General features: G+C 40.3%; 41 protein-coding genes and 1 pseudogene. 11 read left to right on the forward strand and 31 right to left on the reverse strand.

Translation table 11 applies throughout. The annotated features are described in order from the left end of the window. Positions 1-540 precede the first annotated feature (540 nt). Positions 541-963 (forward strand): GtrA family protein, encoded by a 423-nt coding sequence (locus tag E7303_RS11425; protein WP_022773304.1) that lies wholly within the window; start codon positions 541-543, stop codon positions 961-963. Positions 964-1,179: 216 nt separating this feature from the next. Then, complete coding sequence (locus E7303_RS11430) at positions 1,180-2,220, forward strand: tyrosine-type recombinase/integrase (RefSeq protein ID WP_292145426.1); 1,041 nt, start codon at positions 1,180-1,182, stop codon at positions 2,218-2,220. Here E7303_RS11430 and E7303_RS11435 read toward each other — a convergent pair. The 11 genes from E7303_RS11435 to E7303_RS11485 form a co-directional block, all read right to left on the reverse strand. Then, complete coding sequence (locus tag E7303_RS11435) at positions 2,217-3,557, reverse strand: histidine-type phosphatase (RefSeq protein WP_292145427.1); 1,341 nt, start codon at positions 3,555-3,557, stop codon at positions 2,217-2,219. The genes E7303_RS11430 and E7303_RS11435 overlap by 4 nt on opposite strands. A 23-nt stretch (positions 3,558-3,580) precedes the next feature. Next, positions 3,581-3,973: a flavodoxin family protein gene (locus tag E7303_RS11440; RefSeq protein WP_292145429.1), complete on the reverse strand. Its 393-nt coding sequence runs from the start codon at positions 3,971-3,973 to the stop codon at positions 3,581-3,583. A 78-nt stretch (positions 3,974-4,051) separates the two neighbouring features. Beyond that, a complete protein-coding gene (locus tag E7303_RS11445) occupies positions 4,052-4,693 on the reverse strand; it encodes a M15 family metallopeptidase (protein WP_292145431.1) in 642 nt (213 codons plus the stop codon). A gap of 1 nt (position 4,694) precedes the next feature. Then, on the reverse strand, positions 4,695-5,906 hold the full coding sequence (locus E7303_RS11450; protein ID WP_292145433.1) for a DUF819 family protein: 1,212 nt from the start codon (positions 5,904-5,906) through the stop codon (positions 4,695-4,697). Positions 5,907-6,008: 102 nt separating this feature from the next. After that, complete coding sequence (locus E7303_RS11455; protein WP_292145434.1) at positions 6,009-7,097, reverse strand: MFS transporter; 1,089 nt, start codon at positions 7,095-7,097, stop codon at positions 6,009-6,011. Positions 7,098-7,337: 240 nt separating this feature from the next. Further along, on the reverse strand, positions 7,338-8,285 hold the full coding sequence (locus E7303_RS11460) for an L-lactate dehydrogenase (RefSeq protein ID WP_292145435.1): 948 nt from the start codon (positions 8,283-8,285) through the stop codon (positions 7,338-7,340). A gap of 85 nt (positions 8,286-8,370) precedes the next feature. Then, positions 8,371-9,114, reverse strand: coding sequence for an ATP-binding protein (locus E7303_RS11465; protein WP_292145437.1), 744 nt, complete (start codon positions 9,112-9,114; stop codon positions 8,371-8,373). 251 nt (positions 9,115-9,365) lie between these two features. Further along, a complete protein-coding gene (locus E7303_RS11470) occupies positions 9,366-9,593 on the reverse strand; it encodes a hypothetical protein (protein WP_292145438.1) in 228 nt (75 codons plus the stop codon). A 54-nt stretch (positions 9,594-9,647) separates the two neighbouring features. Then, entirely contained in the window at positions 9,648-9,851 is a 204-nt protein-coding gene (locus tag E7303_RS11475; RefSeq protein WP_292145439.1) for a hypothetical protein, read from the reverse strand. Positions 9,852-9,969: 118 nt separating this feature from the next. After that, on the reverse strand, positions 9,970-11,547 hold the full coding sequence (locus E7303_RS11480) for a GH25 family lysozyme (RefSeq protein ID WP_292145441.1): 1,578 nt from the start codon (positions 11,545-11,547) through the stop codon (positions 9,970-9,972). Positions 11,548-11,732: 185 nt separating this feature from the next. Further along, complete coding sequence (locus tag E7303_RS11485; protein ID WP_292145442.1) at positions 11,733-13,676, reverse strand: NAD(P)/FAD-dependent oxidoreductase; 1,944 nt, start codon at positions 13,674-13,676, stop codon at positions 11,733-11,735. Positions 13,677-13,874: 198 nt separating this feature from the next. Here E7303_RS11485 and E7303_RS11490 point away from each other — a divergent pair, with 198 nt between their 5' ends. Beyond that, positions 13,875-14,741 carry an HD domain-containing protein gene (locus E7303_RS11490; protein WP_292145443.1) on the forward strand — a complete coding sequence of 289 codons (867 nt, stop codon included), beginning with the start codon at positions 13,875-13,877 and terminating at the stop codon, positions 14,739-14,741. 13 nt (positions 14,742-14,754) lie between these two features. Here the strand turns inward: E7303_RS11490 and E7303_RS11495 are convergent, their stop codons facing one another. Continuing rightward, positions 14,755-15,180 carry a MerR family transcriptional regulator gene (locus E7303_RS11495; RefSeq protein WP_292145444.1) on the reverse strand — a complete coding sequence of 142 codons (426 nt, stop codon included), beginning with the start codon at positions 15,178-15,180 and terminating at the stop codon, positions 14,755-14,757. A 160-nt stretch (positions 15,181-15,340) separates the two neighbouring features. On the opposite strand from E7303_RS11495, the gene E7303_RS11500 reads away from it, so the two are divergent. Next, positions 15,341-17,293 (forward strand): oxidoreductase, encoded by a 1,953-nt coding sequence (locus E7303_RS11500; protein WP_292145446.1) that lies wholly within the window; start codon positions 15,341-15,343, stop codon positions 17,291-17,293. A gap of 74 nt (positions 17,294-17,367) precedes the next feature. On the opposite strand, the gene E7303_RS11505 is transcribed toward E7303_RS11500, so the two are convergent. Continuing rightward, entirely contained in the window at positions 17,368-19,164 is a 1,797-nt protein-coding gene (locus E7303_RS11505; RefSeq protein ID WP_292145447.1) for a GGDEF domain-containing protein, read from the reverse strand. A gap of 233 nt (positions 19,165-19,397) precedes the next feature. Here E7303_RS11505 and E7303_RS11510 point away from each other — a divergent pair, with 233 nt between their 5' ends. Then, positions 19,398-20,858, forward strand: coding sequence for a sensor domain-containing diguanylate cyclase (locus tag E7303_RS11510; RefSeq protein WP_292145448.1), 1,461 nt, complete (start codon positions 19,398-19,400; stop codon positions 20,856-20,858). An 82-nt stretch (positions 20,859-20,940) separates the two neighbouring features. On the opposite strand, the gene E7303_RS11515 is transcribed toward E7303_RS11510, so the two are convergent. After that, positions 20,941-24,627, reverse strand: coding sequence for a metallophosphoesterase (locus tag E7303_RS11515; RefSeq protein ID WP_292145449.1), 3,687 nt, complete (start codon positions 24,625-24,627; stop codon positions 20,941-20,943). A gap of 131 nt (positions 24,628-24,758) precedes the next feature. Next, entirely contained in the window at positions 24,759-26,561 is a 1,803-nt protein-coding gene (locus E7303_RS11520) for an ABC-F family ATP-binding cassette domain-containing protein (protein ID WP_292145451.1), read from the reverse strand. A 154-nt stretch (positions 26,562-26,715) separates the two neighbouring features. Between E7303_RS11520 and E7303_RS11525 the strand changes: the two genes are divergently transcribed. Then, a complete protein-coding gene (locus tag E7303_RS11525) occupies positions 26,716-27,906 on the forward strand; it encodes a cation:proton antiporter (protein ID WP_292145452.1) in 1,191 nt (396 codons plus the stop codon). A 122-nt stretch (positions 27,907-28,028) separates the two neighbouring features. After that, positions 28,029-28,706, forward strand: a complete 678-nt coding sequence (locus tag E7303_RS11530) for a hypothetical protein (protein ID WP_292145453.1) — start codon at positions 28,029-28,031, stop codon at positions 28,704-28,706. Between the two features lie 436 nt (positions 28,707-29,142). On the opposite strand, the pseudogene E7303_RS11535 reads toward E7303_RS11530, so the two are convergent. Further along, positions 29,143-29,859: pseudogene (locus tag E7303_RS11535) on the reverse strand (amino acid ABC transporter ATP-binding protein); the annotation flags it as partial. After that, positions 29,846-31,387 (reverse strand): ABC transporter substrate-binding protein/permease, encoded by a 1,542-nt coding sequence (locus E7303_RS11540; protein ID WP_292145456.1) that lies wholly within the window; start codon positions 31,385-31,387, stop codon positions 29,846-29,848. The gene E7303_RS11540 and the pseudogene E7303_RS11535, both read right to left, overlap by 14 nt. 209 nt (positions 31,388-31,596) lie before the next feature. On the opposite strand from E7303_RS11540, the gene E7303_RS11545 reads away from it, so the two are divergent. Beyond that, positions 31,597-33,096, forward strand: coding sequence for a sodium/proline symporter (locus E7303_RS11545; RefSeq protein WP_292145457.1), 1,500 nt, complete (start codon positions 31,597-31,599; stop codon positions 33,094-33,096). A gap of 114 nt (positions 33,097-33,210) precedes the next feature. Here E7303_RS11545 and E7303_RS11550 read toward each other — a convergent pair whose 3' ends face one another. After that, on the reverse strand, positions 33,211-34,491 hold the full coding sequence (locus E7303_RS11550) for an O-acetylhomoserine aminocarboxypropyltransferase/cysteine synthase family protein (protein ID WP_292145458.1): 1,281 nt from the start codon (positions 34,489-34,491) through the stop codon (positions 33,211-33,213). A gap of 245 nt (positions 34,492-34,736) precedes the next feature. Here E7303_RS11550 and E7303_RS11555 point away from each other — a divergent pair, with 245 nt between their 5' ends. After that, a complete protein-coding gene (locus E7303_RS11555) occupies positions 34,737-34,904 on the forward strand; it encodes a hypothetical protein (protein WP_022773343.1) in 168 nt (55 codons plus the stop codon). Positions 34,905-34,942: 38 nt separating this feature from the next. Here the strand turns inward: E7303_RS11555 and E7303_RS11560 are convergent, their stop codons facing one another. From E7303_RS11560 to E7303_RS11615, 12 genes are all read right to left on the reverse strand, one after another. Then, positions 34,943-35,590: a 4'-phosphopantetheinyl transferase family protein gene (locus E7303_RS11560; protein WP_292145459.1), complete on the reverse strand. Its 648-nt coding sequence runs from the start codon at positions 35,588-35,590 to the stop codon at positions 34,943-34,945. Further along, positions 35,587-37,548 (reverse strand): fructose-1,6-bisphosphatase, encoded by a 1,962-nt coding sequence (locus E7303_RS11565; protein WP_292145460.1) that lies wholly within the window; start codon positions 37,546-37,548, stop codon positions 35,587-35,589. The genes E7303_RS11560 and E7303_RS11565 overlap by 4 nt, the downstream gene beginning before the upstream one ends. A 68-nt stretch (positions 37,549-37,616) precedes the next feature. Then, positions 37,617-37,913 (reverse strand): STAS domain-containing protein, encoded by a 297-nt coding sequence (locus E7303_RS11570; protein WP_103868802.1) that lies wholly within the window; start codon positions 37,911-37,913, stop codon positions 37,617-37,619. Positions 37,914-37,934: 21 nt separating this feature from the next. After that, positions 37,935-39,137 carry a hypothetical protein gene (locus tag E7303_RS11575; RefSeq protein ID WP_292145463.1) on the reverse strand — a complete coding sequence of 401 codons (1,203 nt, stop codon included), beginning with the start codon at positions 39,135-39,137 and terminating at the stop codon, positions 37,935-37,937. A gap of 82 nt (positions 39,138-39,219) precedes the next feature. Next, positions 39,220-39,705 (reverse strand): RNA polymerase sigma factor, encoded by a 486-nt coding sequence (locus tag E7303_RS11580; RefSeq protein WP_022773350.1) that lies wholly within the window; start codon positions 39,703-39,705, stop codon positions 39,220-39,222. A 19-nt stretch (positions 39,706-39,724) separates the two neighbouring features. Then, positions 39,725-39,916, reverse strand: coding sequence for a hypothetical protein (locus tag E7303_RS11585; RefSeq protein ID WP_292145465.1), 192 nt, complete (start codon positions 39,914-39,916; stop codon positions 39,725-39,727). Between the two features lie 71 nt (positions 39,917-39,987). Then, positions 39,988-40,335, reverse strand: coding sequence for a hypothetical protein (locus tag E7303_RS11590; protein ID WP_292145466.1), 348 nt, complete (start codon positions 40,333-40,335; stop codon positions 39,988-39,990). A 13-nt stretch (positions 40,336-40,348) separates the two neighbouring features. Next, positions 40,349-40,825: an HAD family hydrolase gene (locus E7303_RS11595; RefSeq protein WP_292145467.1), complete on the reverse strand. Its 477-nt coding sequence runs from the start codon at positions 40,823-40,825 to the stop codon at positions 40,349-40,351. Positions 40,826-40,869: 44 nt separating this feature from the next. Continuing rightward, positions 40,870-43,023: an ATP-binding cassette domain-containing protein gene (locus E7303_RS11600; protein WP_292145468.1), complete on the reverse strand. Its 2,154-nt coding sequence runs from the start codon at positions 43,021-43,023 to the stop codon at positions 40,870-40,872. 12 nt (positions 43,024-43,035) lie between these two features. Then, positions 43,036-45,210 (reverse strand): NHLP family bacteriocin export ABC transporter peptidase/permease/ATPase subunit, encoded by a 2,175-nt coding sequence (locus E7303_RS11605; protein WP_292145469.1) that lies wholly within the window; start codon positions 45,208-45,210, stop codon positions 43,036-43,038. 19 nt (positions 45,211-45,229) lie between these two features. After that, positions 45,230-45,646 (reverse strand): hypothetical protein, encoded by a 417-nt coding sequence (locus E7303_RS11610; protein ID WP_292145470.1) that lies wholly within the window; start codon positions 45,644-45,646, stop codon positions 45,230-45,232. A gap of 245 nt (positions 45,647-45,891) precedes the next feature. Beyond that, positions 45,892-46,497 carry a YgjV family protein gene (locus E7303_RS11615; RefSeq protein WP_292145472.1) on the reverse strand — a complete coding sequence of 202 codons (606 nt, stop codon included), beginning with the start codon at positions 46,495-46,497 and terminating at the stop codon, positions 45,892-45,894. 134 nt (positions 46,498-46,631) lie between these two features. Here E7303_RS11615 and E7303_RS11620 point away from each other — a divergent pair, with 134 nt between their 5' ends. Together E7303_RS11620 and E7303_RS11625 are read left to right on the forward strand one after the other, a co-directional pair. Beyond that, positions 46,632-48,167: a Na+/H+ antiporter NhaC family protein gene (locus tag E7303_RS11620; RefSeq protein WP_292145474.1), complete on the forward strand. Its 1,536-nt coding sequence runs from the start codon at positions 46,632-46,634 to the stop codon at positions 48,165-48,167. 84 nt (positions 48,168-48,251) lie between these two features. Continuing rightward, the gene (locus E7303_RS11625; RefSeq protein ID WP_022773363.1) at positions 48,252-48,890 is read left to right on the forward strand and encodes a phosphoribosyltransferase family protein; all 639 of its coding nucleotides are present in this window, start codon (positions 48,252-48,254) and stop codon (positions 48,888-48,890) included. Positions 48,891-48,950: 60 nt separating this feature from the next. Here E7303_RS11625 and E7303_RS11630 read toward each other — a convergent pair whose 3' ends face one another. After that, positions 48,951-49,187: a hypothetical protein gene (locus E7303_RS11630; RefSeq protein WP_292145475.1), complete on the reverse strand. Its 237-nt coding sequence runs from the start codon at positions 49,185-49,187 to the stop codon at positions 48,951-48,953. Between the last annotated feature and the right edge of the window lie 99 nt (positions 49,188-49,286).

Below are 49,286 nucleotides of genomic sequence, written 5' to 3' on the forward strand. Positions count from 1 at the left end.
TGAAGGTGCTCTTGAGAAAAAAATCAGATAATTTTTGCCACAAATTTTTTTCGCTCGTATAAATAATCAGAAATCAAAAATAACTGATGCATTTGAGGTGGCGAAGGCTTCACCAAAGAATAGCTAAAAGTTATGAGCGGAATTATAAAAGTTACAGCAAAGATGCTTACAGTTCATCAACGCCAGGGTCTTTTAACCAACGATTTCTTATGAGGGATAGAGCAGTTTACGTAGCGTAAGCTTTACGAAAGACGAGCTCACAAGACTGAGATATTCCAGTAATGATGGCTTTTGCTTCATCTAAACCTAGGAGAATCTCATAAAAATCAAAATAAGGGTGTCACAGTAGATGATGGAAGATTTCACCAGATACTGTGGCACCCTTCTCAAATCAAAGATTTTTGCTTTCAGAGTGGAATTGTATGCTTTTCTTATAGCAAAAACGCAATACAGGGCTTTTTATTGACTGGAGAAAGATAAAATGGTATTAATAAAGCGAATTTTACGATCGTCTACGTAATCATTGGAGAAGAATAGGTCATGAGTGAGGAAAAGAAAAAAGAAATTGTGAGGATAACTAAGTTTGTTTTCTTTTCAATTTCTGCAGGAATAATTGAAATTGTGAGTTTTTCACTGCTTACAGAGCTGTCGACGCTTCCATATTGGCCATGTTATCTGACAGCACTGGTTTTATCAGTTCTTTGGAACTTTACGCTGAATCGGAAGTTTACCTTTCAAAGTGCCAGCAATGTCCCAATAGCGATGTTAAAAGTGGCACTGTACTATGCATTTTTTACTCCTATAACTACGATAGGTGGAAATTATCTGGTAGAATACCTGCACTGGAACGATTATCTTGTTACAGGACTTAATATGATTCTTAATCTGAGCACTGAATATATCTATGATAGATTTGTCGTATTCAAAGACAGTATTGACACCGGATCATCAAGAGCCGCATGAACGCATTCTTTAACTAAAAGCTTTTAGTAGCCTTATGACTTTCGACGCAGTAGATCAAAAACGGTCTGCTGCTTTTTTTACGGGAAACACATTGCAGAAGATAACTTTACATGGTAATATATTTGTAACACGTCGTTAAATTCTAGTTTTATGTCATGCAGATAGCTATTAATAAAAACTGGCTGTTTTGGCTTAATTTACGCATTGGAGAACAATATGGGTAAAGACTCCGCATACTACAAACAATTAACAAAGACAAAATCAGAATACATCAAAGAAATCAAAGATCAGTTACCGGTTCATACACATTCGTTCATTGATAACTGTGTTTTGAGCTATCAGATCGGAACAGCTCTTGGATATGCCAGAGATCTGCTTGATTTCTACGAATATCTCCATGTATGCAATCCAATAATTGCAAAAATTAAACTGAATGCAATTCCTCATGAAATAATTGAAAAATTAAACAGCCGCGATATTGATGCTTACCAAACGCACCTGATCACTTCAAGACAGCTGAATGAGCGATCAACAGCTAGGAAAATGGCCGCTATTCGAAATTATTTTGCTTATGAAACAAGGCAGGGATTCCTTGATGAAGATATTACTTTGAAAGCTGCCAAAAATAAGAGAATAACAAAGAAAACAATTACCAGGCTCGATCAACATGACGTAAAATCCCTGGTGAATGCTGTGGAAAATTCCCAAGTGGCTACCGAGCATGCCAAAATCTACGCTGAAGCCACCGCTAAACGCGATCTGGCTATTATTACGCTTCTTTTGCATACAGGAATGCGTGTGTCAGAATGCGCCGGACTTGATATTGACGACGTGGACTTTAAAGATAACACTTTGAAAATTGTGAGAAAAGGCGGAAACGAGTCCAAACTCATGATCAATGAGCCTATTCGCAATACTTTGCGTGATTACATAATAAATGAGCGCCCCACTCTCGTTGAAACTGACAGTGAAAGCGCCCTTTTTATCTCGCTAAAGCATAACCGTATGTCTGTCCGCAGCATACAAAGGATGGTCGAAAAGTACGGGAAGAGCTCAGGTCTTAATACTACTCTCTCACCTCACAAGCTCCGCAGAACCTTTGGCACCGCGCTTTATAACAAAACAGGTGATATTTATATGGTTGCAGATGTTCTTGGTCATTCAGACATTAACACAACTGCAGCTCATTATGCTGCTATCGATGAAGAACACAAAAGGCAGGCTGCTGATGTAGATTTATATGGAGAGAATTCTTAAGCCGCATCTTTTGCCTCGTATTCTTCTATCAGGCTGTCATAGGCTCCAATCGCCTTGCCAAAACGATCCATTACATCCTCTGCCTTGTACAATCCATTTGGATCGGCGTTTAATCCCTTAAGCTTCAGATTGTAGATTCCAGGGGGATTCTCGTCATTTAAAAGAGACATCTCCTGAAGCTGCCCGGTTTTTTGATAAACTATATCAAGGCTTATAAATTCCTGACCAGCCTTGTCTTTCCACTTACTGACTACAAGTTTCCCTCCAATTGGTGTCTTTTCCAGTGTTTCTGGAAGGTTGTAGTCCTGGATTTCAAGAGCTGAGAGCACGCTTGCCAGGTTTGAGTCATGTCCGCACAAAAATGTGAACTGCCTGCCATCTGTAGTCAGCTCCTTTTCAATTTCTTCAAGAAGTGGATGAGCCACATTAACTGAAACAGATGGAGCTGAAAAGAGAACATCACAATAAACATCCTTAACCTCAGAGATTGCCTCCCATTCTGCTTCGGTAATATTATGACCAAAGGCTGCCTTAACAGGATCTGACTCTTCAAAGTACTGAAGCACAAGCGCATCAGATATCTGACATGCAGTCTTGAGTGAACCTTTCACCGAAGGCTCTTTTCCCTCTTCAAAAGAGAACTCTGAGTCTCCCACGTCAAACCCTGTAAAAACGCCATTCTTGTAATCATCTGATTTCTGGACATCAATCACTTCTGAAATCAGATCATAGTTATCACCAAGATTAGCTATAGCTGTGCCATAGATCTTATTTATCTCTTCCTCGATATCCGCAGAGTAGTCGTCAGACATATAGGTGAATACCGGATTAAATACAGGGTCCATGGTGTCATATTCTGCATTGTACTCAACCTCTGCATTAGCAACAGGAAGAAGTCCCGCGGAAAAGAACTGTGCTGTAGCTATAGTTCTTTGCTTTGAATTGGCGTATATGCGAACTGCCCCGTCTTTTGGATGATAGTTTAATTCAAAGAGGCCTTCTGACTCGAGCCATTTTCTAAAATACTGTCCCATCTCAGTCTCAAGAATTCCTCCCCTTACAGAGAGCTGACTGGCTGGGGCCGACCACTCAAACCACTTGTTTGGAGTTATTGTATCCAGTGCAGACCCTTCTCCGGAAAGCGGCGCACAAATATTGTGTCTGCTAAGAACCACCACTTGTTCTAGAGAATAGCCATCCCTTGAAAGAGTTGTTAATACATTCTCCGCTGTTTCTTCACTGCCGCTGTTTCCACATCCGCTTATGCCTGCGCATAATAAAACAAACGCAGACACCAAGATTATCGAAAGCATTCCGATTCTTCTTTTTTTATTCATAAACATCCTTTTATGAAAATTCATCAGATATATTTCTGAGTAAATCTAACAACTTCATCTCTGCAGCCGTCAACGGCCTTGCTCTTGAAATACAGGGTGTCACTCTCAACCTGGATTCCCTTATCCGTCAACTCATTTTTAATGAGATCAAGAGCATGCTTTGAGAGCCATGATGTTGAAAATACAACTGCTTTTCCAACCTTATCGCTTGAAAGAGTTTTTAAAAACTGCTTGAGATTATCATCAATACCGTAAGCATAAAGTGCTCCACCTATGAAAAGAACATCTGCTTTTTCTGAGAGTCCTGCTCCTTCAGCATCTACTGAAACTGCATCTACTCCCGCTGCTTCTGCAATATACTCTGCTACCTTCTGTGTTTTTCCTGATCTGGAATAATATCTAACTGCTACGCTCATGACTACCTCCTATTCGCAATTCAATTGTATACAATTTATAATACACCATAACTCCAATAATTTCAAGTTTTGATTCTCCTATTCTACCGGAAAGGCGAAATATGTATCTGGATAGGGCTCATCCGCTAAAGTAAAGTGCCACCACTCTTTTTCGTAGGGACTAAAACCTGCGTATGTCATTACATCACGCAATAGGCATCGATTGGCACGCTGTTTGTCTGTAAGGTCGGCGTTCTCAAAATGGCTGATATTACCAAAATAGTCAAAGGGTCCCCCCATATCCACATCACATCCACGAGCCATATCAAATAGAGTCAGATCAACCGTGCTCCCTCTGCTGTGGCCGGAGTGCTCTGCGATAAAGCCAAGGTCGAAGAGCTTGTCCTTTGAAACTTCCGGATAAAAGACCTTTTTCATCCGCTGATCTTCTATGTTTTTTGCCCATCTTACGAAATGATCCACTGCCATCTGTGGTCTATATGCATCATAAATCTTAAGGCGATATCCTTGTTTGACAAATTCGTCGCTTGCACGCTTAAGGGCCGCAGCAGCTTCTTTTGTCAAAAGAGCTATTGGCTTAAGGTATCCGTCTATTCTGTCTCCTATAAAATTGAAGGTTGAATAGTACCGTAGTTCCAATATCACATCTGGAACTACATCTGCAATTTCCACAAATCCCGACGAATCCATAGTGCCTATACAATTCTTTTGTTTTTTCATATTATGCTCCCAGAATTGAACCAATGATTATACCAAGCCATGTACCTATCACATAGCCGAAAGTTCCAACAAGCATACAAGGACCAACAAGCCTTGTCCAGCCAAGAGAAATTGCCATTCCCGCTGCAGTGGTAGGTCCACCGATATTAGCGTTTGAAGCCAGGATGATGTCCTCCAGATCTATCCGCAAAAGCTTGCCAAAAACAAAGCAGAAAAGCATGTTAAATACTACCAAAATGAAGCAGAAAACAAAAAGAAGCGGTGCATTCTGAATGATCATGATAATAGAAGCAGGTACACCTATAACAAAGTAGAACAAATAGATAAGCCAGGTCCCAACCTCCTTGGCACCGTGCATCTCTTTTGCCTTATCCTCGAAGAGTGAAGCAAACACCATTGAAACGTTCGTTATCCAAACATACTGACTTCCGAAAAAAGTATTCAGCATCTTTAATAGCCCATTGTTATCCGGAATAACTCCGGCAAAAAAAGCTGCAATAAGCTTTGATACAGTGACAACTACTGCAGTGTATGCCATAGCAGCCGCTATGTCTTTTAATGAGATATCGTGACGCTCCCAGTAGCTTGCAGCAAGGGTTTCACCTGCCTTATCAACTCCTGCATTTTCCACTCTATCGATGTGAGGATGGGTGTAATGCTTTTTAAAAAAAGAGCTGGAAGCAATGCCAAGAAGAATCATCAGGTAAACCGCCATATTCAGGTTATCTGCCACGGTAGTCGCCGAAATAAGACCTCCACTGACGTGAAAAGCATCAGCGATGGCAGTAAAATTCACGCCTCCACCAATATAGGACCCAGTCATCATTGCCGCAACTCCAGGAAGTCCTTCCACCAGATCTGACAAAAGCGCTGTTCCAACAAGAGCACCGACAAATGTCCCTGCCGCACCAATAAGGAATACCAACAAAAGCTTCCCCGTCTCTCGCCATATTTTCATGACATTGGCATCTAAAAGAAGCAATGGAATCGCTAAAGGTACTGCATACCCCCATACAATATCGTCAAAAACAGGAGCACTGGTTGGTATTACCCTAAAATTCGTTAATAGTACAGCTATCACCAAAGTTATTATGGCACCTGTAAGTTTGGCAGCCCATTTGTACGTTTGCTCAAGGTAAATTGCTAGAAAACTGGACAAAAAAAGTATTGATAAAAGTGCCCAATTATTATCTGGAGCTATTAAAGTGTTCATGACGACATTCCCCCTTTTTTTACTATTAATCACATTATACCTTATATAAGGTATTTAAAAAAAATGTGACTTCCCTGTACCAGATCAAGCTCAGCCTGGAACTTATGCAAACATCAGCCCAAATATTGGGGATAATATGATCATAATTATCGAAAATGCAAAAGAATTGACTGACATAAGAGTTGCTCTTTGTTCTGAAGGTATCATGCTGTTCAGAAAAACATCGGTCCTGACCTGAAGGAAATTATCTGAAAACGCACCGATAAAGCCTCCCAATATCATCAGGTAATAGTTCCCCGTAAACACTGATGCGAAAGACAATGATACTCCTACCGCGCACAAAACGCCGATCCTGCGGTAGTTCTTTTGATTAAAATACTCCGTTGCCTTGGCTCCTGCAGCTGCGCCTATTCCCATAGCAAAAAGAGCTGGTCCAAGCCACAGTTTATTTAGTCCAACAGCCGGAAGTTTAGCCTGCAAAAAGAACAATACAAGTACATCAACCGCACCAACCAAGCCATTAAACAGAATAATAAGCCTGGCCTTCCTGCTCTCCTTTATAAAAGACGTGCTGCTCTGGATCGTTTCTTTAAATCGCTCCAAAACAGAAGTGACATCGTGAAGCTTAGTGTGCACTTCTGTAAGTGTAAAGGCAATCATCACGGTAATAGCCCCGATTACTGCGTCAACAGCATTAGCTTTCCTGTAGCCAAGCACTAGCGCCACTCCCGCCAGCAATGTTCCTACTGAGCTGAATATCTGATAGATCATAAGATCATTTGAAGCAAACCTGTCATATTCTTTTTCAAGCTCTGCCTCTTTGAGCGTATCATAGGCAAGTGCTTCTCTCGTTCCTGATGCCAGGTTATAGCTAAGAGCACTTGCCGAAATAGCTATAGCAACTGTAAAGAAATTACGGGAAATGATCATCAGTAGAGATGATATTATCACCATAACTCTGCTGGCAATCATCGTCTTGCGGCGCCCAAACACATCTGCGATAACTCCTGATGGGATCTCAAAAGTCATGCTTGTAATATGAAATATACTCTCTAATAGCCCAATCTCTACTGTATTAAAGCCCCTTGCAGCCAATAGAGCCACCCACGCTGCTCCTCCTATGGCAAATCCTGAAACAGCATCTATACTAAGTATCTTTTTAATCTGATTTCTAGCAATTTTCTTTTCCATAATAAAAAAATCTCCTTAATCTTTAGTGTTTAAAAAGAATAAGGAGATAATGTCTCTTTAATATAACTTCAACGATATAATCGCAGCTGTTTACCTAAAAAAGAGCGCACTATCCCCGTAAACAGCTAAAACATCACCTTTCATCATATGAATGTTTATTGTTTTCCAGGTCATTCATGTGCCCCTTTCTTCATCGATTCTTATTTTAATTTAACATACTATTGTCCTGTGTTTCAAGGATTAAATTGATTCCTCAATTACAGCTTTCAACGTCTCCGCAGACTTAAGAAGTGCCTCTTTTTCCTGTTCGTTTAGTCTGATAGGCACAGAACCTTCAACGCCTCTTCTTCCAACTATGGCAGGCATGCTGAGGGCGACACCATCAATGCCGTTTTCACCATGCTGTATGCTGGAGATAGGAAGTATAGATTTCTCATCTCGGATGATTGCTTCGCAGATACGTCGTACGCTCATGGCGATTCCATAGTATGTTGCACCCTTCTTCTCTATGATCTCATAAGCACTGTTCTTTACGTTTTCTGCAATCTCTTTCATAGACTTCTCATGTTCAAAATGTCCTCTCATCTCGCAGAAGTCATGGATTGGAATTCCAGAAACGTTTGCACTGCTCCATGCTGCAATCTCACTGTCTCCATGCTCGCCAATTATAAAAGCATGTACTGAACGGCTGTCTACACTCAGGTGTTCGCCGAGAAGATATTTAAACCTGGCTGTGTCAAGAACAGTTCCTGAGCCAAACACTCTGTTTTCAGGAAAACCACTGAGTTTCGCTGCAGCATAGGTAAGTATATCTACAGGATTAGCCACAATCAGAAGTATTCCCTCTTTATTATACTTTGCAATCTCAGGAATTATAGATTTGAAGATACCTACGTTCTTTTTCACAAGATCCAGCCTTGTTTCACCGGGTTTTTGTCCCGCTCCTGCTGTAACAACCATAACTGCCGCATCTTCAGCGTCCTTGTAATCGCCGGAATATATCTGCATAGGTTTCGCAAAAGGAAGTCCGTGACTGATATCAAGAGCTTCGCCTTCTGCTTTTTCTTTGTTCACATCAATCAGCACCATTTCGGAAAAAAGCCCGCTCTCCATAAGAGCGAAAGCTGATGCTGAGCCGACAAATCCACAACCTACTACTGCTACTTTTCTTTCATTAAGTGCTGCCATAATGTGCCTCCTTTTATTTTTCTCTTTATTTCAGTATAAACGTTCTATTTTCAAACTCCTAGAAATTATCTGCTTATTGAGTAATTTACTCAATAACCTCGCCATTTCTTGAAATTGTAATAACCTGCCAGGGAAGGAATTTTCCGCTGTTTCTTATGGCATTCTCAGCAGCTCTCTGAAGTCCCCCGCAACATGGAACTTCCATTCTCACTATTGTCACGCCTGCAATATCATTATTAGCGATAATTTCTGTGAGTTTCTCGGTGTAATCGCCTTCATCAAGCTTTGGACAGCCGATCATTGTAACCTTACCCTTCATAAATTCCTCATGCATGTTTGCATAGGCGTATGCTGTGCAATCCGCAGCTATGAGAAGCTTGACGCCATTATAAAAATCTGCCTGTGTTGGCAAAAGCTTTATCTGGCAAGGCCACTGCATCAGCCTTGATGGATGCGAGCTCATTCTTGAAACCATGTCCATTCCAGGATCCTCATCCACATGAACACTGCTTTTAAGCTGCATAAACCTTGAGCCTGGGCATCCATGTCCCTCAGCATGCTGCATTTCATTCATATCTTTTGCCAATCCTTTCTTCTCCTGCATTGCCTTTACTGCCGCTTCATCGTAGGCAGGTGCTTCCCTTTCTTCAAAAGAAATTGCTCCCATAGGGCAGCCCGGCAGGCAATCGCCGAATCCATCACAGAAATTCTCTCTTACAAGCTTTGCCTTTCCATCTACAATATCAATAGCGCCTTCATGGCAGGCACTTGCACATATTCCGCAGCCATTACACTTTTCTTCATCAATCTTTATTATCTTTCTGACCATCTTTTATCCTCTCTTCAATCCTTGTTTTGATGTTGTCAGTATAATATACTATTATTAACAAGTATGTTGTTTAAACCACATTTTGATAATTTATTTGGATTATGACTCTGAACGCCTACTACAAGAGCAAAAAGAGCTCTCCCTGGAAGGAAAAGCTCTCTCATATGAAGGATGAAGGGATGATCGAATATAGAAAGAGTCATTTCAAGCTGCTGGATCACTGACTCCTCAAGATACATATATTTAAACCTTTACTCTTCAGGCTCATCCTTGTGGAATCTATTATCAAAGTCCTCTCGGATTTTAGCCTTAACTGCTTTCTTTATCTTCTTTTTTGCTTTTTTCTTGAGATGATGAATAATAACGAGAGCTATAAAAGGCAAAATGAACAGCAGGAAAACTCCCGCATGCTTCTTGACTCTCCTAAGAATCCTCTGCATTTTCCTCTTAATAAGAATCTTTTTTATCCTTTTTGTCATATAAACCCCTCACTTTCGAATTTATTCCCTTCCGGCAGTGCATTCCTAATGAAATCAATCCATAGGATTTTCCATGATTCCACCAAAAGATGCCTCTGCCTCTTTTATCATCTCACTCAACTGTACATCAGATATATCAAGGACCCACGCCAGCATTGTGACATTGTGAGCATGCTCTTCCACAGTAAATTTGGGACATGTAAGATAACTGTCTATCTCATCATTTAGCCTTTTCATGATATCTGCTTCTGATCTCATAAAAATCTCCTGATATATCCGCTGAAAAACATTTACAAACAGTCTATATACTAATTATAGTCATTTTTTCAATTAAATAAAATACATTGGTGCCATGAAAACGGTTCGGGCATCCCCATTACTCAACAACTCTTAAGTAACTACTTACGCAATATAATGTCTGGCCATTGTATTCCACCCTGGACCAGCCGTAATCATTATTTATCCCTGTTCTGGTTGCAGTGTCTCCAGAAGATAGTGTTGCAACTACCGCCGAGTCCTCATCAGTGACACTTGGCTTTGATCTTAGGTTCACAATATCCTTGGCTGTTACTGTTTCATTGCAATCAGCAAATTGAGTCTTGAAGCCGGAAGTAGTGGCAGGCTGTTCTGTCTCCTGCTTAGGAGCAGTAAGATCAGTAGTCAAAAAGCTTGATACTGCATAATAAGTGCTTCCTTCAAACACCACTCTGGACCAGCCACTGGAGCTGATACCCGTTCTTTGAGCTGTCTGTCCATTTTGCAATGTTACAACCACCTTGCTATCATCGCCCTGACTTGGCTTATCCCTAAGATTCGTGCTGTTTTTTGCAGTAACTGTCTCATCAACAGTGTCAAAACTCATAAGTGCTTCCACATCTGCTGTTGCAGTTGCCCTTTCTGAAGTATCTTTGGCTGTTTCCGTACCGTTATATCCAAAATATGCCACGTCTACATCGACTTTTTTACTTATACCCGCAACAGTTCCCTGATTAGTGTACTGCCACATAGCGCACTGTCCATCATAAGCAGGCCCATTCACAATATTCGAAGTATTTTGGTTATACCATGCCATCCATATTTTGTATGACTTCTCTATCTGTGAAGTGTTCCACTGCGCATCTCCGGCCAGCTCTCCCATTGATGCGTAAAAAATAGGCGTATATCCAGCTTTATAGATCTGATCAAGAAATGCTTCAGCAATACTGCTTCTTTCATCTTTAGTAAGGCTGTACTGCCTGCTACTTTCCTTGTCAAAGCCTTCACAGTTATATCCTACCGGGTAGGTGATCGGATACTGTGCAATGTAGTCTTTTACCCAGTTCGCCTCAGCCACCGCCTCATCTTTATTTACTGCTGTGGAAAAAAAGTATGCTCCAATCTTGATACCATTTTTTTCTGCTTCCTGCATGTTAAATCTGGCATTGGAATCTGCCTTGATCTCACCTGTAGAAGAATCCCTGTATCCGACTCTTATCATTGCAAAATCAATACCAGTGGCTGCGACCTGTGCCCAGTCGATGGTACCTTGAAATCTTGATACATCGATGCCATATGTGACAGATGAATTCTCTCCAACATTGCTGGCACTCACCAGATCTGCTACATCAATATCTTCTCCGGTCTCTGCCCCGGCTCCCATCTGAATATCTAATTCCTCTTCTTCAGACGAAGCTTCAACAGCAGCTTCTTCCGGCTGCTCTTCATTTACTGAGGCTTCAATAGATGCTGCAACCACAGGCTCCTCCTCTGCTATGGGCTCCTCTATTTCTTCCAGCTCCAAAACAGAGACTTGCTCAGATGCTTCATTATCAGCATTTCTTTTCACAAATGATCTAACCAGGAAAATTGCAGCACAGATACAGATTACTACCGCTGCAATAATGATTTTTACGGTCATTCCATCAGGATTTCTTTTCCTGCGATGGCGGCCATGATCCCCATAATTACTTTTCATACACTTCTTACTCCCAACAACAAGAACTTATCATATACAGAGCCTTCCCCCAAAGACATCGTACACATACCTAATATACACTTTCACAAAAAAGAGAACAAGAAAAAGAAAAAACAGACATTGCAGCCGCATATTGTCGCGCTACAATGCCTGCTTTTTATTATCTTATAATGTTCAGATTAGTATTACTCCAAAAATCCATAAGCAAGGTTAACTGCATCCATTGTTGCTTCCATGATCCTTCCTGGATGAGAAGCATCACCTGCAAGTAAAACAGGTACTCCAAGCTCTTTCATAGCATCTTTCAAAGAATTTTCTGAAGATACGCCAAGCGCAAGGATAACGTTGTCTGCATCGATACGTGACTTGCTCTGATCTTTGGTGTTTTCAACTGTTACTCCCTTTTCATCGATAGAAAGAACCTTCTGTCCTGTAAGGATCTTTTCACCTTTCTGAGTTACTCTTGTGATGTAGTCTACAAGCACTGATGGGTAGAGGCCTCTTCCTATCTGATCCATCATCTCTACAACAGTAACTTCTCTTCCTTCATAGCAAAGAGTCTCAGCAACTTCCATACCGGTGTTACCGCCTCCGATAACAACAACTGATCCTTCTCCAACTTTCTTAGCTCCGCTAAGGAACTGCTCTGCTGTAATAACGTTACTTCCCTCAACTCCAGGAATCTTAGGTACGATAGGATTTCCTCCTGTTGTAAGGAATACCCCAACTGGATTGATCGCCTTTACGTTTTCTTTATCAGCCTTTGTTCCAAGCTTTACTTCAATACCTGAGTTTTCTACTCTTGCAATAAGACCATTCTTATATGCTCCAAGCTTATCCTTAAGAACAGGCTTATCCGCAAGATTAAGCTGTCCGCCGAGTACATTTTCTTTTTCAAAGATAACAGGCTTAAATCCTCTATCCCTGAGAGTAAGTGCAGCTTCCATACCTGCAGGTCCAGCTCCGATAACTGCAACGGTTCTTCCTTCGCCATTCTTATTAACTGTGCCAAACTCTACTTCTCTACCGCAGCGAGGATTTACAGTACATTTAATGTGACCATTTGCTCCAATTGCACCAAAGCAGTTAAGGCATCCGATACAACGGTTGATCTCTGCCTCTTTTCCGCACTCAGCTTTTTTAGCCCAAGCAGGATCAGCAAGGTTTCCTCTTGCGATACCAATAAAGTCACATACGCCTTCCTCAAGAAGTGCCTCTGCAACTGAAGGCTCTTTTATATTGTTTACAGCAATAACAGGAATGCTTACTTCTTTCCTGATTGCAGTAGCAAGATGCTTTTTCCAGCCCTGTGCAAAAGAAGCTGGCTCAACAATAGTTGTAGATGATTCATAGATTCCGCTTGAAACATTGATAACGTTGATTCCACATTTCTCAAGACGCTTTGCAATCTCAATCGTATCTTCAAGCTTAAGTCCGCCTTCAACAAACTCATCTGCACTGATACGAACAGAAATTGGATAGTCAGGCCCGCACTGCTGACGGATGCCTGCAATTATCTCCTCCATGATAGTAAGTCTCTTGTCAAAAGAACCACCATATTTATCCTCACGCTTATTTGTATAAGGTGACATAAACTCGTTGAGGAGATATCCATGCGCACCGTGTAGCTCTACTCCATCAATTCCGGCTGTCTTTGCGATTACTGCACCTCTGATAAATGCCTTAACAAGATCTTCTACCTCTTCAGTAGAAAGAGCTCTTGGCATCTCCTGACAAACCTTGCACATAACCTCAGAAGGAGCCACAATCTGTCTTCCTTCAATCTGAATTGAATGATTCTCTCTTCCTGGATGATGAAGCTGTAAAAAGATCTTGGAGCCATATCTGTGAACTCTGTCTGCCAGTCTCTCGAGTCCTGTGATATGAGAAAGCTTATATGCTCCAAGCTGGCATGGGCACGCTGTTCCATACATAGGTTCAACTCTTGTAACCTCTGTAATGATCAAACCAACGCCGCCTTTAGCTCTTTCCTCATAGTAGCGGATGATGTGTTCATTGGTGTGTCCGTCGGGTTCAGCTAGTCCCACTCCCATTGCTGGCATAACTACACGATTCTTGATCGCCAGTTTGCCAATCTTTCCTTCCTCAAAAAGTTTTTCAAATGCCATAAGTAGCCTCCTAAATAAAATAGAATCCCCTCACTTGTCATTAATAATAGCGTGCGATTTAACCGCGTGCAACTTTATTAATCACCAAACTTTCCACTATTTATTTGGCTATTATTTCAAATACTGTTTACAGTATAATAGTATTCGTATTTCTGATATATTATTCTTATGAGACAACTTACAAATAGGAGTATTGTGATGAACGACACCCATGATTTCCTATTGGAAAAAAGGCTTCAAAACGAAGCGCCAGATTTACATAGACGAGTAACAGATAGTGTATCTATGCTATATACTATGCTAGAGTCTTTCCTATCCTGGTTTCCGGATTTTACTGATCATTCATTATTGCATAGTTTAGATGTTCTGGATTATTCTAATCAAATTCTGGGTGACCAGGTATGGGCTCTCAATACGCTGGAGTGCTATGTTCTTGTGATGGCTTGTTATCTTCACGACGTTGGAATGGGAATATCCCGAAAGGATTTTGAGGTTTTCGAAAAAGAACTGGAACCCAAAGGCACTCTTAATGAGAGCCATTCAATAAATGAAGCTCAGATTATCAGAGAACAGCATAATGAGCTAAGTGGACTGATCATTAAAAAATACTCCAAGCTCTTTGATATTTTTGACAAAGATACTATGTTTGCAATAATTCAGGTTGCAAGAGGGCACCGAAAAACAGATCTTCTCGATGAATTGGAATATCCAAATATGCAGACAGAAAACGGCGTTATCCGCACGCCTTATTTGGCTACGGTTATACGCCTTGCAGATGAGATTGACGTCGCATCAAATCGAAATCCGGAACTTCTCTTTGACCTTTCCAACCTTACTAACCAGAAAGATATAGATGCTTTTGGCACTCACCAATCTATTCGTTCAGTAGAAGTCCGCTCTGACCATATCGAACTTATTGTATCTCCTACTGAACCTCGTTTTGTCCCATTAGTAGAGAATCTGGCAGAAAAAATACGGCAGACACTTACTTATTGCCGTGATGTGGCTCAAAAGCGGTCAGACCTTTGTATCTACCAGGAAGATGTAAGGATTACAACTCTATAAAAATTGATTGCTGTTACACCCGCTTACACCACTCTTTGTAATAGTCTATTTTAAACTGCAGAAGCTTTAGCTGTTTTTTCTTTTCTTTTATCTGGTCCTTGATTATCTTTTCCTGCTTTCTCAGGATTTCAAATCGCTCTTCTACTGTGCTGTCTCCTATAATGCACAGGTCTACGTACTGCTTCATTTCCTTTATAGACAAACCTGAATTACTGAGACATTCCAAGAGTTTCGCCCATTGCATATCTGCCTCTGAAAAAAGTCGCTTACCTTTCTCATTTTTCTGAAGAAATGGAAAAAGTTTCATATCATCATAGTAGCGAAGCGTATGCTCGGAGATGTCCACTATTTTTGCCACCTGAGTCACTGAATATTTTGGTGTAGTATCAAGTGGATGATCCATTGCAAGAGAATTAACGCAGTCCTCCATATTTACCATCTATTTTTACCTCGTCCTACTCTAAGTTTTAAGATAATAATAAAATAGCGTCATATAGCAGTAAAATCAAGCTTGTTTATTATTTCTGCATTGATATTTTTTTCACTATTGACTTAGAGTTACTCGAAGAATTATATATAAATTGTTAGGAGGTATGATTATGTACGAACAACTATTTACAGAGAAAAAAATTGGTACTGTTACTGCCCCAAACAGGCTTGTATTTGAGCCTATGGGCAACTATTATGCAGAACTCGACGGAAGCGTGTCCGAAAGAGATATAGCTTTTTATGCTGAAAGAGCAAAGGGCGGATGCGGAATTGTTATGACAGAAGTTGCATCTGTCAACAGCAAGACTGGAAGAGGAAACCTCAGAAATCTTTGCACTGACGATGACAAGTTCATCCCTGGCTATAAGAAAATGGCTGACGAGATTCACAAGTATGGTTCTCTTTTATTTGTAGAGCTTTATCATCCGGGTTGTCAGGGAGTTGCTCCTATAAACGGAGGTTCTATGGCTTCTCCCAGTGGTCAGGAAAGCGAGCTGATCCACATGCCAAGCCACGAGATGACTGTTCAGGAGATCCATGACACAGTTAATGACTTTATTGAGGGTGCTGTGCGCATGCAGAAGGCCGGAGTTGATGGTGTTGTTCTTCACGCAGCTCACGGATATCTGCTTTGTGAATTCATTTCAACATACACAAATCACCGAACAGATGAGTACGGTGGAAGCATCGAGAACAGAGTTCGAATTATTAAAGAGATCATTGATGGAATAAGAGAAAAATGCGGCGATTACCCTATTATCATCAGATATTCTGCAGATGAATACATGCGCGAGATTGGTAAAGAAGGCGGAATGGTTCTTGATGATGCGATTGAAATGGCAAAGCTCTTTGAATCTTATGGAGTTGACGCTCTTGACGTATCTGCCGGCAACTATGAGACCATGAACTGGGCATGGGAGCCAACAGGCTTTGATGAAGGCTGGAAAATGCACAACGGAGAAGCTATTGCAAAGGCTGTTAATATCCCTGTTATTGCCTGCTCAGTTATCAGAAATCCTCAGGCCGCAGTTGACTTCCTGGACAAAGGTGTTTCTTTTGTCGGATCTGCAAGACAGTTCTTTGCTGACCCATTCTGGGGCGAAAAAGTAAAAAATGGTAATGTTAATGAGATCAGAAAATGTATCTCATGCCTGAACTGTATGGAATCTCTGATGGCTGCAAGTGAAGAAAACGGCATCCGCTGCCAGTGTACAGTAAATATCGAAGGTGGTGAGGAATGTCAGTATCTTCCTCTCAAAAAAGATGGAAATGGAAGAAAGGTAGTAGTTCTCGGTGCCGGTCCTGCCGGACTTGAAGCTACAAGAGTCGCTGCTGAGCGTGGATTTAAGCCTGTAATTATCGAAAAAGGCCCCGCAATCGGTGGTCAGCTTAATCTTGCTAACAAGCCTCCAAAGAAAGACAAGATCACATGGCTTATTGACTATTATGATGCAATGATCAAAAAATATGGCATTGAAGTACGCCTTAACACTGAAGCTACAGCAGCTATGATAGAGAAAGAGAATCCATATAGAGTAATAAATGCTATAGGATCATCTCCTGTTCTTCCAAAAGCAATCCCTGGTCTTGACCAGAGCTATATCATAACTCCTCCGGATGTTCTTTCCGGAAAGGTTGATCTTACAGGTAAAAAGATCTGTGTAGTAGGTTCAGGTATGACAGGAATCGAAACTGCAGAATACCTTCAGGAAAAAGGAAATACTATAGAGCTCTATGAGATGGCTGATGATATCGGTCCAGGACTCTTTTTCCAGAACCTGATCGACGTAATGGGAAGACTTGCTCCGGGCGGGTGCAAATTCTTTGCAAAGCACCAGCTCCTAAGCGTTTCAGAGCATGAAGCTAAGTTTAAGGACCTTGAGCATGACACTGAGGTAACAGCTTCATTTGATAACATCGTTATTTCTTTAGGAACCAGATCTAACGCGTTGCCTGATTCTATAGCTTCTATTTCAGATATCATCACTATAGGTGATGCTGAAAAAGCCGGAAGGATCAGACATGCAATAGAAGGCGGCTACAAAGCTGCACTCTCACTTTAATATTAAATCCCCTGCACCCTTACCTACCCAGTGCAGGGGATTTTTTTGCATGATGAAATTACTATCAACTACAATTAGCTGCCGTTCCCCGCTTTTAGCTTTTGCTTATTCTCATACATCTCTTTATCGGCGCGGTCAAAAACATCGGAAACGAAGTTGTCATTTTTCATGTCATATTCTGCAATGCCTGATGCCAGAACTGGTCCTGACCCTGTCTTTTGATTATCAAGGGCTTGACCACGCAGCTTCTCCATTAATTCATTTTTTGATGAATAATCACTTCCACGGAGGAATACCACGAATTCATCGCCTCCAATTCGGAACACAGGGCTGTGAACAAATATATTGCATAGAAGTTTTGCGGAAGCTTTTATATACTCATCTCCTGCCGCATGACCCTGGGTATCATTTATCTTTTTCAGATTATTGGCGTCGCAGACAATCAACGCATAAGAAAGATAGTCCAATCCATTGTCCATGTTAACCTGTACAGATTCTTCAAGCTCTCTGTATGCAGTCTTATTTTTGATTCCTGTAAGCTCATCACGTCTTGCAAGTTCTTTTTCAGTTTTTAATGCTTTAATATGCTGCTTCTCTCTTTTTATTTCCTCGTCAATATTCTCGATACCAATAATGAAATGAGTTCCATCACTGGTTTTGCGCGCAGTCATTCTGACATATTTAGTTTTTCCTGATACTATGAGGCGGTATTCTAAACTACAGACTTTATGACTATCAAGAACTGAAAGCATGCTGTCCTTATCCATAAATTCCTTAAGCATCTCCTGATCCTGCTTATGGACAATCTTTGGAATATTAGAAAAAGACTCAGCATAGAAATCATCGCCTGATTGATTGACCTGAAGTTGCCCGTATATGTTGTTTACTGCATAGCTGACATAAGATGAATCTGCTATATTTACATAATAAATATCATCGTAGTTGGAAGCCAGGCCTTCTGCAATCTGTGTGAACGTAACTGTTTTCTTTTGGCTCTCCTTCTGCTTTTTCTCCGCATCAAGCTCATCTTCTATATCTTTTACGAAAAAGATAAGATACTTCTTATCACTTGTACGCATTACCGTAAAAAGAGTAAACCTCGGCTCTCCAAAAGAAATCACTCGATATTTAAACGAAAATGAACGTCTTCCTTCAAGATTTTTAAGCATTGTCTCCATGTCGTAGAATCCCGCTGCGTACTCTCTGTCGTCAGCATATACATGTTCTTCAGCCATCTTCTTTACTTCGCTAAAAAAATCCTTTCCCTCAACTGGGATATTTAGAGACTTGAATTTCTGACTTTTTGCAAACTCCAAAAATTCTCCGGTTTCAATATCGATGTAGTATATTACTTCATAATCCTCTGCCATTGTTGAGGCAATATGGTCATGTATTTCTTTTTCTTCTTTTTCACCGGCTTCAATAAAAGTATGAACAAGACATATTCCAACGATAAGTCCCATAGCATAATATGGATAGTAAGTAAAATAAACCTGCAAGAAGGTAAAGACGCAGATTACAATACTTGTAATGGCTGCCGTCATATATTTGATTTTTTTACGGCCGCCTGATCTTAATGCAACTATGTAGCGAGCCCATGTAAGCATAGTTGCCAGCATAAATATGAAATAAAATACAGTGGCTGAATATAAAAACGGAAAAATTCCTGGAATACCACGATACTCATATAAAATTCCCCATAATATGTCCGACAAAAAATAGAAATTGGCAGCGAGCGTAAAATGACCGTACCTAAAATAGGCCAGTCTTTTATCCTGATTTCCAACCCGGAAGCGAACATTCCTAAGCGCATCCCAATTCAGTATTGTATTTAATATCAGTGCTAATGCAGCAACTGTAGAGTAAAGCATCCGGACTTCCAATGCCTCCTGTCATAAAAACGCATTATTATCTAATGTATATTTTAACGTAATTTAGTCTATAATTGGAGATGTTAACGCTAAAAAAAAACTAAAATAATGTAATAAAAGAGCTACCACTTGCTAAATTCTCTTTTAGCATGCCAAAAGGTCCCAAAAAGTAGTATTATTAATGTATGTAATATAGTTATCATTTTGACTTGTAAACGATTAAAGGAGCATGGATGAATACCAACGATGCAGTCAATAGCATTACCAAGGGTATAGGACAATTTAACGCTGAAGCCAGTGTCGTAGTAGACGATGCTTCTCCTTTATTTGACATATCTGCATATCCTGAGGATCAGCATGAACTCTTAATTGAGTGCAACAGACGAATTGAAGAGGCTAACAGCAAATACCGTATAGCCAGATATAAAGAGGATATATTTGCCAAGGGATTAAAAGCCGGTATGTACTTCTGTACCTTTGATCGCAACGAAAACCTGCTGAGTTTTGAATTCAACGATGAGACCAGGCAAATGTTGGGCTACGATGGAATCGAAGATCTTCCCAATGAGTTCGACAGTTGGGTCAAAACTCTTGTTCCGCAGGAGCGCGATGACATCGTTAAATTATTCTGGGATTCAATCCGCATTCACCGCGATCTTCCTGATATTACTCACGCAACCTATCGCATGCAAAAGAAAGATGGCAGCATCATCTGGGTTACCGGTGCCGGAAGATTCATAAGACGCCCCGATGATGGCTCTTTGGAAATCTATATGGGATGCTATCGCGATATTACTGCCCACAAAGCACTCAAAGAACATGTAAAAATAATAGAGGCCTTGGGCAGTATCTTCAACTTTTCTTTATATATTGATGTCAGCGATATGAGTTATCATATGATCAGCACCAATGAATATGTTGAGAAGGTTCCAAAAGATCCGGACGCTTTCAAATTTTTAAAAGCAAATGTTGCCTCCTCAGTTGCAGAGAGTTTCCACCAAAGTCTGTATGACTGGCTTGATAAGGATAACATCCTTGCCGCTATCAATGAGCATGAATCTACAACAATGGAGTTTTACAGCGAAAGTGCTCATCGCTGGTTCAATGGCGTTTTCATGATAGGTGATCGAAATGAAGATGGCAGCATATCACACATTGTCTATGGTTGCGTGGATACAACAGATGCCAAGCTGCAAAATCTGGAACAGCAGAAAATAATATCAGAATTCGAGTCAGAAATATATATAGATTCTCTATCCAAGGTTCGAAACAGAAAGTTTTTGGATGATAAACTCATCTTTAAACCCTGTAAAGCCGTGGTCATGGGTGATATCGATTTATTTAAAGAAGTCAATGACACTGCCGGTCATCAGAGCGGTGATGAAGCCATCGCAAAAGTCGCAAATATTATGGAGCATTCCGTACGAAAAGATGACGTAGTCATCCGTTATGGCGGCGATGAATTTATGATGGTCTTCTTTGATATCACTAAACAGGACCTGGAAAATAAGCTTTTACAATTAAAAGAGGCTTTAAAAGATGTTACTATCGATAATAATCCAGAAATCCGTATAACCATGAGTTTCGGGGGTGCCTTCGGAACTGAGCTTGTAGGCAACCTGATCAAAGCTGCAGATAAGGCACTCTATGAATCTAAAAAGGTTCGAAATACATATACCGTGATTGAAATATAAGAGAAAGACATTATTATATATAAATAAGTCCCCTGACTCTAATTGTATTTTTAGAGCCAGGGGGCAGTGTTCCTCTGTTTTATTAGATTAACTGACCTATTTCAATAAGCTGCTTTAAGTACAGCAGACCTATAAATCCGTTCTTATCAACGTATTTTGAAAGATCTGTTCCCTTTGGTATGATCAGCCTTGTGAGCTTTCCCTTATACATAAAGTATAATTCAATGTCAGCATCCACACCATTTAATGTCTTTAAAAGGCTTGGTGTAAGATAATCAAGTTTTCCAAGATTTATACCAATTCTTCCTGTATCAGTAACAAATACCTTGTCTGTGATCTGATTGCCCTGTCCATCAACGATGGAATCGCTGATATATCTGCCAATCTTTATATCTCCACTCAGATTGTCCTTTTGTAATAAAGAAATGGCGCCAGGAGTAGCATTCCCTGATGTGCTGTCTTTATTGATCTTCTTTAATGTATCAGCATTTATCTTGTCTAAAAGTTCCAGAGCATCATCCAGGTCTTCTTTTACTTCCTTCTCGGTTTCAACATAGTCCCTTACAGTAGTTCCGTCATCTTCAATAGGCTCATCAATCTCATCCCAGAAATCATCGTCATCTTCATAGTCCTCATACCAGTCGTCGTCATAATCCTCATCGTCATCATCACCGACATAATTCCAACGGGCATAAAGCTTATAGATGCCTGTGAAATCTGAATCTGCTGTGACTAATGTTCCTCCGTCAGGAGCAGTATACCATCCTGCAAATTCATAGTCTTCCATAGACGGTGTTATAAGTTTTCCTGCCTTAAACTGCTCAACTGTAAGAGTATTTCTGACAATTTCATAATCGTCTCCCATGTAGAGATTAATTGTATGGAACTGCCACTTTGAATCATTTGGAATATTGTTGTCCTGGGTCATTGATAGCTGCACTTCAGCAAAAGCGCTTATAAGTTGCTTAGAAGCAAAACTCATAATTGAGCTCTTATTAAAGCCCGGAAGAGTATTTATAACATCCAAAATGGCTGCAGGGGAATTCATCGTTCCAGTAATTCCATTAAACCCCATAATGTACAGGGATGTAGCGGATGTAACATCTGTAATACTTGCTATTGTTTTCTGGCCCTCAGCAACTATAGGAGTTGCAAGAATCCTCGATAGAATAGGATATTTCCAGGAATTCTGATTGCTCGCTTCTACAATGGCTCCCCATAAAGCGTCATTGAGGTAGTTCTCAAATATACTGCTCTTCAGCAGTTCCTGATATTTTGCTCGCTTTTCTGTCTGAACAGCCCCTTCGTCGCCTCTTGCAAATGCCTGCTGGGCATCAATGGCAATATTCATTCCGGTTGATGTTGGATCTTTTTCATCAATAGGTTTTGATAGCGCATTTACAAGTGCATTGGATAAAAGAGTAACTACTTCCTTTTGAATTGGTGAACTCTTGTAATTACTTTCCTTCCATCCATCAACATTAAGATAATTGTTAATGGCTGTAACCATCTTATTAACACCACCGGAAAGGGCAGTAAGATTTACCTTAAGAGTACCTCTCTCTTCAGCAGTGCTGTCTTTTATAGAAATATCATACTTTATAATGCTGTCTTCACTGCCGTCACTTGTTCTATTTGCAGTAATCGAAATAGGAATCTCAAATAAAGTAAAATCAGTAGCAAACTTATAATTCTTTCTGGCTAGCTCGATGCTCTGATCAAGGGCATAATCCCCCAGTGAATCCTCGGTGTACTTTATCATATTCTTAAGGTACGCCTCAGTTCCTCCCGGAGTCTCTGTTATAGAGTAAGCTATCTCTCTTGCGAAATAATCAATAAACGATCCTATGCTTTCCTGCCTGATTCCAGACTTATCATAGCTGTAATCCTGCATACTACCCTGATAATCATCGTCAAATTTTTTTACAGTACCACCTGTTGAAACACTCCAGTTGGCGGTGTCCACATCCCCAAAATCCTTGTCTATGAATGACGTATCGATTGAGAAATTGTACACCGCATCTTTTCCGCTACCTGTTATATCAATATTTACCTGCCTCCAGGCAACCGGGTAAGCACAAAGAGCTGCTGTCTGAATGTCGTAGAGAACATTTCCGCTTTCAGATACGTACTTTGCAATATCATTTGCGTGAGAATGTCCTGTAAGGACTGCAGACATACCGGCATCAGCCAGGGCAGCTGAAACCTGCTCATGGTTACCTATGATATATTCTGACATGTACGCTTGAGTAACCTTAGTATCTATAGAGCAGTGCGGAATTATTGAATGATGGCACATTCCGAGAACAAGATTTCCTTTCTCTTTAGCCGCCTGAGTCTGCTCAACCACCCACTTCAAAAGACCATCAGAAACGAATCCCGCAGTTTTCTGTGCGTTTCCATATCTTGAGTTAACTAGATCCTCATAGCTGTAGATGCCTGTATCCATGACTACAAGCGTAACTCCGTCCGCTATTTCCGTAGCATAGGAAAGTCCGCCGTGATTTTGTGCAATAGATGGATCATCACCCTGAGGATTATAGACTGTTCTTGTTCCACCCTCACAGTGATCATTTTCTCCGTATCCAAGTCCCGCAAATACTGTTTTGAAGTCTTCCGGTCCAATTCGCTGAGCCTTGGCAATCTCCTCTGGCGTCAAATCAGCAGCATAAGAATTATTGATGTCATGGTTTCCGTTGACAACATAGATGCCAACATCCTCCATGCCCTCTTTGCTCTTTAACGCATTCAGTTTATCTGCAAGAGCCTGAGCTCCCGAGTATTCACCATTACTTGTAAGATCGCCGCAGATCAAAAGACAATCCGGATCAAATTCAGTAACCTGATCCAGTGAGACATTGATGATGCTGTCAATTTCTTCCAGCATTCTCATTTCAGTTACGGCTGTTGTATCCATGTTCTGAATACCATTGCCCTGCTTCTGATCATTAGAAACATAATGGGTATCAGACAGGATTGCAATTGAAATATGCTGTGTTGCAGGCTGACCATTATCCAGTTCCTCAGAAGGACCTGCTTTTACAAGCTGCTGAGGCTGAGCAGTCTCGCCACCACTAGAATCTGACGTAGCTGCTTCAGTCGTTGTAGTTTCTGGTGTTTCTGGTGTCTCTGTTTCAGTGGTAGTATCAGGAGTAGCAGCCGTTCCTAGCGTCATCATCCTTGGGGCCGCACTTCTGAGCATCATAGTAGTTACAGGTGTATCGCCTTCACCTGCTTCATCGGTAGCTACATTCTCTAGGCCAGGCTGGACTTCACTTACATCCAGCTCAACTGTATCTTTTTCCACTACTTCCTGAATGTCTGTCTTCTCTTCGCTCTTTACTTCTTCAGGCGCAGTTTCGCTTGTTTCTTCAGACTCTATTTCTTCGGACTTCTTTTCACCTGTCTCTTCGTCCTTTATTTCTTCGGACGCCTTATTGTCTGTATCTTCATCCTTTATCTCTTCAGCTTTATTCTCTTCAACAGACTTATCATCTGAACCTGCATCTTTATTTTCAGGCAGAGTATCATTTTGCTCAGCTGGAATGATATTCTCAATATTACTTACATTTTCATCCTGTTCATCGGCAGAATCATCCTGCTTTTCTTCATCATCAGATGGGCCGTTGTCCTCATCCACATCACCTATGTTATCTTCATTATTATCTTCATCCACATCATTGGCATATCCGACAACAGAAGCTCCTATGAACATTCCCCAGGACACTGCCACCGCCATAGTCATTTTTGCAGCTGTTTTTTTCTTCATAAGCAATCCCTTTCATACAAAATCAATAGCACATACCCATCAAAAATATTATCGACTTTTAGAAAGGGATTACTTATGTTTAATTAATTAAATATTTCTTAAATACGATCAGTTGGAAATATACATTGGCATTAGTTGCATCGGGAAAAGCTGTCAACCATTTCCTGAAGCTCAACATATCTGTCCATTTTGCGTTCTATTTCAGCATCAACTTCCTCTTTTTCCCTTGTCAAAGCAACAAGTTTTGGATAGTCCGTAGCAGCAGCTACTATCTGTGCTTCCAGGTCAGCACTCTTTTCCTCGAGCTTTTCAATTTCTGATTCTATACTATCGTACTCTTTCTGCTCGTTATAGGAGAGCTTGGTTTTCTCACGCGGCGCACGATACTGGGCTTTAGAGGCTTTTAGTTCAGCCTGAGAAACAGATTTCTCACTGGTAGAAACTTCTGTCTGCTTCTTGTGCACCAGATAATCTGAATAACCGCCCTCGCTCTGATAGAGGCTTCCATCTGCTTCAAATGCAAAAATCCTTGTGACAACACGATCCAAAAAGTACCTGTCATGGCTGACAGTAATGATTATCCCGGCAAATCCGTCAAGATAATCTTCCAATATTCTAAGAGTCTGTATATCGAGGTCATTAGTAGGCTCATCCAAAATGATCACATTGGGCTGCTCCATCAGTACTCTCAAAAGGTAAAGTCTTCTCTTTTCACCGCCTGAAAGCTTGGATATTGGAGCATATTGCATATCCGGGCTAAAAAGAAATCTCTCGCACATAACAGATGCAGAAACCAGTCCCTCTGCTGTTCTGATAAATTCAGCAGTATCTTTTATGTAATCAATTACTCTTTTGCTCTCGTCCAAAGCCTCATTTTCCTGGCCAAAATATCCAATCTTTATGGTCTGACCGATTTCTACTGTGCCACTGTCAGGCGTCACAGTTCCAACAATAGTCTTTAAAAGAGTCGACTTTCCGCATCCATTTGGTCCTATGATCCCGATTCTGTCGAGCTTATTGAAGGTATAGGAAAAATCCCTGAAAAGAGTTTTTCCTTCATAGGACTTTGAAATATTGTCAATTATTATTGTCTTATTTCCCATTCTGCTTGGAAGTGAGCTAAGTTCAACCTGTCTCTCCTCCTCAGGGCGCTGTCTGTCCCGAAGTTCCTCAAAGCGCTGAATATGAGCCTTCTGCTTGGTAGATCGTGCTCTTGCGCCTCTCAGCATCCAGGCAAGATCTTTCCGATAAAGAGCCTGAGCTTTTCGCTCAGCAGCCTGCTCATAGTCAAGCCTCTGCTGTTTAAGCTCCAAAAAGCCTGAATAATTGGCCTCATACCTATAGGCACTTCCTTTATCTATCTCAAGGATCTGGTTTGTAACTTCATCAAGAAAATACCTGTCATGGGTGATCATAAGAAGCGCACCGCGAAAATGCTGAAGATACTCTTCGAGCCACTCTATCATATCAGAATCAAGATGGTTTGTAGGCTCATCCAGTATCAAAAGATCTGACGGCGTCATGATAGCCGCTACTAGTGCAGCTCTTTTTTTCTGACCACCCGATAATATAGAAGGATCACACTCCGGATCATCTATGCCAAACTTGGCAAGATTAGCCTTTATCTCACCCATTTTATCCCAATGATCTCCACCATCATAGATCGTATCAGTTATATTCTCCAAAAGAGTCTTGTTCATATCAAATACAGGATTCTGCGGAAGATATGAGATCCTAAGACCGTTATTAACTACAACCTGTCCGCTATCCGGTTCCACTTTCCCTGCCACGATCGCCAGGAGCGTTGATTTACCTGTTCCGTTAGTTCCTACCACGCCAATCTTGTCAGTGTCATTTATTCCAACAGAAATACCGCTAAGAACCGGTTTTGACATGTATGTTTTTGATATGTTTTCAACATTTAAAATGTTCATAAAAAAGCCTCTGTTTCTTTTACTAATTCTATAAGATACACCTCATATTACTGAATCTCAAACCTAAAGTCCATAAGAAATCAAACCTTGACTCTAAAAAAAAAAATGGCGTATAATCTGCAATTAGCGTTTATAAAAGGAGGATAATAAACAAATGGATACGATTCAGATACTTAGAGATCTTGTGATCATAATAGTAAGTGCAAAGTTCTTTGGACTTATTGCAAGAAAGCTTCACGCACCGCAGGTTGCCGGTGAGATCATAGCAGGTCTCCTTATAGGACCTACACTTTTTAACCTTGTGGAAGCCGGGGACTTCCTCTCAGGAATGGCTGAGATTGGTGTAATACTGCTTATGTTCAGCGCAGGTCTTGAAACAGACATAGACAAGCTCAAAAAATCAGGTGTAAAGGCAACAATCCTTGCATGCACAGGTGTTGTTGTTCCTCTTGCCTTCGGTACTATTTTGTACATGGCATTTTACGGATTTGCCGCTCCCGGATCTACTGAATTTACAAAAGCTCTTTTCATAGGAACTATCCTTACAGCTACTTCCGTTAGTATAACAGTTCAGGTGTTAAAAGAACTTGGAAAGATCTCCACTGACGTGGGAACAACAATCATGAGTGCAGCGATCATCGATGATGTAATAGGAATCGTCGTACTTACAGCTGTTCTTGGTCTTAAAGACCCTAATGCAAACCTCGCTGCCGTATGTATCAAGACAGTAGCTTTCTTTGCTCTTTCTGTAGTGATTGGAATTGTGATCTTCAAGATCATGAAGAAAATGGAGCAGAGATGGCCTCATAATAGAAGAATCCCGATCCTTGGCCTTGCTCTTGCCTTTGCAATGGCCTATGTTGCTGATAAGTACTTTGGTGTAGCCGATATCACAGGCGCTTATGTTGCCGGTATCATATTGAGCTCTTTGAAAACATCAGATTACATCGACAGAAAGATGGATATCAATTCTTACATGATCTTTGGTCCTGTATTCTTCGCCAGTGTAGGACTTCAGACTAATTTAAGAACTGTAGACATGACAATTCTTGCATTTTCACTTGCCTTTGTTATTGTCGGACTTCTTGGCAAAGTTATAGGTTGTGGAATTGTCGCTAAATGCCTCAAATATAACACTTCAGATGCATTGAAGATCGGTGTTGGTATGATGACAAGAGGTGAAGTTGCCCTTATCGTAGCACAGCGTGGTCTTAAAGCTGAGATTGTTGATAGCAGATACTTCACAGCAGTAATCCTGCTCATTATATTGAGTTCAATCCTTACACCTATCATCATGAAGGCAATCTATGCTTCAGATGACCGTGCTTCTGCGCAGGGCAAATAAGATTTAGATTTTTAATTTTTTTATCATATTTATTTCACAATTTTCCATTGAAAGGGAAAACCTAATGATGTAATATACATTCTTGTGCAATTTTTTACAAAAGGAAAAAAGGAATTACTTAAATGGAAAATCAATTATACTCTTATGAAGAAGTTTGTAGTCTTATTCAGGATAAAGGTATGATAATGACTATGATGCGCGATGAGGATCTTAATAAACTCTGCCAGTTTGGTAACCACGGATCAATCCTGAATGTTAATACTCTTTTATTCAACCGTTACCAGATACACGCTAACGAAAAAGACTATAACTCAATCAAGAGAATGGCTGAATCAGAAGGTCTTGCCATTGTTATAAGAGAAACAGAAAAGGATGAAGTAGAGGATGTAATAACCGGCTATGAGGAAATTGAAAGCAAGGCTATCCTCTTTATCAAAAATGGAAACCGAGTTTTACAGTTAAATGAAACAGATAAATCTCTGGCTCACGAAATAGTATTCTTCACAAATGAAAATCTCGATCTTATACTTGAATGCCTTTGTGAGAATGACAGTTATAAACCCAAGCCAAAGGTAGCTACACCTGTAGTTAAGTTTGTAAAGCCTGTAGAACCTGAGCTTACTGACGATGAGATAAAAGACATCTTTGCCGAGGGCTGTGAAGTTACACATAACACCTACGGTCATGGATTGGTTAAATCTGTATTAAACGGAAAGATTACTGTAGAATTTGATGATTCAGTAGAAAAGATCCTTTCTGCTAAGATCTGTATAAAGAACAAGCTTCTTTCAGTAGTTTGATCTGATAAATATTTAAGCCTGTAGTGGTCTCCCACTACAGGCTTTTTGATTGTATTTCAACGTGTCATTTTATGCAGAATTCTACTCTGTTTCCCCGCTCTTTTGTATCATCCCATGTATACTTCTCGCCCAACACTACGCTCCTTAGAATTGCGACTGAGATAGAATCACCATCAGTGAAAATATTCATCGCTTCTCCCGAATAATCAGCAACAAATTCTACCTCATCTTTTTCCTGTGAATACTCGATAGATAAATGGACATCCGGCTTATCCTTTGTACACACTATGCACTGATGAATAGCTTCTTCATATGCACGGTGTATCTTCTTTGTAAGCGCAACAGGTATTTGGTTTTTCTGAGCATAATCTTCGATCAGTCTGTGAGTTCCAAGGTAATCATAATCATTTCTGCTTATATCTATTTCCAGCACTTTCAGGCGCCTTACAAAGCGGCGGGTTTTCTCCCTTTTAGGATTATCGAAAACCTCTTCCGGTGTTCCTTCCTCATAAATTTCGCCCTCATCCATATAGAAGACTCTGTTACTGATGGCCTTGGCAAAAGACATTTCGTGAGTGACGATCATCATGGTTTTTCCGCTTTCAGCCAGCTCTTTTATTACTGCCTTAACCTCGCCAACCATAGTGGGATCAAGGGCACTTGTAGGTTCATCCAGTAGTATTACATCCGGATTCATGGCAAGTGTCCTTGCTATGGCAACCCTCTGCTTTTGACCACCGGATAATTCATCAGGCCAGGACAATGCCTTATCTGACAGGCCTACTTCACGAAGACGATCCATGGCATTATCGTAGGCTTCCTGCGCCGGTTTACCCAAAAGGTCCATGGTAGGCGCCATAACATTTTCAACTACAGTCATATGCCCAAACAGATTAAATGACTGAAACACCATTCCCATCTTTTTATGTACTTCTTCAATCTTGCAGCCTGGACCTGTGATCTCCGTTTCATCAAGCCACACTTTTCCGGAAGTTGGCTTCTCAAGCAGATTTATGCATCGTATAAGTGTGCTCTTGCCTGTTCCCGAAGGTCCTATAACAGCTATGACGTCTCCATCATTTATTGTGGCATTGACATTCTTAAGGGGAACCACGTTTGGGTATTCTTTTCTAAGATTCTCAATCCTTATCATTTAGTTTTACCCCCTTCAAATAGCCTGACTGTCCCTTCTTCTTGAAATCAATATTTATTTCCATCTTATCTATCACATCTCCGAGCAAGGCCTCAAGTCCGAAATATATGATCGCAATAGCTATCAACGGGAAAAAGGCATCGTAAGTGCGGCTCCTTATGATATCTCCTATCTTTGTCAGATCTTGAACCGCTATGTATCCTACTACTGCAGTAGCTTTAATAAGCCCTACTATTTCGCCTTTGTATGCGCCAATAACGTGGGGAAGGGCCTGAGGTAAAATGATCTTGAAAAAGATCTTATGATCTGAATAGCCCAGAGAATACGCTGCCTCATATTGTCCATTATCAACTGCACCAACACCTATCCTTAAAAGCCCTATTACAGCAGCAGCGAAAGTAAGCGTAAAACCAATGACTGAAACAATAATTCCATTAATATGCAGACCAGCAAAAATAATGTAGTACAGTATCATCAAAAGAACTACAACCGGCATTCCCTGGATTAATCTCATAGCTCCATTTGTGATGTTATTCGCGACCTTGTTCCCTTTTCTGCAGAGGAGATAAACAAAAAAGCCACTTACTGTTCCTAAAATAACCGATGAAACCGTGATTATAATAGTTGTAATTACACCCCTCACAAAAAGAGTCCATCTGTTTTCTCGTATAAATGTCTTTTCAAAGCTTGTCACAACTCTGCTAAAAAAGGCTCCTATTGAAGAGTCACTTACTCCACTTCTCACGACAATTCCTGCTTTTTCAGTATAAAGATCCTGCGAAAAAGGCAGTGCCTGAGCACGTTCCGGAGTTACATTAAGGTTTGCCATTATGCAGTCCACATCACCGGATGCTGCCGCGTTTATTATGGCACCATAGTCATAGACTTTAAATTCCAGGTCTGCATCAAGATATTGCGCAAATCTCTCGGCCAGCTCTATGTCATATCCGCACAGTTCAGCGCCCTGATAGAAAGTATAAGGAGTGGCTATTCCTGAAGTGCCCACTATCAGCTTCATTTTGGGATTTTTTATCTCAGGGAAATCAGGAATTTCAAAGTCATTTTTGATAACCCATCGGTCGTACATATCATCAAGAGTTCCATCCGCACGAATCACGTCAATAAATGTATCAATCTTTTCTTTTAGCCCGTCGATTTCTGTGACAGGCGATAAACCTACAGCAATATGGACCTCTTCATCCATTGTCTCATCAAGAAGCTTTACTCCTTCGACCCCTGTAGCAAGAGCGATCTGTAGCTGCCTATAGTCATAAACAAAGGCATCTATCTTTCCCTGCGCAAGCGCCGGTAAAGCTTCATTTAATTCGATATATACCAGCTCTGCATTCGGAAACTCCTTCTCAACAAGCAGCATTGATGAAGATCCTACGCCAACTCCTATTTTTACCCCCGGGCTCTTGAGCTGATCCTTTGATGTAATAAGACCGGTATCATACGCATAAACGATATGCATAGGCATTAGCACTAATGTAAACATCAATAATATATAACTAAGGATTTTTCTCAAAATGATCCTCCTGCCGACCCAAAATCGAACTTTTTCACGTTTGTTTATGTGCTGTTTTATGTATATTTGTTTACATTTTACTACACTGCATCTGCCAAGTCTCTATGCTTGTTTATTATTTAATAATTACTTTATACACATTATTAATCTGTTGATTTTATCACTGTGCTGTGGTAACGTTTTAAAAACAGTATATATAAGGAGAGCGTATGGAAACACAAATTGTTATTGGTATTGTGATTGTTTTGTATCTAGCTATGATGATTCTCATAGGTGTTGTCTTTTCAAAAGGGAACGATGATGCCGGAGATTTTTATCTTGGCGGTAGAAAATTGGGCCCGTTAGTTGCGGCTATGAGTGCCGAAGCCTCTGACATGAGCAGTTGGCTGCTTCTTGGTATACCGGGCCTTGCATACCTTTCAGGTATGGCAGACGCAACATGGACCATTATTGGTCTCGCTATAGGAACTTATCTCAATTGGCTTTTTGTAGCAGCAAAACTCAGAAAAACCACTGAAAAGCTTGGTGCTATAACTATTCCCGAGTACTTTTCTGCAAGATTCAAGGATAAAAATAAGACTATAACGCTTATATCAGCCATCATAATTGTTATCTTCTTTATCCCCTATGTAGCTTCCGGATTTGCTGCCTGCGGCAAGCTTTTTAATACTCTATTTGGTATTGATTACGCCTTTGCCATGATCGTCAGCGCTATTATCATAGCTCTTTACTGCTCACTCGGTGGATTCAAGGCTGTATGCATGACGGACCTTGTTCAAAGCATAGCTATGACGCTGTCCCTTATCATAGTCATTTTCTTTGGAATAAATCAGGCGGGTGGCCTTGGAGCTGTCATTGATAATGCTAAATCTCTTCCGGGATATTTTAGTATTTCTCAGGTCTATGACCCTGTCACCAAGACAGCAACACCTTATAGTGCCCTTACAGCATGCTCTATGCTAGCCTGGGGCCTTGGCTATTTTGGAATGCCACATATTCTTGTAAGATTTATGGCAATAGAGGATGAGAAAAAAATCTCGTTATCAAGAAGAGTAGCAAGTATATGGGTTGTAATTGCCATGTTTATCGCTCTTGCCATCGGCGTTATCGGTCTTGCTATGAGCGCAAACGGTAAAATTCCTGTACTTGAGGGAAGTGGAAACGCTGAGAGAGTAATAATCTACATCACTAATCTTATGAGCTCTTTTGGCATATTCCCTGCAATAATTGGAGGTATTATCCTTTCAGGTATTCTTGCAGCTACCATGTCTACTGCTGATTCTCAGCTACTTGCTTCTGCTTCAGCTATTTCATCAGACCTTATTCAGGCCTTTGGTAAAAAGAAACTTGATGATGAAACACAGGTTAAAGTAGCTAAAATAACCGTTGTATTAATATCTATTATTGCGATCATCATAGCAAGAGACCCTGATTCATCAGTATTTCAGATTGTTTCTTTTGCCTGGGCCGGCTTTGGAGCAGCATTTGGACCGGTTGTTCTTCTCTCACTTTTCTGGAAACGTTCAACCCTTCAGGGAGCACTTTCAGGAATGATTGCAGGTGGTGCATTTGTTTTCATCTGGAAATATGCCATTGCCAAGCTCGGAGGAGGCTTTGCAATCTATGAGCTTCTTCCTGCATTCCTTATTGCTCTTGTTGTCAATGTTATAGTAAGTCTTTGCACTAAGGCTCCTGATATTGATATTTGATTCTTTCGAACATAAGAAACGTACGCTACATGCGCACCTACTCAAAAAGACCACTTCCATAACGAAGTGGTCTTTTTATATGTGTTATATAACTTATATGCTATTTACTGGTTATCAGATAGCTGCAAAGCCCTTTTCAAGGTCAGCTATAATGTCATCTATGTGCTCAGTTCCAATTGAAAGTCTGATTGTGCTCTGGCTTATGCCCTGATCCTTAAGCTCTTCATCTGACAGCTGAGAGTGTGTTGTTGTTGCAGGATGAATAACAAGGCTCTTTACATCCGCTACATTTGCAAGAAGTGAGAAAATCTCAAGATTGTCGATGAACTTCCATGCTGCTTCTTTTCCGCCTTTTATCTCAAATGTGAAGATTGAAGCTCCTCCGTTAGGGAAGTACTTCTCATAAAGTGCATGATCAGGGTGATCTGCAAGTGATGGATGGTTAACCTTCTCTACCTTTGGATGATTTTTAAGGAATTCAACTACCTTCTTTGTATTCTCAGCGTGTCTGTCAAGACGAAGAGACAGTGTCTCAACACCCTGAAGAAGTAAAAATGCATTGAATGGAGATATTGTAGCTCCTGTGTCTCTAAGGAGAATTGCTCTGATAAATGTAACAAATGCAGCTGGTCCTACGGCATCATAGAAAGATACACCATGGTAGCTTGGGTTAGGATCTGCAATATTAGGGTATTTGCCACTTGCTTTCCAGTTAAATTTGCCGGATTCTACAATTATTCCTCCAAGCGTTGTTCCATGTCCACCGATAAACTTTGTAGCTGAATGTACCACAATGTCAGCACCATGTTCAATTGGTCTAATAAGATATGGTGTTCCGAAAGTATTGTCGATAACAAGTGGAAGACCATGTTTATGTGCTATCTCTGCGATTGCATCAATGTCTGGAATATCACTGTTAGGATTGCCAAGAGTCTCAAGATATATTGCTCTTGTATTATCCTGAATTGCGCTCTCAACTTCGCTTAAGTTATGAGCATCAACGAATGTTGTTGTCACTCCGTACTGCGGAAGTGTATGAGCAAGAAGATTATAGCTTCCGCCGTAAATTGTCTTCTGTGCAACGATATGTCCGCCATTAGCAGCAAGCGCCTGAATTGTATATGTTATAGCTGCAGCGCCTGATGCAACTGCCAGCGCTGCGCTTCCACCTTCAAGTGCTGCAATTCTCTTTTCCAAAACATCCTGAGTGGAATTTGTAAGTCTTCCATAAATATTTCCTGCATCTGCAAGTCCAAATCTGTCTGCCGCGTGCTGGCTGTTTCTGAACACATAGGATGTGGTCTGATAAATAGGAACGGCTCTCGCATCTGTAGCCGGATCCGGCTGTTCCTGTCCAACGTGTAACTGTAATGTTTCAAATCTGTAATCACTCATGTTTTTAACTCCTCCGTTCCTTGTAATTACAGAAATCATACTCCCAAACCTTGACCTTGACTAATACATTAAGCTTATTGGACGCGATAACCGGAAGCTATACCACTTTAAAGCGATACAACTTTATAGCCCTATTGTAAATTTTATAATAATTTAATTTATACATCAGAAAAACTAAATGATTGTGTAGTAGTATAAATAAGAATAGCTACTAGAGGTTTAAGCACTAACGGGGAGGTGCTAATATGGCGATGGAAAAATCTGAGCTTAATGTAAAAGGAAAATGTAAAACTATAGACACAGTTAGCTTTAATGGCAAATATATTGACATAAATATAATAAAAAGGCGTATCATATCAGCGATTGCCATAATTGGTGGTCTCGCTTTTGCCGGTGTCGTTATATTTCTGTGAGTTTTTATTTCCCTAAAAAAGTAAAGCTGAGCGTTTGCTCAGCTTTTTTCTTTGAAAACATCTGTTATTGAAACATCTTTGAAATCCGCATAGGGAGTGCATATTGTAACTTGATAATCCGAAATTTCTTTTCTGATAAGATGAAGTTCTTTAGAATAATACAGGTCATTTTCTGATCTTATATCCAGCTCTATGTTCAAAGGCTCCATTGAAAGCCCTTTTCCATAGTATTTCATAATACTCTCTTTGGCAGTCCAAAGACCTGTATAGAGCATGTCAAGATCGCCGCCAATGTGCTCTGCCTGCAATATCTCACTTTCTGAAAAAACTCTTTTGATAAGTCCCGGCTCAAAATGGCTCTTTTCCTGAATATCTATCCCTACCTCTTTGTCAGAGACAGCAATTATAGCCATTTCTCCTGAATGAGAAAGGTTAAAAAACACATCCTCTCGCCCCTTTATATAAGGCTTTCCGGCACATTTTTCCACAATTTCATAGGCATAGATTCCTTCATTTTCCAGAGCTCTTTTTAGAAGTATTCCTGCAGCCAGCGATAAAAGCTTATTCTTCTGAGGTCTAAAAGCATCAATTTTCTTCTTTCTCTCAGGGGGCATCTGGTCATACCAGTACTCATAGGAACCACTGTCTATAATGCAATTTATATCTGCTGCATAAATCCTGTTCAAGTCTTACCTTTCTCCCTTATTGCTCCACTTTCATAGGCTTTTAGCAGATCCTTTAAGTCTGCAATCTGATTTAGAAGGCTCTTTCCTACGTCAGTGTCCCTGACCAGGATTCTCTTCTTTGTCTTTTCCGTGATCTGTATCTCAGGTGTGTTCTCCTGGCCCTTTACAAAAGCTTTGTGCTTGGCAAGCGCCAGATGATGAGAGTTAAAGATCAGTGTATATCCGGCAATTCCTGTCTGTTCATGATAGGCTTTTGAGATTCCGCCATCAATTATATACAGCTTTCCTCCAGCCTTAACAGGACTCTCGCCCTTCTTGGTCTTGACCGGAACATGGCCATTTATGATATGCGCCCATTCAGGGTCAAGTTTAAATTCTCTTAGTATTTTATCAGCATATTCCTCTTTTGCCGAGAAGGTATAATAAGGATTGTGCTTTTCTGCACATAATTCCTTCTCATTTCTCAAAAACAGACGTTCAAATGTTGATATTTTGTCCTTTCCGAACAAGGGGGAATTTGGCCCGCACCACAAATACCACATAAGATCAACTGCATCCTGCTTTTTCTCGAAATCATCCCTTGGATCGAGGAAATACGCATCATGTATCTTAACATTCAGGTAGTCCATGAGCTCTTTCCCGCAAAAGCTTCCATCTATGGTCTTCATGCAGGTAAAATTGCCCTTTTCATCCATAGGAATGCATCCATGGAATAGCAGGTTATTATTGATCGACCTGTACATAGCCCCATGAGAATACAGGAATTTGACATGCTTTGTAAGAAGCTGAGAATGGATAAAACTAAGTCGAAGTGTTCTTACAAGCTCTTCCTCACCTTCTGATAACGCATATGGATCTTTAGGGTCTATTGTAGGGAAATTTGTGTCATTTAGCTTATATTTTTTATTACCTATCTTAACAGTACCGGCACTATAATCTATCTTGTCCAAAAGAAGTCTCTTTTCAAGGCCGTACTCCGGATGCTTTTTAATGAGCTGTCCTTCAAGTTTTAACTGAATTATACTTATGGCCTTGTACATCTTAGCCGCAAGTGTCGGATTTACTGAATCATATTTGCTCTCATCAAGGATATGCATTTTAAAGCAGCTACAAGGATCATTTCTATATATTTCTGCCGCAAACATCGAAAGGGGCCTTAAATTGATCCCATAGCCATCTTCCAGCGCATCAAATGAATTGTAGCTTATACCGATCCTGAGCACATTGGCTATGCACGCAGTATTGCCACAAGCCGCTCCCATCCAGTCAATATCATGATTTCCCCACTGAATATCCACATCATGGAAATTCATGATCTCTTCCATAACAAGGTCTGGTCTTGCACCTCTGTCAAAAATGTCTCCTATTATGTGAAGTGAATCTATAGTCAGATTCTGTATAAGTTCGCAGAGAGAAATTATGAACTCATCCGCAAAGTCGATCTCTATTATTCCGCTTATTATCTCGTTATAGTAGAGCTTTTTGTTAGAATCGTTCATATCAAGATGCAAAAGTTCATCTATGGCATACGCATAATCTGAAGGCATCTTTTTTCTTACTTTGGATCTTGTATATTTTGAACTTACAACACGGCAGATTGAAATAAGCCTGTTGATAGTTATCTTCTGATGCTCATGTAACTCTTTGGTACTGATTGATTCGTCTCTTCTGATCTTACCTATTACTTCTCGCGGATAATATATGAGGTTTGCCAGCTCAAGCTGCTCTGCCTCAGACATCATGTTACCAAATGTTTCTTCAATCTTGGCCCTGATAATACCCGAGGAACTCCTTAAGAGGTGCGAAAAAGCCTCATATTCCCCATGAATATCGGAAAAGAAATATTCTGTTCCCTTAGGCAAAGCACATATAGCCCGCAGGTTGATTATCTCTGCAGCTGCTTTCCTTGAGCTTGGAAATTCCTTACTCAAAAGTCTTAAATACTCAATATCTCTCATACTCTCTCCTATAATTCCCCTATTACATAGAAAAGCCGCATATTTCTATGCGGCTTAAATAAATATCTTTATTCGATTGTTAAAATATCAACAAATCCTGTTACTTCAAAGATTTCTTTAATTTCTTCATTGGCGTTCTTCACGACCATCTCACCCTGCTTATTCATTACTTTCTGAGCAGATAAGAGAACTCTCAGTCCCGCAGATGATATATACTCAAGATTAGCCAGATCAAAGTCAAGCTTTGTAATGCCGTCAAGAGCGGTCTTAAGCTCATCATCGAGCTGAGGTGCTGTTGTCGTATCAAGTCTTCCATCCAGAGCAACAGTAAGTTGTGATCCATTAGCTATTTTGTTAATTGTCATATTAGGCTCCTCTCATAAAAATCATTTATTGTTAAGGGCACAAACAACAGTCATATCTACTCTGTCCCCTTTAACTCCTACAATAACATCCTTCGCAACGCTGGCAACAATGGACTTTTCAAGCTCATCCCATGCCTCTTTTGCGCTTTCACTGGTATCAATACTGTCGGAAAGAGCATTTCTATACTCATACAGCGACCATGATATTCCAGAATCTGCCAAACCTTCTGTGCTTCCATACATACCCATTGTACCATAGGATATATACCCGCCGCCATACTCCTGCTGTAATTTCATAACATTATTATAACCAAGAATACCGTTTTCAATGACATCTCTGACTTTGCCCATGAAGCCCTTTACTGCTACATTACCTTCAGAGGACATATCAAGCAGCGTACTCTTTTTTTCGGAATCCATGAGCGTTTTAGCTGTAAGCTTCAAACAAGCCTCATTCTTATACTTCTCGAACCATACAACTGCACTATATTCTCCGGTCATCTCTTTTAACATTCCGATTGTTTCTTCAAATATCAGTTTAAGGTGCATTGCATCTTTATTGCCAAGTCCAAGTACATCTATAGCCTTGTCAGCCCTTCCGCTGGCATTAGAACCCTGAATAAAGTCGCTGTCAACAATAATTGGATCGGTGACTATCTGTGGAACACTGGAACCTACTGTGCTTAATGCTTCTGAGAAGTCCTTAATGACCCTCATCTTGATCTTGTTTTTATCTATAGAAACAATGATGTCATCTGCAAGATTCGCAACAAGCGATCTCTCCAGGTCATCCCATGCTTCCTGAGAATACTTATCTTCACGTCTCTTTTTCAGAATGCTGTTTCTATAATCTCTTAATGTCCATGTTCTTTCTGCAGGTGCTTCAAACAAAAACGCCTTCACAAGCTGACCAAAAAATCCTGCCTGCGCACTATTCTCGCCTGTTGTAGCCACCGAGATAAGTTCTTTTTGCTTGTTCGAATCTATATTGTTATCTGCTGAAAGATAGATGTTTGTAAGCTTTGAACCACCCTCAAACCACATCTCTACTGTAGTCTCGTCCATGATAGACTTCGCAAGTCTTAACACTTCCTCTGTAAGAAGCCTAAGCCTCAAAGCATTTTTACCTTCAAGCTTAACATCAAAGATATAATCGTCCAAAAGCTGATAGGCTCTATCAATATCTTTGTCAATGTTACTGATTCTAACGTGCTCTGATTGCATATCTCGTCCCCCTTCAGCAAGTAGTCTGTTTACAACTATTATATACAAAAAAACATAAAAATAATATGCAAAAAATAGAAAATTACGCTAAAATATCCTGCAGTTTACCTAAAGCTTCTCTATGTCTTAGTTTTGTTATACCGTAAGAAAGATTCATTTTCTGGGAAACTTCCTGCAAAGTAAGCCCTTTATAGTACCTGAGCACTATAATGTCTCTCTGCTCTTCAGTGAGCTTTAAAAGGGCTGTTGCCAACTCACTTAAAGATTCCTGTGTAAGTACCTCTTCCTCGATACTGCTCTTTGTGTCTGACAGATCCTCCGGGATTTCAGAGTGAATATGATTAGTCCTGTAAAAGTCGATCACCGTATTGCTAGTAATAGAATAAATCCAAGTAGAGATTCTCGCCTTGGATTCATCAAAAGTATCAAGTTTGTCGTAGACCTTTACGAATACATCTGCGCATAAGTCCTCAGCATCTTCCGGTGAATTCACGTGATTCCTTATGTACGCAAATACTTTATCCTTGTAGTCAGTGTAAATCTGTTCCTTCGAAGGAATGCCCCCCATGTTGCCGTTTCTCCTTTATTTATGTTTCATCTTCCTCTAGGCTTCTTTTGATATATAGATCCCCAGCAGCTGCTACGAATTCCAGATCATCATCAGATAATGCCTGTTTATTCAATGAATATTTTTCTTCAACCCCGCGAATCACTTTTTCAAGATCAGGATTAGATTCAAACTTCTGATAATCGAAAAGTCGTGATAATTTATTTTCCATGGTATTACCTCCATTTCGGAATCATATTTGGTTTCACTTATATATACGAACCAAAATGAATTCCGGCAATTTTATTTTTGAGCATAATCTTCAGGATACGGCTCGATTCCAAGTACATACCGGACCTGTTTTTCCAATTGCTCATCAGACATTCCTGCAGAAAATGCATCTATGTCTTCCAAAAGACCGATATCTGCATATTTCTTTTCATCCGTGCTGCTTAGCACCAGGAAAATCTCCCCATTATCTTCAAAGTCGGCACTGTCGACTCTGTAATAATTATCCTTGTATTGATAGATCTTTCTTTGATGGAACTTATCCATATTTTTTTCATTAATATCTAATGGAACAGCTCCATATTTCTCAAAAATAGACTCTAAATAATTAAGTTTTACTTCGATCTCGTCTTTTGTATACATAGGCATCCAGCTCCTAGGAGTTCTCTTCAAGTTTACGAACGCGCTCTGCTTCGTCTAAAACTTTCTCAACCCACATGTCATCCGGTTCAAATACCCTGAAAACCCTAAATCCGTAAATCTTAGAATTTTCCATGATCACATCTTCATCATCGATATGAAGTGATATCCTGTAGTGATTGGGCAATTTCTGAGGCAAAAGCGTTGTTCTGTTTCCCTGGACCTCAGCCTTATGCCTGTACCCATTCACTATCTGTGAAAATCTGATATTGTAGTACCTAAAAAGCGTTCTGATATACACTTCTGACCTAAATGATGAAGTATAAACCCATACCTCAAATCCCCTGGCCTGGAGCTCATGGATAAGTCTGACTGTACCCTTTCTAAGCCTCTCCGGGAACATTCTGTTTAAGGGGAATCGTAATTCCGGCTCTACCTCATAATTGTCTGGTGAAACAAATAATACATCATCCAAATCAAACGAGATTTTCATCTGCTATCCTCAATTTTAACACTAATATACGAACTATCGCAAATCTATAATTGCTGTCTTTCTACAAGTTCAGCAAAATATCCCTTTTTCGCCACAAGCTCGTCATATGTACCATCTTCAACTATTTTTCCGCCATCCAGAACAACTATCCTGTCACAGTTCTTTATAGTTGAAAGCCTGTGCGCAACTACAATCCTTGTGCACTTTAAGTTATAGAGCGCATCAGAGACTTTTTTCTGAGTAATATTATCAAGAGCGCTTGTAGCCTCATCCAGCAAAAGAACTTTTGGCTTTGGAGCAATAGCTCTGGCTATCATAATGCGCTGCTTCTGACCTCCGGATATTCCGCCCTGTCCTTCTGATATGATCGTGCTCATTCCCATGGGCATCTTTTTAATATCATCTGCTATTCCTGCAATCTCAGCAGCCTCCCATGCTTCATCCAAGGACAGAGTCGGTGCAGAGATAACAATATTTGAATAAATATCTCCCTCAAAAAGAGAGCCTGTCTGAGTAACACTGCCTATTTTTCTCCTAAGAGCGCCAAGGTCAAGCCTTCCCAAATCTCTTCCGTCATAGTAGATGGCGCCTTTATCCGGTTTTTCAAATCCCAACAGCAGTCTTATGATCGTGCTCTTTCCGCAACCTGTTTTTCCGACGATGGCAACATATTCGCCGGGTTTTATCTTTAGATTAAGACCACTTAATACATAAGGAGTACTCTCGCTATACCTGAAAGATACATTGCTGATCTCTACTCCGCCCATAAGCCTGTCGACAGCAAGCTTATCCTCAGAGCTCTCAGTCTCCGCACTTAATATAGGTTCCGCCAGACTTAAAACAGGACTTATCTGCGCTGCAGAAACCGCTACTGACTCAAAGCCGTTAAATACACCCTGAAAATATCCAAAAGCAACCCCAAATGCGATGTAATCGCCCGGTGATACCCCACCATTAACTGCAGTATAGTACAAAACAATAGTGCCAATAATAGTAATGGCTTTGTTGATAGTTCCACTGAAGATAATGGCAGCTGGCGGGCTATAGCTCAATCTGGCGCTCTCGTTGTAATTGTTCGCCCACTTTGCGAAAGCTCTTTTCTCTGCTCCTGCAAGTTTTATCTTCTGAATTCCATTGATGAGCGCATAACTAAGGCCATCCTCATCAGCATCATACTCCATGATCTTCTTGTTTATTCCCGTTCTCACCAGTATTGTCGCAATAGAAACGATCATGCTGGTACATAGTATAGCTATGGACGGAATCACCAGACACTTTGCAAAATTTCCAATCTGAAGCAGGTACAGAAGCGACACAACAACAGTTACAGGCAGGGTGAAAAAGTTTTCAACAAGAAGACTACATATAGTTCCTACCGCATCTATTCTCGATGCCAGCTCACCGGAAGTATAATCTTTAAAAAATCTTGCCGGCAGGTTCAAAACCCTGCTCATTACCGCTGACTCGACGCTGACAGAGTTTTTTATCCCAATTCGCTCCTGCACCAGCTCTGAAGAAGCCTCAAATAGCTGGTTTGCTATAACTACCATAAAAAAGTAAACAGCCGTACCAACCAGTATGCTCATATTTTGGCTTTTCATAACGTATCCGGTTATAAACCCTGTGAGCTGCGTGGTCATGAGAGATCCAATTGTAAACATAAGCATAAGCGCTGCAAAAAAAACGAGATCCCCCATATCCATGCAGTCTTTCATGTAAACCAAAAGATCTTTCACAGTAAGTTTTTTTCTTGGAAGAGGTCTGTAAAAGCAATAAGCTTCCTCCATAAAAGCCGCATAATTTGAGGCATTTACCGTCACTTTTTTCTTCAGGTCATAGTCAAAGTACCTGTATCCGCCTCCTCTTTTAGGCAAAAGAGCTACCGGCTTATCCTGATTTCCAAGATATGCCAGCATAGGTCCATAAGCGTCCTTATACCACTTGCCCTCGAGAGTTATCCTTCTGTACATTATTCCATAGGCTTTTACAGCATCCTTAAGGTCTGAAGTTACCTCTTTTGGCTTAAATCCAAAATACTCAATGATCTCCTCTACTGCTTTTTGGGCAATATGACGCCTGTCCATCATAAACGACTCGTACTTGCCGCTAATGGAAGACATCATGTTGTAGATGGAATCTTCAAAAATATCCTGATCACTTTTTATTCTTTGCCTTATCTGTTCGTCAAACCAGCCCACGTTCGCCCCTCATCATTCATTGACAACAAGCTCGGTATAATAACCATTCTTTGCCATCAGTTCATCGTGTTTTCCACGTTCCACCACTTCTCCATCCTTAAGAACAAGGATTTCGTCGCAATCACGTATTGTTGATAACCTGTGTGCTATTACAATACATGTAATTCCCCTGTCTTTAACCGCCTTGATCAGCTCAAATTCTGTCTTTGCATCAAGCGCACTGGTCGCCTCATCCAAAATGATTATTGAAGGATCCTGTGCAAGAACTCTTGCTATCTCAAGTCTCTGCCTCTGACCGCCCGAGAAATTGCTGCCATTTTCATCCAAAAGACTCTTATACGCGCCTACTCGGTCCATAATGTCATCATGGATCTGGGCATCTCTTGCCGCCAGGATCATCTCAAAATCTTCAATGGATTCATCCCACATTTTTATATTATCTTCAATAGTTCCTGCAAAAAGAACTATGTCCTGATCCACAACAGCCACTGATCCCGCGAATTCATTGCGGTTGATCTCAGACATTTTTTTACCATCAAATGTGATCTCTCCACTCCAGGGCTTATAAAGTCCGGAAATAAGCTTTGAGAGCGTGCTCTTTCCGCATCCTGAACCGCCAACTATAGCGATTTTGCTGCCCTGTTTTAAGCTAAAAGAAATACCATTTATCACAGGGGCTGACATTCTCGAATAGCCAAATACAAGGTCCTTTACTTCAACATTTCCAGAGAGCTTGGAATATGTTTCCGGTTCATCGTCCTCTTTAAAAGTCGCTTCCACCGGATAATTCATAACATCTTCAACTCTCTCCATCTGAGAACGCATCTCCTGTATCGTCTGACCTGCTCCTATAAGCTGCATTGCAGGTGACGTGAAGGACTGCAGATACATCTGAAAACTCGTAACCATACCAAGGGTGAACTTCCCTCGCATTACAAGCCCAACACCAATAAAAAGAACTAAGCTGTTAGCTACTATATTCAAAACCTCAGGTATTCTGCCAATCCAGACATTAATATGCGAAAACTCTATATTTTCCTCATTAACCTTTGCGTGCATTCCTGCCCATTTCTCATAAAATCCATCCTCTGCACCACTGGATTTTATTGTCTCTATCATTGAAATTCCTGAAAGAGTGGTCGCTGCGAGTTTTCCTTCATCTCTCATGTTAAGCCTTGTTATATTGACTCTTTTCTTGGAAATCAGTCTGCCTAAAAACGCATTAATACAAAGAGTTATTATTCCTATAAGCGTCAAAGCCGGACTGTACCGTAGCATTACTATAAGGTAAAAGATCATCATACCAATATTGATGACTATAGGAGTTAAGGTGGAAACAACTGTATTTGCTATAGAAGCATTTGTTCTTTTTCTCTGAAGAATATCTCCTGAGAGTCTGTTGTTAAAAAAATCTATCGGTAGATGCAATACTTTCCACATATATGTGCTATTGCCAATGATAGACATTTTTCCATTTATTTTTAGCGAATACAGATCTGTGATGGCATTTACTACTATCTCCAAAAAACAAACAACAGAAAACAGGATTATAAATGGAGTAAGCAGTTCAATATTCTCTCCTGTGAGGAGTCTATCCATGAAAAATCTCTGGAATCCGGGACTGATGATATTAAATGCATATGCAATAACAGTAGACAGCACAACAAAAGCAACTGCCAGCCCTGCCCCATGTAATCTCTTCGTGGCAAACTCAACAGTGCTCTTTCTCTTTCCGCTCTTTTCAAAATTATTTCCCGGCTTTATAAAAAGACATATTCCGGTAAAAGCCTCATCAAATTCGCTCATAGGAACAACAATGGTTCCTCTGGCAGGGTCATTCAAATAAGCTTTTCCATTCTTAAAACCATTTAAAACAACAAAATGATTAAAATTCCAATGTATTATGCAAGGAAATTCCCCATCTTCAACCAGATCTTCCGGCTCATACTTATAACCGTTGGCTTCAAAGCCATATGCTCTGGCTGCTTTAAGGATATTTTTGGCGTTAGAACCATCTCTTGAAACACCGCAATCTACCCTTACACGCTCAAGAGGAATCCACTTGTCGTAATAGGCCATTATCATATCAAGGCATGCAGCGCCGCATTCAAGAGCCTCCATCTGCATAACGATCGGAACATTTGCCTTACCTTTTGTTACAGGCTTTTTTATAGTTGATCTATTCATTACGCCCCTCATCCCCACACTAATTAAATAGTAAGCTGATCAACTGAGTCTCTTTGTAAGATGCTTTAACATCGTATGAACCATCAGGAATGTCCACATTTCCAATTGCAATGATATTCCCATTTTCATCATGCTTAATATAGCCTATTGGCACCAAAAAATCTCCGATTTCAAGGTCCATATCTATGGTCAGGTTGCGTGCAGCAGCGCTGTCCTCAAAAGTTGCGGTAACAGCCCCTTCATATACCTCAGCCTTTCCATAAACATAGCTCTGTATAGAAGAAAAATAGCTCCACCCTATAAGGCCTAACAAAATGATCATTATCGCCAATAGGACTATCCATCCCTCAGCTCTTGCCACGTGAATATACGTAGTAAGATCATCCGGCGATGAAATTCTTTCTATACTTTTCTTTCTAAAAATGTCCTCTTTCATAGTTTCCCTCACATAAGAATACCCGTTATAGCCTCTTATAAAATATTTTATCATAAAAAAATAGACTTTTGAGCAATCAAAAGTCTTAAAAGGGAGGAAGGGCTGCTTATTATTATAAGCAACCCTTCTGTTGTGTTATGAAAAGTATATATGTGGGGTTCAAGAGTGTTGTCTCTCTTGATATTGATTATGTTATACTCCAAACCTAAAACGAAACTAAAAATAATGTGTCCAAAAAGTGAATATTAAAGATACTTCTCGTAATAGCCATCCTTCTTTATATATCCCATTTTTAAAAGATATGCCTTGTGGTTCTTGTCAGATCCCCTGTAAACCAAAGATTTTATCCCTTCTCCGGGAAGTTTATCCAAGAGATATTTACCAATAGAAAAATCCCTGTATTCAGGTATTGAATAGTCCAAGTCTATATCAACTACGCCATCTTTTTCTTTTCCAAAAAATAAAGATACAGGCTTTCCGTTATGGCAAACCACGTAACCCAGATTAGACTCCGAAAAATCTAATAAAGTCTCTGGAAAGCAATCCCTTATGTCAGCTGAATAGAACCTTAAAAGATAGCTCACAAGAGCATCCTTAGTGTTAACTCTCACTATACTGTAATCCACTTTTGTATTACTCATTTTTACAAGATAGTAGATATTTATCAAAACGAGACATACATTCATGACAGCTGTGGGATATGAATGAATTATGAAAGCATAAGTCGTAAAGATAACGCTTCCGATCGTATTGACTACCCTGAGTTTAACAACAGATGCCATAAGAAAAGAAACCAGTACCAAAGCTGATCCCAAATAACCTATAGCCTCAATAATTGTCTTTGTATCCATTTTTACCTCTTTCTATTTTTTATAACAAATTACCAATGGGAACATATCATATCAGAAAAACATTTATAGTTCAAATATATACTTTTGACACAATTACATTGTATAATTATTTAAAATTAGCAAGGAGGATTGTTATGTTTACAGACTCATTTTGGTCACTACTTCCGCCAATCATAGCCATTGCACTAGCGTTGATCACCAAGGAAGTTTATTCATCATTATTCATTGGTATTCTAGTTGGGGGACTACTTTATTCCGGATTTAGTTTCACAGGAACAATAGAGCATGTTTTCGTCGATGGGATGATTGGTCAGCTCTCGGACCCATGGAACATTGGAATTCTTATATTCCTCGTAATTCTAGGCAGCATCGTAATGCTTATTAATCGTGCCGGTGGTTCAGCAGCCTTTGGAAAATGGGCTTCCGAGCATGTAAAAACAAAGATAGGCGCTCAGATTGCCACTGTACTTCTCGGAATGATCATTTTTATCGACGACTATTTTAACTGCCTTACAGTTGGCTCAGTTATGCGTCCGGTTACTGATAAACACAAGATTTCCAGAGAAAAGCTTGCATATCTTATTGATGCTACTGCAGCTCCAATATGCATCATCGCCCCTATCTCCTCATGGGCCGCTGCTGTAACTGGTTTCGTTGATGGTGCAAACGGCCTTACCTTATTTGTAAGAGCTATTCCTTACAACTTCTATGCTTTTTTGACCATCGCAATGATGTTTGGGCTCACCCTCATGAATTTCGACTATGGCGCGATGAAAGTTGCTGAGCACAACTCAAGAAAGGCATCAGAAAAAAATAAAGCTAAAAAAGAAGCTGCATCTCTTACCGGCGCCGAGGATCAGCCAACTCCTCCGGTGTCTATCAAGGGAAAAGTTATTCACCTTATTCTCCCTATTATCGCACTTATCATTTGCTGCATAATCGGAATGATATACACAGGTGGTTTCTTTGACGGTGCAAGTTTTATAGATGCCTTTTCAGGATCTGACGCATCTGTTGGTCTTGTTTACGGTTCTGTAGCAGCGCTTATAATAACAATTGTTTTCTATGTATGCACCAGAGTTCTTAGCTTTACAGAATGCATGAATGCTCTTCCAGAAGGATTTAAGAGCATGGTTCCTGCTATCATGGTTCTTACTTTTGCATGGACTCTTAAATCAATGACTGACTCCCTTGGAGCAGCTACATATGTTGCAGGTCTGGTACAGAATATAGCCGACAATTCCGCTCTTATGAGCTTTATCCCTGCAATAGTATTTGTTGTAGGCGCTTTTCTTGCATTTGCAACCGGAACATCCTGGGGCACCTTTGGTATCCTCATTCCTATAGTTGTTAACGTGTTTGGAGGAGATCTTAACAATGAGCTTATGATAATTTCAATTTCTGCCTGCATGGCCGGTGCAGTCTGTGGAGACCACTGTTCACCTATTTCTGATACAACAATCATGGCAAGTGCCGGTGCGCAGTGTGAACACATCTACCACGTTTCAACCCAGCTTCCATATGCGCTTACAGCCGCTGCTGTTTCCCTGGTTGCATATGTGTTTACAGGATTTTTGAAAAACTGGCTGATCTGCCTTCCTATTGCTATACTTCTGATGCTTGGTACATTGTTTGTAATCAAGAACATGAAGTCACCCAAAAATGCCTGATAAATAATTGGAATTTAGATAATATAATGATATTATTTTATATATAAATATTTTTATCAGGCTGATGAGAAAGGATGGTTGACTATGCAAAATTATAAAAAGATGGAGTATTCTAGAAACAAAGATGTTCTTCTACGTTATACACCCGGACATTTTATAACACCTCATTCTCATGTTAACTATTACATCGATCTTTGTGATACAAAGGCCAGAATGAAAGAGGCCAGAGCTGCAGGTGAATCCTTGGCAGAAATGTATATGACCTCTGATATCATCGATACTATACTGTGCCTCAATGGTACAGAAGTTATTGGCTCTTACATGGCCAATAAGCTTACAGAAGCAGGAATTCTTTCAATGAATTCCCACAAGACCATGTATATTACAAGTCCTGAGATCAATGTAAATGATCAGATCATGTTCAGAGATAACAATAAGCACATGATAAATGGTAAAAAAGTCCTTATCCTGATCGATTCTGCCACAACAGGCGGCACATTAAAGAGTGCTCTTGATTCCATCAGGTTCTACGGCGGCGAGATCGTGGGTATTTCAGCTGTATTCTCAGTTGCTACTCAGATTGAAAGCTTCCCTATAAGGGCGCTGTTTACTACAAGGGATCTTCCAGATTACGCCAGCTACGCACATGATAACTGTCCTTTATGCAAGTCAGGAGTTGCTGTTGATGCTATCTGCAATGGATTTGGTTATTCAACTGTATAAAAAATAATAAAATTTAAGCATCTCTTGGTAATTACCACAAAACCAAGAGATGCTTTTTTATTACTGATTTCCCATATTTTTCATCATTTTAGCTGTTTCAATATCATTGGCAGTAAGCTTTATGTTGGACTCTAATGTTTTCCCATCAGGAGTAGTTACCTTGATATCAATTATTGTTCCCTCCTGCATGGCATTGTCTCCAATTGCTCTAAAGAAAGGTAATACTTTTGGATGTTCCTGCGAAAACAGCCCAAAGCGCTGTTGAAGTTGCATAAGCAGCATTGGATTCATATTCATTTTTGTACCTCCGTGATAAATATGGTAGTGTCAAATCTGACACCCCCTTTTTTGTTACTAAATCCTTTATTTTCGGGAGTTCAAAATAAAAAGAGCATT

The sequence above is a fragment of the Butyrivibrio sp. genome (genome assembly GCF_015056685.1).
In the GTDB taxonomy this organism is placed as follows: domain Bacteria; phylum Bacillota; class Clostridia; order Lachnospirales; family Lachnospiraceae; genus Butyrivibrio.

What these genes read in the sequence shown, in the direction of transcription:
- E7303_RS11425 (WP_022773304.1), top strand. Translation starts at nt 541, where the DNA reads ATGAGTGAGGAAAAGAAAAAAGAAATTGTGAGGATAACTAAGTTTGTT.
- E7303_RS11430 (WP_292145426.1), top strand. Translation starts at nt 1,180, where the DNA reads ATGGGTAAAGACTCCGCATACTACAAACAATTAACAAAGACAAAATCA.
- E7303_RS11435 (WP_292145427.1), bottom strand. Translation starts at nt 3,557, where the DNA reads ATGAATAAAAAAAGAAGAATCGGAATGCTTTCGATAATCTTGGTGTCT.
- E7303_RS11440 (WP_292145429.1), bottom strand. Translation starts at nt 3,973, where the DNA reads ATGAGCGTAGCAGTTAGATATTATTCCAGATCAGGAAAAACACAGAAG.
- E7303_RS11445 (WP_292145431.1), bottom strand. Translation starts at nt 4,693, where the DNA reads ATGAAAAAACAAAAGAATTGTATAGGCACTATGGATTCGTCGGGATTT.
- E7303_RS11450 (WP_292145433.1), bottom strand. Translation starts at nt 5,906, where the DNA reads ATGAACACTTTAATAGCTCCAGATAATAATTGGGCACTTTTATCAATA.
- E7303_RS11455 (WP_292145434.1), bottom strand. Translation starts at nt 7,097, where the DNA reads ATGGAAAAGAAAATTGCTAGAAATCAGATTAAAAAGATACTTAGTATA.
- E7303_RS11460 (WP_292145435.1), bottom strand. Translation starts at nt 8,285, where the DNA reads ATGGCAGCACTTAATGAAAGAAAAGTAGCAGTAGTAGGTTGTGGATTT.
- E7303_RS11465 (WP_292145437.1), bottom strand. Translation starts at nt 9,114, where the DNA reads ATGGTCAGAAAGATAATAAAGATTGATGAAGAAAAGTGTAATGGCTGC.
- E7303_RS11470 (WP_292145438.1), bottom strand. Translation starts at nt 9,593, where the DNA reads ATGACAAAAAGGATAAAAAAGATTCTTATTAAGAGGAAAATGCAGAGG.
- E7303_RS11475 (WP_292145439.1), bottom strand. Translation starts at nt 9,851, where the DNA reads ATGAGATCAGAAGCAGATATCATGAAAAGGCTAAATGATGAGATAGAC.
- E7303_RS11480 (WP_292145441.1), bottom strand. Translation starts at nt 11,547, where the DNA reads ATGAAAAGTAATTATGGGGATCATGGCCGCCATCGCAGGAAAAGAAAT.
- E7303_RS11485 (WP_292145442.1), bottom strand. Translation starts at nt 13,676, where the DNA reads ATGGCATTTGAAAAACTTTTTGAGGAAGGAAAGATTGGCAAACTGGCG.
- E7303_RS11490 (WP_292145443.1), top strand. Translation starts at nt 13,875, where the DNA reads ATGAACGACACCCATGATTTCCTATTGGAAAAAAGGCTTCAAAACGAA.
- E7303_RS11495 (WP_292145444.1), bottom strand. Translation starts at nt 15,180, where the DNA reads ATGGTAAATATGGAGGACTGCGTTAATTCTCTTGCAATGGATCATCCA.
- E7303_RS11500 (WP_292145446.1), top strand. Translation starts at nt 15,341, where the DNA reads ATGTACGAACAACTATTTACAGAGAAAAAAATTGGTACTGTTACTGCC.
- E7303_RS11505 (WP_292145447.1), bottom strand. Translation starts at nt 19,164, where the DNA reads ATGCTTTACTCTACAGTTGCTGCATTAGCACTGATATTAAATACAATA.
- E7303_RS11510 (WP_292145448.1), top strand. Translation starts at nt 19,398, where the DNA reads ATGAATACCAACGATGCAGTCAATAGCATTACCAAGGGTATAGGACAA.
- E7303_RS11515 (WP_292145449.1), bottom strand. Translation starts at nt 24,627, where the DNA reads ATGAAGAAAAAAACAGCTGCAAAAATGACTATGGCGGTGGCAGTGTCC.
- E7303_RS11520 (WP_292145451.1), bottom strand. Translation starts at nt 26,561, where the DNA reads ATGAACATTTTAAATGTTGAAAACATATCAAAAACATACATGTCAAAA.
- E7303_RS11525 (WP_292145452.1), top strand. Translation starts at nt 26,716, where the DNA reads ATGGATACGATTCAGATACTTAGAGATCTTGTGATCATAATAGTAAGT.
- E7303_RS11530 (WP_292145453.1), top strand. Translation starts at nt 28,029, where the DNA reads ATGGAAAATCAATTATACTCTTATGAAGAAGTTTGTAGTCTTATTCAG.
- E7303_RS11545 (WP_292145457.1), top strand. Translation starts at nt 31,597, where the DNA reads ATGGAAACACAAATTGTTATTGGTATTGTGATTGTTTTGTATCTAGCT.
- E7303_RS11550 (WP_292145458.1), bottom strand. Translation starts at nt 34,491, where the DNA reads ATGAGTGATTACAGATTTGAAACATTACAGTTACACGTTGGACAGGAA.
- E7303_RS11555 (WP_022773343.1), top strand. Translation starts at nt 34,737, where the DNA reads ATGGCGATGGAAAAATCTGAGCTTAATGTAAAAGGAAAATGTAAAACT.
- E7303_RS11565 (WP_292145460.1), bottom strand. Translation starts at nt 37,548, where the DNA reads ATGAGAGATATTGAGTATTTAAGACTTTTGAGTAAGGAATTTCCAAGC.
- E7303_RS11570 (WP_103868802.1), bottom strand. Translation starts at nt 37,913, where the DNA reads ATGACAATTAACAAAATAGCTAATGGATCACAACTTACTGTTGCTCTG.
- E7303_RS11575 (WP_292145463.1), bottom strand. Translation starts at nt 39,137, where the DNA reads ATGCAATCAGAGCACGTTAGAATCAGTAACATTGACAAAGATATTGAT.
- E7303_RS11580 (WP_022773350.1), bottom strand. Translation starts at nt 39,705, where the DNA reads ATGGGGGGCATTCCTTCGAAGGAACAGATTTACACTGACTACAAGGAT.
- E7303_RS11585 (WP_292145465.1), bottom strand. Translation starts at nt 39,916, where the DNA reads ATGGAAAATAAATTATCACGACTTTTCGATTATCAGAAGTTTGAATCT.
- E7303_RS11590 (WP_292145466.1), bottom strand. Translation starts at nt 40,335, where the DNA reads ATGTATACAAAAGACGAGATCGAAGTAAAACTTAATTATTTAGAGTCT.
- E7303_RS11595 (WP_292145467.1), bottom strand. Translation starts at nt 40,825, where the DNA reads ATGAAAATCTCGTTTGATTTGGATGATGTATTATTTGTTTCACCAGAC.
- E7303_RS11605 (WP_292145469.1), bottom strand. Translation starts at nt 45,210, where the DNA reads ATGAATAGATCAACTATAAAAAAGCCTGTAACAAAAGGTAAGGCAAAT.
- E7303_RS11610 (WP_292145470.1), bottom strand. Translation starts at nt 45,646, where the DNA reads ATGAAAGAGGACATTTTTAGAAAGAAAAGTATAGAAAGAATTTCATCG.
- E7303_RS11615 (WP_292145472.1), bottom strand. Translation starts at nt 46,497, where the DNA reads ATGGATACAAAGACAATTATTGAGGCTATAGGTTATTTGGGATCAGCT.
- E7303_RS11620 (WP_292145474.1), top strand. Translation starts at nt 46,632, where the DNA reads ATGTTTACAGACTCATTTTGGTCACTACTTCCGCCAATCATAGCCATT.
- E7303_RS11625 (WP_022773363.1), top strand. Translation starts at nt 48,252, where the DNA reads ATGCAAAATTATAAAAAGATGGAGTATTCTAGAAACAAAGATGTTCTT.
- E7303_RS11630 (WP_292145475.1), bottom strand. Translation starts at nt 49,187, where the DNA reads ATGAATATGAATCCAATGCTGCTTATGCAACTTCAACAGCGCTTTGGG.